This is a genomic window from Bacillus sp. lyk4-R2A-2, from assembly GCF_030209735.1.
GTDB lineage: Bacteria > Bacillota > Bacilli > Bacillales > Bacillaceae > Bacillus > Bacillus pumilus.
In genome coordinates this window covers 402611-459660 of record NZ_JARVRK010000005.1, presented here as the reverse complement: position 1 = coordinate 459660, position 57050 = coordinate 402611, and the positions used below count along the sequence as shown (strand labels likewise).

The window sequence follows — 57050 nt, the reverse complement described above, 5'->3', positions numbered from 1 at the left end:
CATCAAACGATGATGAAGACCATTCGCTTCCTCTCTCTAATTAATTTTTTAAAAATGAGGAGGAAACGAATTGAAACGTTTATTAACGATTTGTACGACTTTATGTTTAATGATGATTGCCTCACCTGCTTTTGCAGCGAGTGGGCAAACGAATACGAGCTCTGATGGGTTTTTCCATCATTATTTTGTCCAGCCTTTTTCTGAGCTGATCATTTGGCTTGCGAACTTCTTCCATGATGATTATGGTTTATCGATTATGTTCGTGACCTTGATCGTCCGTCTGCTAATTTTCCCTCTTTTTGCGAACCAATTTAAGAAGCAAAGAGTCATGCAGGAGAAAATGGCACTAGTGAAGCCTCAAATTGACGAAATTCAAAACAAATTGAAGAAAACGAAAGAACCTGAAAAACAAAAAGAACTACAAATGGAAATGATGAAAGTATACAAAGAGAACAATGTGAACCCGCTGGCAATGGGCTGTCTGCCTATGCTGATTCAAATTCCAATTGTTCTTGGCTTTTACTCAGCGATCCGCTCAACACCTGAGATCGCAACACATTCGTTCCTATGGTTTAACTTAGGACAAACCGATCTATTGGTCGCAATCTTTGCAGGCGCTATGTATTTCTTGCAATTTTATGTTACGCAAAGGTTTGCGAAGCAATCAGGCACCCAGACAGAGGCTGCGCTGAAGCAAGCCAAAGTGATGGGCATGATTTTCCCAATCATGATGCTGTTTATTTCAATCAATGCACCCGCTGCCCTTCCTTTATACTGGATGACAAGCGGATTATTACTCACAATCCAAACGATTATTTTAAATGTCATGTACCAAAAATCAAAATCAAAAAAAGCTGAGGCAAACGACCAAGCTAGCCCAGCTGCTGAATAAAAATAATCCCCTTATCATTTGATAAGGGGATTATCTTTATGCCAATTCTTCTTTTAACCGTTCTGGCAATTGATCGAGGTCCTCAATTCTCCCAAGGAACTTATTCGGGTCCACTTGTAAAATCATCTTGTTCTCTCTCTCCACAACGCCGAAGAAATATTCAGAGGCTTTCGTGTTCATATGAAATGGCTTGATCTCGCTTAGCTCGATATCAATAATATCTTTTGCATCCGAGACAAGACAGCCTACCATTTGTCCGTTTAATTCAAATAGCAACACCTTGGACTGTTCGTTCACATCAAGAGGCTTTCCGTGAAGCATCACGCCTGTGTCACTGACAGGAATGACCTCTCCCCTTAAAGACATGAGTCCTTTTATTTCTTTAGGAAGGTTCGATACTTCTTGTAAATAAGGGACCTTCTCAATCGAACGAATATGCTCTACACTGATGCCAAAATCCTCTTGCCCCACTTGGAAAATAATGATTTTTTGCGTGCTCACAGAGTCTCCTGCCTTTACGATGGATTTGTCGTTTCTTCGATAATGGCGAGAACCATTTCAGCTGTTTTGACTAATTCTTCAATCGGCATTTTCTCATTTTTCGTATGAATATCTTCATATCCAACAGCTAGGTTGACAGTTGGGACGCCGTTTCCTGCAATGACGTTTGCATCACTGCCTCCGCCGCTCGTCTGTAGTTCTGATGGACGGCCAATTTTTGCAGCCGCTTTTTTCGCCACTTCTACGACTTGATCGCCGTGAGAGAATTTGAAGCCTGGATACATGATGTCAATGTGTACATCGGCACTTCCGCCCATTTCTTTAGCGGTTTTTTCAAAGGCTTCTTTCATCTTCGCTACTTGGGCTTCCATTTTTGCAGGTTCTAAAGAGCGTGCTTCCGCAAGGATATCGACTTGATCGCACACAATATTCGTTTGCGTTCCGCCTTCAAAACGACCGATATTCGCCGTTGTTTCTTCATCAATTCGGCCAAGCGGCATACTAGCAATGGCTTTTGATGCAATGGTAATCGCAGACACACCTTTTTCAGGCGCGACACCTGCGTGAGCTGTTTTCCCGTAAATGGTTGCGCGTACTTTTGCCTGTGTTGGCGCTGCAACGATAATGGTTCCGACCTTGCCATCTGAATCAAGGGCATAGCCATATGCCGCTGTCATCAACTTCGGATCTAACGCTTTTGCTCCGACAAGTCCTGATTCCTCACCTGCTGTGATGACAAATTCAATCGTTCCATGCGGTAAATTCTTCTCTTTCAGCACACGGATCGCTTCAAACATTGCCGCAAGTCCTGTCTTATCATCAGCACCAAGAATGGTTGTTCCATCTGTTTTCACATAGCCGTCTTCAATGACTGGTTTTACGCCATTACCCGGAACAACTGTGTCCATATGAGACGTGAAATAGATGGTATCAGCCTCTTGAGTGCCTTCCAGCGTACAGATGAGGTTGCCTGCACCGTGGCCTGTTTTCGCTTTTGAGTCGTCTTCCACCACTTTTAGTCCAAGCTGCGAGAATTTTTCTTTTAAGACTTCCACAATTTTCTCTTCGTGTTTTGTTTCCGAATCAATCTGAACTAGTTCTAAAAATTCGTCTAGTAAACGTTTTTCATTGATCATGATGATGCTCCTCCTCTTATAGCGGCATGTTGCCATGCTTTTTTAACGGTCTATCTTCTTCCTTCCTGCGAAGCAAATCAAATGAGCGAATCAATCGTTCTCTTGTTTCAGCCGGCATGAAAATATCGTCTATCAGCCCTGCCTGAGCCGCTTTGAATACACTTGGCTCCGTTTCAACCTTGCGCGAAGCAGGATGAACGATTTCGTCAGCGAACGTTTTCCCCATGACATCAATTTCTGCCGCTGGCCATGCATAAACAAAGTCAGCGCCTAATCCCTTGCTATTCATTGCGACATACGCACCGCCATACGCCTTTCTTAAAATCACCGTGATTTTTGGAACGGTCGCTTCAGCGTACGCATATAAAAGCTTAGCGCCGTGACGGATAATTCCCGCATGCTCGGCTTTCTCACCTGGTAAAAAGCCGGGGACGTCTACAAGTGTTAAGAGCGGAATATGAAACGCATCGCAAAATCGAATAAACCTGGCCGCTTTATCAGCAGCATCAAGGTCAAGGCTTCCTGCCAGCACCTTTGGCTGATTGGCAACTATACCAATTGAAGCCCCTTGTAATCTGGCAAACCCTGTGACGATATTTTTTGAGAAACAAGGCTGTGTCTCAAAGAATGAGCCTGAATCGATGATCGCTGTCACCACTTGTTTGACATCATAGGTGCGTGATGGATCCTTCGGCAAGATGTTGCCTGGATCAGCTGCGTCTTGCTTACTCGTTTCAGCGTCCATGACAGTCTGTTGTTTCGTTGGTATGTACGTTAAAAGTGTTCGAACCGCTTTTAACACGTCTTTCTCATCTTTGCCAGTATAGTGCACATTCCCGCTTGTCTGATGCTGAACACTTGCACCGCCAAGACGGTCAGGACAGACCGTTTCTCCTGTTGCCTTTTCTATGACTTTCGGACCTGTTAAAAACATATGAGCTGTCTGTTCTGTCATGAACACAAAATCAGTCAAGGCAGGAGAATAGACTGCTCCTCCAGCACAAGAGCCTAAAATAACGGATATTTGCGGGATTTGACCAGAGTACAGCACATTCCGTTTAAAAATCTGTCCGTATCCTTCTAATGATACCACACCCTCTTGAATTCTCGCACCACCTGAGTCTTTTAGACCGATGACCGGCATCTGATTTTTAGCTGCGAGATCCATTAGAGAAGCAATTTTTTTGGCATGTATTTCGCCTAAAGACCCTCCATGCACTGTTGCATCTTGTGCATAAACACATACCGGCTTTCCATGAATGAGTCCAGTTCCAGTGACGACGCCATCACCGACATGCTCTGACATGCGGCCTGTTGCAAATCCTTGAATTTCCATGAAACTGCCCCCGTCAAGAAGTTCATGCAGCCGCTGACGAACCGTTAGTTTTCCTTTGTTCCGGTGCGCAGCTGCACGTTTCACGCCGCCGCCCATGAATGCTTTTTCGCGCCATTTAGCCAAGTCATTGAACGATTCATTCATTGCCATGTTCCTCTCCTTTCAAGGGCTCGCACAATTCGAATAACACACCGGACGTTTCTTTCGGTGAAATAAAAGCAATCCGCTTCCCGCTCGCGCCTATCTGTGCTGATTGTTGGAGAAGCTCCACGCCAAGATGATCAAGACAGTTAAGGTCCGCCTGAATGTCACCTGACTTTAGCGCAATATGATGGAGTCCCTCTCCTCTTTTTGTTAAAAAGGTATGTAGTTTGCTGCTACCGGACATCGGTTCAATTAATTCAATGTGCACATGATCAAGTGAAGCGAAGGACGCTTTAATCTCCTGCTCAGGAATTTCTTGTATGTCTGAAAAATGCCAGTTAAACAGCTGTTGAAGAATTCGAGATGTGTTTTTTATAGAAAAGACCGCAATGGCAATATGGTCGATTTGATTCATCCGTTCACTTCCTTTGTTGATCACTTGTCGCATTTGAAAAAACGAGCTAGAATAAAGAAAGGTGCGTTCGTCGCAAAAAATCTTCGGTTATAGGGGTGCGATATGTCTCAGAAAATGATGAAATTCATGGTATTGCTCATGATTAGCCTGCTGCTAATATCTTCACTTTTAGCAGGAGCCGCAACCTTTTTATAAGGTTTCAATAAAAGCAGACAAGCAGGTGATTCGTTCAATCAACGAATGGCCTGTTTGTCTTTGGCAAGCTTTTCAAATGAATCGGTTGATGTTGTAATCCACACTTTTGTCCCAACCGGAAGCTGGTCAAATAGAAGCTCTACATCTTGATTATGCAGTCTCACACAGCCTGCCGTGATAAATTTCCCTATCGATGTTTCGTCACTCGTCCCATGAATTCCGTATGTTCTACCATCTGTTCCTTGTGCATCAAATCCAATCCATCTTCTGCCAAGAGGGTTATTCTTCGCACCGCCTTCGATATTCTTTTTTCTGTAATAGGGATCTTTCGCTTTGATCATAATGGTAAATTCCCCTTCTGGCGTTAAATCGGACGTTTTCCCTGTAGAAGCAGGATATATTTTTTGGATTTGTCCTTGATCAATATAGGCAAGTTCATTTGTTTGTTTATTAATAATGACATAAGGGTCTCCTGGAAGCGGGTTTTGTCCGAGCGGCCAGATAGGTGAAAGGGACATGGTCAATACGGTATAAAATAAAAGACGCATAGGCTCCTCCTTTTTCATTAGATTGACCAATGAAGGAGGAACTCATGCGTCTCTATTCTTTCATCCCTTTAAAATAGCTTTTCAGTACTAAATATTGTTCCATTTCTCCAAGGAAATGAAACAGTGCAGCTCTTGCCTCAAACTCTTCTCTTGTTTGCGGCAGCGGTAGCTTATCGAACTCTTCTTTCATATCAATGAGGCGCCTTAAAAACTTATGCGCCGTGTTCCCTGGGTGAATATGTTCGCGTAAGTCTCTAATGTATTCTGCAATGATTTGTCCATGCTCTGTTGTAATGGAAATGGACGTGATCTTCGGAAGCACACGCTCGATGATTTCGAACTGCTTTTGCCTCATATTGAAATAATGATAATACAGGTTTTCATGTCTTAAGACATGGTTTTCAACATCACGATATGCGAGAGCTTTCGCTTCTTTAATCAATTGATGTGTCTCTGGTATTTCTTTGCCTGTCCAGTCTTGTTTCCCTGTCATTAAGTATTGCTCGATTTCTTCAAAAATTTTTGCAAAGTTGTCTTCAATCTGTTCGCTGTAGCGTTTGAGCTTTTTATCGACACTTGGCATATACAGGTTCATGATAAGTGCCACGCCAACACCAATCGTAATCAGCAGCAGCTCATTCCAGATGAGGTGAAGGGTAATCCCGCCCGACATGTATAAATGGAGGATGATGACTGAACTTGTGACAATCCCTTCTTTAATGCGGAGCAATACGGTTGTCGGAATAAAGACAAGCAGCATCAGACCAATCACAAAAGGATGATACCCAATCAGATCGAAAAATAGATAAGAAAATAAAATGGCAAGACTGCATGCGGCAAAGCGGGCGCCTGATGCAAGAAGCGACCGTTTCTTTGTCACCTGAATACACAGAATCGTAATAATCCCGGCAGCGGAATAATTTTGAAGGCCAAGCAGTTGCGCAATATAAATGGCGATCGCTGTTCCTAATGCTGTTTTCAGCGTTCGGTAGCCGATTTTAAACATGATATGAGTCACTCTTTTCTGTCTTGTTTCTATTCACTTATTGTGAAATGATGAACTTTTTTACTTTCCCCATTATAATCAAAAAAAGAAGGAGATGTTAAGTCTCCCTCTCTTTTTTCTTTATAATATTTTTTGTAAGAAGTCTTTCGCGCGCTGTGATGACGGTGATTCAAAGAATTGCACAGGGTTTGCATCCTCTACAATTTTCCCATCGTCCATAAAGATCACGCGGTCAGCCACTTCTTTTGCAAAGCCCATTTCATGTGTGACGATCACAAGTGTCATACCAGATTGAGCCAGCTCTTTCATGACCTCTAGCACTTCCTTGACCATTTCTGGATCTAGTGCAGATGTTGGCTCGTCAAACAGCATGATGTCTGGTGTCATTGCAAGCGCACGTGCAATTGCGACACGCTGCTTTTGACCACCTGACAAGCGGTTCGGAAAATCATCTTTTTTCTCTAAAAGTCCTACCTTTTTCAGCAGATCTTCAGCTTGTTTGATGCTGTCTTCCTTCGATTGATTCTTCACATTCATTGGCGCATATGTGATATTTTCCAGCACCGTTTTATGCGGGAAAAGGTGAAAATGCTGAAACACCATTCCGATGTTCTCACGCACTTTGAGTGCATTGGTTTTTGGGTTTGTGATTTCGGTATCCTGAATCGTAATGACACCAGAAGTCGGCTTTTCGAGCAAGTTGATGCAGCGAAGAAACGTCGATTTTCCTGAACCAGATGGTCCAATGACTGCGACAACTTCCCCTTCTTTAATGGTGGTGTCGATCCCTTTTAATACTTCATTTTTGCCAAAAGATTTTGTGAGTTTCTCTATGTTAATCATTTGATTTTAACTTCCTTTCCACCGACTTACCGACAAAGGTGAGAACAAGCACGATGATATAATAGATGAGACCCGCAAAAATAAGCGGTTCAAGATAATTATACGTGACGGCACCTGCTTGATAGGCTCGTCTCATGACATCTCCCAGTCCAATGACTGTCACAATAGCAGATTCTTTTGTCAGTGTAATCGTTTCGTTCACAAGTGCAGGTGAAATATTTTTAAATGCCTGCGGAAGCAATAAGTCCTTCATCATTTTAGCATAAGGGATGCCTAAAGCAACGGCTGCTTCTTTTTGACCTTTATCAATGGCATTAATACCAGCGCGAATAATTTCAGATACGTAAGCCGCAGAGTTTAGTGAAAATGCCGCTACAGCAGCCCAGTATTGATCGATTTGAAACCCAAGAAGCTGAGGCAGACCGAAATAAATAATGAGCAATTGAAGCACAAGCGGTGTGCCTCGGAAGATGGATGTATAAAAATCTGCAAGCCAAATGAGCGGCTTAAATACACTAATTTTGCAAAGCGTTAATAAAATCCCTAAAATAAATCCAAGAAAAAGTGATACCACTACAATAGAAAGTGTGACCTTAAGCCCTTCTAAAATAAAGGGCATCTGAGGTATTACATCTTTAAAATCTAACATGACAGTCTCCTTTTTTATGCCTTCATACGAAATCAAAAAATAAAACAGGAAAAAAGTTCAACATGAGTTGAACTTTTCAGCGCTTTCTACTGAATTTTCGTGAATGACGCTGATCCTTTTCCTGACTTATTTTTCATCAGCAAACCATTTTTTAATTAATTTATCAAGTTCGCCATTGTCTTGCATTTCTTTTAATGATTTATTAAATTTAGCTGTTAAGTCGCTATTTTTCTTGAATGCAATGGCTGAACCTTCATTTGAACTATTCAATCCAAATGCTTGGAAGTCTTTTTCTTTTTTCAAATAACCAGCAGCTACTTTATCTTCAATAATGGCTGCATCAAAACGACCTGCTTTGATTTCTTGAATGATATCTGAGATTTTATTACGGTCTTCCACTTTTAAGTTATATTTCTTTTGCAAACCGTTTGCTTCATCCTGCTGGATTGAACCTAATTGAACGCCGACTGTTTTATCTTTTAAGTCTTTCTCTGTTTTCATTCCGCTAGATTTCTTTGAGACAACTAAGTTTTTTGCATTGTAATAAACATCAGAGAAATCTAATTGTTTTTTGCGTTTTTCTGTAGGGGTCATGCCTGCTAGGACAATATCAGCTTTGTTTGTTTTAAGGGCGGATACAAGGCTTGCGAAATCCATATCTTGAATTTCTAGCTTGTAGCCGTTCTTTTTCGCTAGTGCTGTTGCAAGATCAACATCAAAACCGACAATTTTATCTCCGTCTTTTGATTCAAATGGCGGATAATCTGCTGATGTCGCCATAACGAGTGTTTTGTCATCTCCTGATGCGTTTGAATTATTAGAAGAAGTTCCGCAAGCTGCGAGTGCAGCTGCAAGACCAGCTGTCATAAGTAATAATAACCACTTTTTCATAAGATAGTGCCTCCTAGTATTTAAAATCATGTATTGTTTTGAATATTTATTCACTATAATGTATTTTAAACACTTTCTTTTTAAGATGCAATAGTATTTCGCTAAAATTATTTTGATTCAATGGTCTTATATAACAAAAAGCAGACCGATCTAAAGACCGGACTGCTTTATATGTCATCATTCAAACGTCACATGTTAAATTTCTTTGCAATGCTCATCGAATGCAGCTTGAAGCTTTGACACGACTTCCATTGGTTCGTGCCCTTCAATTTCATGACGTTCGACCATTTTAATGATCTTTCCATCTTTTAATAATGCAAAGGATGGTGAAGATGGCGGGAAGCCTTCAAAATATTCACGGGCTCTTGCGGTTGCCTCTTTGTCTTGTCCAGCAAACACTGTCAGCAATTGATCTGGTCGCTTATCGTAATGAACAGAATAGCCTGCAGCTGGTCTTGCAATACCGCCAGCACATCCGCATACTGAATTCACCATCACAAGTGCCGTGCCTTCTTTAGACAGGGCTTCATCCACTTCTTCAGCTGATGTAAGCTCATTATAGCCAGCCTGTTTGATCTCTTCTCTCGCTTGTTTCACAATATCATTCATAAATAAATTAAAATCAATATTCATTGTCCGTCCACTCCTTTAGCATGCCAAAACCATTTTAACAACATCATATCAAGGAAAACGCCTGCGGGCAAATGTGTTGTCTTCTCATTCCCCACTTTTTCTGAACATCGTTTATACGCCGCGAAATTGGGGAAAAGTGATGATAAAGAGATGAAAGGGAGAACTGCGTGATGGCACAATTCAAAAAAGCGATGCTCATTTATAATGGAAATGCTGGACAAAAAAACATGGAAAAAGTTCTCGGACAAACAGTACCTCTTCTTTCTCTACATATTGATGAACTCATTCTTAAACCAACAAAGCAGGCAAATGATGCTTATGAATTCTGTCGTACAATTGATGAGACGATAGAATTGCTTATCATATTAGGTGGAGATGGAACTGTGCATGAATGTATGAATGGCATCGGTGGTTTAGAAAAAAGGCCAGCTGTAGCGATTTTACCAGGCGGGACATGCAATGACTTTTCTAGAACGCTTGGTATTCCGCAACAAATGCAGAAAGCCGCTCAAATGATTGTAGACGGCGTAGAAAAAAAGGTCGACTTAATCAAAGCAGGAGATCGATACTTGTTAAACTTTTGGGGCATCGGGCTGATTGCAGACACATCCAACAATATTAATGACAAGGAAAAAGCTGTACTCGGCAAAATTAGCTACTTCACAAGTGCCTTGCGAACCTTGCAGCAAACAGATCCTTTTCACGTACGAATTGAAACAGAGGAGGAAAGCTGGGAAGAGGACGCTGTCATCGTTCTTGTCATGAATGGACATTTCATCGGGACAAATAAAATTGATTTGCCGAGTGCAGCGATTGATGATGGTAAAGCAGAAATCTTAATTTGCAGAAATACGAGCTTCTCTGCTCTAAAAGAAATCTTTTCTATGAACCGGGAAGAGCTGGAGGATTTCACCGGCGATCTGTCTCTCATTCAAGCATCCAATATTCAGATTCACACAAAAGAGGAAATGGATGCTGATACAGATGGCGAAGTGTACATGACAGCCCCTGCTTTTTTAGAAGTGTTAAAACAACATTTGACCTTTATTGTTCCAGCAGAATAAAGAAAACGCCCGAGATCATTCTTTTTCGGGCGTTTTTTTGATATAGCGTCTGTATAAATATTCAAGCGCATAGCCAAGCAGCGTCCCGGCAAGAAGAGAAATTCCTAAGAGGCTATTCGCTGCTCCTTTAAATCCACCGACAATCAGCAAGCAATACAAAACTTGAATAATTGAAACGATTGATATGATCAGTAGTAATCTTTCAGGATGATTGCGTGATTTAGAAATATATCGAAGAAAAGCGAACGCAATTGCTGTGATAAACATGAGTCCAATCGTTAAAAACGCAAAAAAGTCTAGTCCAGACATACCATCGCTCCTTTCTCATCATGTGGAAATCCCCCTCTCCTTAGCGGGAGGGGGACATTCTTGTTTTAGTAAACAGATGTTTGCTCATCAATGCCTTCAAGGATTTGTTTAATCCGTTGAAGGAATCTGCCGCATACAAGACCATCAAGAACTCTGTGATCTAATGAGAGACAAAGGTTGACCATGTCTCTTGCTGCAATCATACCATTTACAATCATTGGACGCTTCACGATCGATTCTACTTGTAAAATCGCCGCTTGCGGATAATTGATGATTCCCATAGATTGTACAGAACCAAATGATCCCGTGTTGTTTACAGTGAAGGTGCCGCCTTCCATGTCACTTTGCTTCAGCGTACCTTGTCTCACCTTGGAAGCAAGCTCATGAATTTCCTTGGCGATGCCTTTAATCGTTTTTTCATCTGCATCCTTAATCACTGGAACAAAAAGAGCGTCATCAGTCGCAACAGCAATCGAGACATTGATCGCTTTCTTTTGCACAATTTTATCTCCAGCCCACATGCTGTTCATTTCTGGGAATTCCTTTAAGCCCTGAGCCACTGCTTTGACAAAGAACGCAAAGAACGTCAAATTAAAGCCTTCTTTTGCTTTAAATTGGTCCTTGAGCTGATTTCTTCTAGTCACAAGGTTTGTCACATCAACTTCCATCATCGTCCATGCATGCGGAATTTCATGTTTGCTTCTCAGCATATTTGCCGCAATCGCCTGTCTGATTGGCGTGACTGGCACTTCAACATCACCAGGCATTGTAGAGATGGAAGGCGCCGCTTTTGGTTTTGATGGCTGCACAGGCTCTGGCTTGACCGCCTGTTCATTGCCAGGTGCTGTCTTCTCTTGCATGCCGCCGTTTTCAATGAGCTGAAGTAAATCTTTTCTTGTGATTCGTCCGCCTGCTCCCGTTCCTTGCACTGCCGCTAAATCAATGCTGTGCTCATCTGCTAACCGAAGGACTGCTGGAGAGTAGCGTTTCTTTTGACTTTGATTCTCTTTTGTTTGATCTGCTTCAGGTGCTTCACTTTGCTCAGGTGCCGCTTCTTCTTTCGCACTCTGCTGTGAGCTACCTTCTACTTCAATTTCACAGAACACTTCTCCTACTTGCAGTGTATCGCCTTCTTCAGCCGATAGCTTTGTAATCGTTCCTGTAAAAGATGACGGGACTTCTGCGTTCACTTTATCCGTCATAACTTCCGCAATAGGATCGTATTTATTCACATGATCGCCAGGTGAAACGAGCCATTTGCTGATGGTTCCTTCTGTTACACTTTCACCTAACTGAGGCATTTTCATTTGTTCAATTGCCACTTGAAACCCTCCTCTTTCTTAAAACGCCGCTAGCTCTCTCATTTCAGCTTCAACCTTATCTGGGTTGACCATGAAGAATTTTTCCATCGTCGGTGCATAAGGCATTGCCGGGATTTCTGGTCCGGCTAGACGTTTGATTGGTGCGTCTAAATCAAATAAGCAATGCTCTGATATGATCGCCGCTACCTCACTCATGATGCTGCCCTCTTTTGTATCTTCCGTTAAAAGAAGCACTTTGCCTGTTTTTGATGCCGCTTCAATAATGGCTTCCTGATCAAGCGGGTACACTGTTCTCAAATCGAGAATATGCGCAGAAATGCCATCTTTTGCAAGGCGGTCTGCTGCTTGCAACGCAAAATGGACGCAGAGGCCATATGTAATGACCGTGATATCATCGCCTTCACGTTTCACATCTGCTTTTCCAATAGGGAGTGTGTAATCCTCTTCAGGTACTTCTCCTTTAATGAGACGGTAGGCACGTTTGTGTTCAAAGAACAATACAGGATCTGGATCACGCACCGCAGCTTTTAAAAGACCTTTTACATCATAAGGCGTAGAAGGCATGACAATCTTCAAACCAGGCTGGTTGGCAAAAATCGCTTCAACTGATTGTGAATGATAAAGCGCCCCGTGAACTCCGCCCCCATAAGGTGCGCGGATGACCATTGGACAGCTCCAATCGTTATTTGAGCGGTATCTAATTTTCGCAGCCTCTGAAATGATTTGGTTAATAGCAGGCATGATAAAATCCGCAAATTGCATCTCAGCAATTGGGCGCATTCCATACATCGCTGCTCCAATCCCTACACCAGCAATAGCTGATTCTGCAAGAGGTGTATCCATGACGCGCGCTTCTCCGAATTGCTCATAGAGACCCGCTGTCGCTTTAAATACGCCGCCCTTTTTCCCGACATCCTCTCCGAGCACAAACACTTTCGGATCTCGCTCCATTTCTTCTTTCATCGCCAGTGTAATGGCGTCTATATATGACATAACAGGCATTTTTCTTCCCCCTTACTCCGCATACACGTAACGAAGTGCGCTTTCAGCATCAGCATAAGCAGCGTTTTCCGCTTCATCAGTAGCTTCGTTTACGATTTGCATGATTTCTTTTGTCATCTCTTCTTTCATTTCTGAAGTCATGACGTTTCCTTCGGTTAAATACGTTTCATATTGGATGAGCGGATCTTTCTTTCTCGCTTCGAGCACTTCTTCTTTTTCTCGATAGCTTGAATCATCGTCATCACTTGAATGCGCAGTTAGACGGTAAGAGATCGTTTCAATCAACGTTGGTCCTTCGCCTCTTGCTGCACGGTCTCTCGCTTCTTTGACAGCGGCATATACTTCAAGCGGATCATTGCCATCAACGGTTACACCAGGCATTCCGTACCCAATCGCACGATCTGAAATGCGTTCACATGCTACTTGTTTGTCATACGGCACGGAAATCGCGTACTTATTGTTTTCACACATGAAAATAACAGGCAGCTTATGCACAGCAGCAAAGTTAGCGCCTTCGTGGAAATCACCTTGGTTTGAAGAGCCCTCACCGAACGTGACAAAGCTGACAAAGTTTTTCTGATCTAGTCGTCCAGCAAGTGCAATCCCCACTGCATGAGGAACCTGCGTTGTAACAGGTGAAGATCCTGTCACAATTCGATTTGATTTCTGTCCAAAATGCCCTGGCATCTGTCTTCCGCCTGAGTTTGGATCGTCTTGTTTTGCGAAACCTGACATCATTAAATCTTTTGCTGTCATTCCAAATGCGAGGACAACCCCCATATCACGGTAGTAAGGTAAGACGTAATCCTCTTCTCTATTGAGAGCGAAAGCAGCACCGACTTGCTGCGCTTCCTGCCCTTGACAAGAAATGACGAATGGAATTTTACCTGAACGGTTTAAAAGCCACATCCGTTCATCAATTTTTCTTGCTAGAAGCATTGTTCTATATATATCAATTGCTTGTTCATCAGATAATCCTAATTCATGATGACGCATGTTACTCATCTTATTTCCCTCCTTGATTAAAAATGGATCGCTTTCCCGTCAACAGCAAGGGCAGCCTCGCCAATCGCCTCTGATAAGGTTGGGTGCGGGTGAATTGTTTGCCCGACTTCCCACGGCGTTGCATCAAGTACTTTGGCTAATCCAGCTTCAGATATCATATCTGTGACATGAGGACCAATCATATGAATCCCTAAAATATCATCTGTCTTTTGATCAGCAATGATTTTGACGAATCCATCTGACTCCCCGTACACAAGTGCTTTTCCGATCGCCATAAATGGGAATTTCCCCATTTTGACCTCGAAGCCTTGCTCTTTTGCCGCCTGTTCAGTGAGTCCAACACTCGCGGTTTCCGGGTGAGAGTAAACACATTTAGAAACGAGTGTTTCATCGAGCGGCTTTGGATCTTGACCAGCCATATGCTCCACAGCAATCATGCCTTCGTGTGAAGCCACATGTGCCAGCTGAAGCCCACCAATGACATCTCCTATTGCATAAATATGCGATTCTTTCGTTTGATAATGTTCATTCACGACAATGCCTTGTTTTTCTGTTTGGATCTCCGTGTTTTCAAGACCAATGCCTTCAATATTTGGTACTCTGCCGACTGATAGAAGAAGTTTTTCCGCTTCAAACGTCTGAATGTCTCCATCCTTTTCTGCTTGAATCGTCACGAGATTCTCCAGCTTTTTAACGGTATCTGGCAGTACTTTCGCATTTGTCACAAAGGTGATGCCTTTTTTAGATAAAAGCTTTTCCATTTCTTTAGAAATGTCATGATCCTCTGTTGGCAATATGCGGTCTGCAAATTCAATCACAGTCACTTTCACACCGAAATCATTGAGCATGGAAGCCCACTCGATTCCGATCACCCCGCCGCCGACAATGAGCATCGACTGCGGAAGCTCTGGCAGTTCAAGTGCATCATCTGATGTAAGAATATGCGTCCCATCTGCTTCAAGTCCAGGCAGCACACGCGGTCTTGAACCTGTCGCAATGATGACCTGCTTTGGAATAAGCATTTCATTTTCATCTCCATTTGCCATTTCTACGGAGATGGTTCCTGGCATTGGCGAAAAGATAGATGGGCCAAGAATACGGCCGATCCCTTCATAAACATCAATTTTCCCTTGTTTCATTAAATGTTTGACGCCGCCTGCTAGTTTCTCTACAATCTCTGCTTTTCTTTTCTGTACATTGGCAAACTGCAAGGCGATGCCATTTGCCTCAACGCCAAAATCAGCAGCACGTTGGACGGTTTGATAGACTTCAGCACTTCTAAGCAGCGCTTTAGACGGAATGCATCCTTTATGCAGACATGTTCCGCCAAGCTTTTCTTTTTCTACAACTGCTGTTTTCAATCCAAGCTGTGAGGCACGAATGGCCGCTACATAGCCGCCTGTGCCCCCACCAAGAATGACGAGGTCATATTCAGTTGCCATGACTAGTCACTCCTTTCTTCATCCGTTGATCATTTGGGTATTCTTTCGGAGATTCTTCTTCTTTTAAAATACGAAGTGCACCTTCTGCTAAGGATTGCAGTTCATTTTCGCCTGGATACACGACAACATCTGAAATCCAGTCAATGTGACCTCTAATACTTGATGTAATTTGTTTGCTGTACGCAAGTCCGCCTGTTAACACAATGACGTCAACTGCGCCTTTTAAGACAGCACTAGCCGCACCGATTTCCTTGGCAATTTGATAGCACATCGCTTCATAAATCAGCGCCGCCCGTTCATCGCCTGCTTCAATCATGCGCTCAACTTTCACAGCATCTGTCGTACCAAGGTAGCCCGCAAGACCACCTTCACCAATAATGCGTTTCAGCATTTCCTCTTGGCTGTACTGACCAGAAAAGCAAAGATTGACGAGGTCACCTGTTGGCAGGGTCCCCGCTCGCTCTGGGCTAAAAGGTCCTTCGCCATGCAGTCCGTTATTGACATCAATGACTTTACCTTTTTCATGGACACCAATGGTGATGCCGCCGCCCATATGTGTAATAATCATGTTCAAATCTTCATAGCGCTTCCCAAAGGATGCAGCTGTTTTTCTTGCGACTGCTTTTTGATTTAATGCATGGAAGATGCTTTTTCTTTCAATCGTTGGCAGCCCTGAAATACGAGCAATTGGCTTTAGCTCATCCACTACAACTGGATCGACAATAAAAGCTGGGATGTTCAAACCAAGTGCAATTTCTCGTGCAATGATACCGCCCAGATTTGATGCATGCTGGCCAGCATATCCTTCTTTCAAGTCTTGCACCATTTGCTCATTGACTTCATATGTGCCACCTTCAATCGGACGAAGAAGACCGCCGCGCGCACAAACTGCATCAAACTTTGAGATGTTCATTCCTTGTTCATGCAGCGTCTTCAGGATTGTTTCTTGACGAAATGAAAACTGATCAATGATATGAGTGAATTGCTTTAATTCCTCATCTGTATGTCTGAGTGTCGTTTCAAAAATAGATCGTTCATTGTGAAACACACCAATTTTTGTTGAAGTAGAGCCAGGATTAATTGTGAGAATACGCCATTCTTTTGTCAGCAAAAACAAAACCTCCGTTTCAACTCATTCTTCAAATTAGCGACGACTTAAAATATGTTGGCCATTTTGCAGGAATTGACTTCTTGATTTGCGCATTCTTTCAATTCGCTCCTCCGCCAATCGGTCTGCCGCTTTATAAGTTGGAATGGCATCACGGTTTGAAATTTCAATCACGCGTTCAATATTTTGGTAAATACCTTCTACCTTTTTCATCGCACGATCTGCATTATAGCCATAAAGCTCATCAGCAACGTTAATCACACCGCCTGCATTGATCACATAATCAGGTGCATACACAATACCCATTTCATGAATCAGATCGCCGTGATGCGTTTCTCTCAGCTGGTTATTCGCTGCACCTGCGATAACCTTTGCTTTCAACTTAGGAATCGTTACATCATTAATCGTTGCACCAAGTGCACAAGGGGCATAAATATCACATGCTTGATCATAAATATCGTCAGGGTCTACAGCTTTTGCGCCAAAGTCTTCTACAGCTCGTTTTACAGAGTCTTTGTTGATATCTGTGACAATTAGCTGTGCGCCTTCTTCGTGCAGATGTTTACACAAATTGTAGGCGACATTCCCAACACCTTGGACTGCAATCGTTTTTCCTTCTAGTGAGTCGGTTTCAAATGCAGCTTTGGCAGCAGCTTTCATCCCTTTATATACACCGTAAGCCGTAACAGGAGACGGGTTTCCGGATGAACCAAATGCAGGAGAAATACCTGTCACAAAGTCTGTTTCTTCATGAATCAGATCCATGTCTTCTACCGTTGTACCGACATCCTCCGCTGTGATATAGCGGCCATTTAATCCTTGTATGTAGCGTCCAAACGCACGGAACATTTCTTCATTTTTATCTTTTCTCGGGTCACCGATGATGACTGTTTTCCCGCCGCCAAGATTCAGGCCTGCTGCTGCGTTTTTATAAGTCATGCCTCTTGCTAGACGAAGTGCATCTTCGATTGCTGCTTCTTCGTTTTCATACGTCCACATTCTTGTCCCGCCTAGTGCTGGGCCAAGTGTTGTATCATGAATGGCAATAATCGCTTTTAAGCCAGATTGTTCATCCTGACAAAATACAAGCTGCTCATAATCGTATCGTTCCATATATTTAAAAAGTTCCATTGTTTATTCCTCCTATAACTTTCGCTTAATTTGATGTACAGATGGCAAGTGCAATTGAATAAAGCTTACTTTCGGCTGTATCCGACCGGCTTGTTAAAGCAATCGGTGCCTTCGCTCCTGCCACCACAGCTCCCACCTTTGCATGTGCAAAGTAGATGAGAGATTTATAAAGAATGTTCCCTGCTTCAATCGTTGGCACAAGCAAAATATCTGCATGACCGGCGACATCACTCGTAATATTTTTATGAGAAGCTGCTGTTTGAGAAATGGCATTGTCTAATGCCAGAGGCCCGTCAATGAGGCAGCCAGAAATTTGACCTCGCCTATTCATTTGCGCCAGGCTTGCCGCTGTCAAAGTGGAATCCATTGCCGGGTTCACGACCTCTACCGCAGATAACACGGCCACCTTTGGCATGTCATTTCCAACAGCTTGCGCTACTTGAACAGCATTGATCGTAATCTCTTTGAACATGTTTAAATCGGGCGCGATGTTCATCCCAGAATCTGTGACATAAATAAACCGATCAAAGCCCGGCACTTCGAATGCCGCGACATGTGATAGTACACTCGCCGTCCGCAGCCCGTACTCTTTATTCAGCACCGCTTTTAATAGAACGGCTGTCGTGACATGCCCCTTCATCAATATATCTGCATGCTTCTCACTCACTGCCTGCACGGCAATTTTGGCTGATTCTTCAGGAGAATCCGAATGAATAATATCTATCCAGTCTTCATTGATCTCATGCTGTTTCACCAGCTCCTTCAGGTTGCGCTTGTTCCCAACCAGCAGGAAGCGAGCGACCTTTCGTTCAATTGCCATCTTGATGGCATGAAGCACTTCTTCGTCTTCTGCATGAGCCACAGCAGCAGTTTTATTCTGCAACTGGGCGGCTTTCATAATCAGATCGTCAAGCTTCATATATGCCCACCTTTCCTTATGCTCGGGTTCATGGTTTTTATATGCAAGTTCTATGCCAGCTTGAAACGCAGCGAAATAAGGCATTTCGCATGAAATACATGCAGCTTTTTGCAGGTAACGTGCATTTTATTGCATGCTATCTTTTGCAAGTTGATATTTATCCATTTTATAGTAAAGATTCCGAATGCTAATCCCTAACGTTTTCGCTGTTTTCGTGCGGTTGAATTGATGCTTTTCAAGGGTTTGTTTAATGAGCTGCGCTTCAAACGCTTCAACAGCATCCGAAAGGGTCTCTCCCTCAAATTGACTGACAGCCAGTTCCTGCTGCTCTTTTTCTTCCTGCTCTTCTGATTCCATGAAGGAAATATGATCTTCATCGATCCATTCTTCTTGCGGATTCAAAAAGATCATGGCTCGTCCAAGGACATTTTCCAGTTCTCTTACGTTCCCAGGCCAGCTGTAGGATCGAAGTCTATCGAGCGCCCCTTCCGTTAAGCCGCTCACATTTCGACCATAGTCTAAATTGATTTTCTGAATAAGGCGTTTACTTAAGGAGTCAATATCTTCAAGTCGCTGCCTTAGTGGCGGAATCGAAATCGGATATCTGTTCATCCGATAATATAAGTCCTCTCTGAACTTCCCTTCTGCCATCGCTTTTTCAATATTGACATTTGTTGCGGTAATCACACGCACATCAACTGGTATCGCTTTTGTTCCGCCTACTCTAACAATTTCTTTCTCCTGCATCACGCGTAATAATTTCGCTTGTGTACTTGGCGTCATTTCACCAATTTCATCTAAAAAGATGCTGCCGTGATTCGCTTCTTCAAACAACCCTTTCTTCCCGCCGCGCCTCGCACCAGAAAATGCGCCTTCCTCATAGCCAAAAAGCTCTGACTCTAAAAGAGTTTCTGATAAGGCAGCACAGTTAACTCTTACAAAGCGATTATATTTCCGGTCACTTTCATTGTGTATAGCGTGTGCAAATAGCTCTTTCCCAGTACCTGATTCTCCCCTGAGTAAAATGGTGGCTGGGGTTTTAGCCCCTAGCTTTGCCTGCTCAAGCGCCACAAGCATTTGCTCACTTTCTCCAATAATGTCTTCAAAAGTGTACTTTGCTTCAAGTGTCCGGATGAGCTGTCTTGCTTTATTTAATTCATTCGTGAGTGATTGAATTTCTGATACGTCATGAATGACGCCGACGCTGCCTTTTAAAATACCATCAACGATCACTGGCGCTACGTTGACGATCACATCCTTCTTATTAGGTCCGACTTTCATTCTGACGCCTCGAACCGGCCTTCTTGTTTCAAGCACCTTCAAATGCATGCTTTCCCCTTCAGAAATATCCGCACCTGCTGGTTTGCCCACAACCTCTTTGTCTGTTAACCCCGTCATTTTCGTGTAAGCTCGGTTGATTAAAATTCCTTTCCCCTGCTCATCTACGACGGATATCGCTTCATCTGATGATTGAATGATGGCCTCAAGCATTGTGCGCACTTCTTTCAGGTTTGTGACTTCTTCCGCAAGCTCCACTGCATCTGTAATATCTTTAAAAATGGATAGAGCGCCTAGCATTCTTCCTGCGTCATCAATAATCGGCAAACGCGTTGTGACAATTTGTATTTGCTGATTCAGAAATTGTTTTTGATGAAATTCTGGCTCCCTCGATCTTAAAATATCGGGGAGTTTTGTATTCGGGATCACTTCACGTATGTGCCGGCCAATCGCATCTTTTTGCGATCGTCCAACCATTTTGGCAGCCGATCGATTAAACAGAACGACTTCTTCATCCATATTAATAAAAATCATGCCATCGTTCGTTGCATTAAAAATGCGGTCATGTTTATAGGTTTGTTCCTTTAATATTTGTATAAGCTGATGCTTTTCTGACATTAATTCTGATATGACGTATGCCATCGAACTTGGAACAATGACAGACTGCTCTGTTTTTTCTTCCATCAGTTCTTTCAGCACAGCTGAACTGCCCGTTGTTTCAATGATGATATCAATGTCATCTTTTATGTATTCTTTCCAATCCGTTGTCGTATCAATTCCATTCTTTTTCGCTTCTACCATCCCCGGTGCCTCAAGATCAAGGTCGGCGATTGCAACGATTTGAATCATATTTGTTTTCAGCAATGTTTCAAGCAAAGCTGATCCACCCTGTCCAGCACCGACAATCAAGACTCTCTGCATCCCGTTACCCCTTTATATGAAAAAATTTGCACACCATATTTTTCCGTTGCAAAAAATTGCACAACTCTTATATTACCACGTTTTCCTTTCTTGACAAAATATTTTTTGAATTAGACAATGGAAGTAAATGACGTTTAAGGGGACATTTGATGGGGAGAATACTTGCATTAGTGATTATTTTAATACCTGGGGCGCTTGCTGCACTTGGAATTAAGCTTTTGCGTGACACTGTTTTCGGTATCATCATTGCACCATTTCCATTTTTATGGCTGCAAGGAATTGCAGGGTTGTTTTTTTTAGGAGGAGGTCTTTACGTAGTCGCTGGCTTTATTTTATATAGAGACCGCAAACGAAATAAAGTGACCACCCGCTTTAAACAGAGATAAACATGAAAAAAGACCCGCTGTTGATCGCAGGTCTTTATTTCATTTCTTCTCTTATTTTGACGGCTCTATCAGGAAAATCAGTGAAAATTCCGTCGACACCTAAGGAAAACATGCTTTTCATTTGCTTTTCACTGTTTACTGTAAATGGTCTGATCACTTGCTGGGCGGCATGGAGAGCCGATACGACTTCTTTTGTTACCCCTGCGCCCTTTATATTCGGGTGATAACCTCTTGCAGGTACTGTTTTTATGTACATCTCTGGCTGATGAATGACATCCATTGTGAGAACAGCAAGCTCAACATGCGGCATCAGCTTGTGAAAAAGAGCTAAACTCCCATGATGAAACGATGAGACAAGTACACGATCTTCTATTTGAAAGTGTTCAATTTGCTCCTTTACCTTCTCTTCAATACCTGGATATCGATAAATGGAGTTTTTCAGTTCAATATTGATGATGAGTGATGATTGCTGCGTCACGAGCTCCAATACTTCCTCCAAAAGAGGAATGGATACAGCACCGGTTTCTTCATAAAAAGAATGACTCGCATCTCCTGCTTTTAACTCTTCATATGTATAGTCTTTCACTAAGCCTTTCATATTCGTTGTTCTATTCAGCTTCTCATCGTGAATGACAGCAAGCCTGCCATCTTTCGTCAGCTGAACATCCAGCTCAATTCCGTCAGCTCCAGAATGGAGTGCATGCTCAAAGGCTATCATGGTATTTTCAGGGTAGATTCCTTTAAAACCTCTGTGTGCAAAAATTTTCGTCATAGGTCACCTCTAAGTATGATGCTTCCTTTCATTATGACGTGTCTCTTTTCGTTTTTCCAGTTTAAGCACATAAAAAAACCTCTTCTGATTCGTACGAAGAGGTTCTGTATAAATTCGATCACGTAATCGCTCTGATGGCTTGCTCTGTCGTCTCTGCGTCAAGAGCAAAAAGGGAAGAAACAACTGCGACTGCTGTAACGACGGTTAAACCTAACAACAACTTTTTCATAAGATAACCTCCACTTTCTTTTGAAGTATTTGTGCATCGAATTTCTTTTCAAGAAAACGAATGGCGTTTTGATAATCATTTCGTTCCTTGAAGTATTTCGATATTTGTTCAGACAAATCCTCAAGCTCCACATATAATCTATTTTTTTCTATGTAGTCTAATTTTTCAGAGAATACGTCTGCTGCTCCACTATTTTCGCACATTAAATCTAAAATTTCAAATTTTACTATATATTCATTATTTTGGATATCGCAGCTATACTGAATGCCCTCTTTAATATATTCTTTCGCCACTTGATCTCCTAGATGAACCAAGGCATTTGCCAGAACATATAAAGATTGGATGTAATAATGGCTATTGTCACGGTGCATTTGAATGCCCATCCCTTTTTTGGCATATTGTGCGCTTTTTTCGTAATCATGCTTCGCATAATAAAGAACGGCTAAATTGTGATAGCATTTCCCAATCAGCACTTCATTGTTAATGCGTTTACTTTTCTCAAGTGCTTCTTGGTATTTTTCCTCCGCTTCGTCAAATTGGATCAAATCGATACAATTACTTGCATGTAAAATCAAGCTGTCAATCGCCTGCGCTGTATATTCTTCATGCGCTTTGAACGTATCGATGGCTTTTTTAATATGATTAATGGATATGAAATTTTGTTTCAGTTCGTAATAGATTGAAGCAACCTTATGATGAAAAGTCCCTACTTCAAGGTCCTCATTCACACGCTTTAGACGCTGTTCTGCAATTTTGTAAAAGCTGATGGCTTCATCATACTTTTTCACATATGCAGCATATTGGCCTTTGTAAAAGTAAAAATAAAAATTAATAATGTCATCTGCTTTCTCATCGAGCGTTCCGACACTCTTCATAATGTGATTGGCTTTTTCAATATTTCCAAGTAACATTTCATGTCGGCCATTCACAAGCTGATAATACAGGAGAACTTCGCGGTCTTCATCTGTATTTTTTAGCAAATTCTGAATTTTCTCTTTATAGATAGCAGATTTTTCTAGGTCATTTTGAGAAATGACCCTCGTCCACTTGCTAATTTCGTTCGCTACCTCAGCAGAGTGGATTTTCAGCTTTCCCATAACCTCACCCTCTTCTTTTCATTATTATAGCATAGTAAAAGAATGTGAAAATTATTAAATTCGACAATGGGAATATTCAGTTCAAATGGCACAATCTCTAAGAAGCCAGTGACTTTAAAACGCCAACCAATCAGGTCAATAGAAATAGAACTTTCGATCTCATTTGCTTTATTTACCAAATCCATCAGACCTTTTCCTCTCATCCTTTTTCTTAAGAATGAGCGTTTCCTTCTTCTATTTTGAAGACCAAACAATTGATTGGCGTAGCTGATTACCACTAATTTATGTCATACCCATTTCTTTCATGCTTTATTGTTCATTTTATTCTGAAAATAAATCAAGCTGAGTTGTTTAAATGAGACAATAAGATGATTGTATCAATACAACCAATTTTTGACAATATTTTTCAAAATAAAAAAACGTCTCTTTGAAGAAACGTTTTTTTATGAAAATGAACTAGCTTGCTCTATGCTCTAAGCGCAGACGATCAGCCACCATTGCGATAAATTCAGAATTGGTTGGTTTTGCTTTAGACATGCTGACTGTATAACCAAAGAGTGAGGAAATGGAATCAATGTTTCCTCTGCTCCAAGCCACTTCAATCGCATGACGAATCGCTCGTTCTACTCTGCTCGCGGTCGTGTTAAATTTCTTCGCGATGTCTGGATACAACACTTTTGTGATGCTTCCGAGAAGCTCGATGTCATTGTACACCATCGAAATGGCTTCTCTTAAGTATAAGTAACCTTTAATATGAGCCGGGACGCCAATCTCATGAATAATCGTTGTAATGCTCGCATCTAAGTTTCTGCGTTTCGGTTCAGGTTTGTTTCGAAGGACACTGTTTTGGATAGATGAAGATCGATGGGTGACTTGTGTGCCGTTTCCACTGACTTGACGAATATGACCGACTAGGTTTTCCATATCAAATGGCTTTAAGATGAAATAAGATGCGCCTAGATCAACTGCTTTTTTCGTGACATCTTCTTGTCCAAACGCCGTTAGCATAATCACACTTGGCTGTTTGGTCATGTCATTGTTTTCACGGAGGCGTTCCAGTACAGCAAGACCGTCTAAATGAGGCATGATAATATCTAAGAGGAGAACGTCGGGCTCTTTATCTTTAAATAATGTTAGACATTCCTGACCATTATACGCCACACCAAGTACTTCCATATCTTCCTGTCCCTCAATATACTCTGTCAAAAGGCCAACAAGCTCTCGATTGTCATCAGCTACACACACTTTAATTTTCTCCACGTTCTTTCCTCCCCAATGTCGATTCCTTTAGTCTTTTGCATTTCTCTTCTGAGTGTTCAATTCGACAAAAGCATGCTATCCCCTTTAAAAAACTTTAATTTTCCGAATAATAGAGCATTATCTAGCTTTTTCTACGTTTTTCTTAACGAATCGACGATTATTGCAATTTGACAACATACCATTTTCCATTTTGTCGAAAAATCTCTTTTTCCTTATTTTATAACATGATGGCAAAGAAAGAAAGGGGAGAAAAAAACTGCCGGAAGATTCGCGGCAGTTTGATGATCAGCTTGCTTTTTTGTTTTTTTGATAAAGATCGATGCCTGCTTCTGACAACATCCATTCAATGTGTACGCCGTAGCCGCTTGTCGGGTCATTGACGAAAACGTGTGTGACCGCCCCGATGACTTTTCCGTTTTGGATGATAGGGCTTCCGCTCATGCCTTGGACGATACCGCCCGTTTTACTTAAAAGACGCTCATCTGTTACCTTCAATACCATCCCTTTTGTTGCCGGGAATTTCTGCGGAGTCGTGCTGACGATTTTAATATTAAACTTCTCCACTTTATCATGATCCACAACGGTTAAAATTTCTGCTGGACCTTCTTTTACTTCATTTGATAAAGCGACTGGAAGCGGTTTATCTGATACATGATTTTCAAGCTTTTCGGTTAACGTACCAAAGATACCAAATGGGCTGTTGCGGGATATATCCCCTATCGTTTTTCGTTCGGAAGAGAATCTTGCCAATTTTTCTCCAGGATTGCCTCCTGTGCCTTTTTCAATCGATGTTACGGTTGATCTGACAATTTCACCATTGTCGACAACAATTGGTTTTTTTGTATCCATGTCAGAAATGACATGCCCTAGGGCACCATATTTTTTAGAAGATGGTTCAAAGAAGGTCATCGTGCCGATTCCTGCTGCGGAATCTCGAATGTAAAGACCAATTCGATAGGTGCCTTCACTTGCATCTTTTGCGGGTGTTAATGTTGTTTGAAAAGTTTTATGGTCTCTTTTTAAGAGTAAACGAAGCGTTTCACCTGTTTTCCCTGCTTTCTGGATAAAGGGGGTGAGGTCATTCATTTTCTCCATCTTTTGACCATTGATTTCAATGATCATATCCCCTGATTGAATGCCTGCGGCTTCGCCTGGTGATTTTTTGCCGTCTGCTGTTGTGATTTGATGAAAACCTACAACGAGAACTCCTACAGAGTGGAGCTTGACGCCAATGGATTGTCCTCCAGGAACGACTTTTAATTCAGGGAGAACGTCGACTTTTGTTTTCTTAATAGGAAATCCTTTAAAATCATAAACAATTTCGGCTTTTCCCGCCTTTTGTCCTGTTACTTCAAGCTGATTCTTTTTCTCTGAAAGACTAAAGGCTTGTGAAGAAGCATTGGCTGACGCTTCTATTGATGTGTCAATTGAGTGCTTCTGTTTTTCAAATACAGCAACATTTGTTGGAATGCTGATGTATTCCTTCACTATGCTCATAAACCCTGTACTTATTAAAGAAACAAGGAGAATTACACCAATGGCTTTTCTCATCTTTTCGGGCATTCATTTTTCACTCTCCTCGCTCCTTACCCACACCAGAACACTCATGTTTTGGCTACATCTTTACTTTTGCCTTCTTCGCTTTGATTTATAACCGGCAGCTATAGAAAATGATTGGATAAATTGATAAAAGAAAAAGACGATTTCGTGCGTATATACAGCGATTTTGACACAATATAAAAAAGGCAGCTGGTTTTTCAGCTACCCTGTTGTTTTGACATCATTTGCTTGATGCAGCAATTCTTTTGCGTGCTGTTTTGTCAGTTCAGTGACTTCCACACCCGCAATCATCCTGCCAATTTCACTCACTTTTTCTTCATGACTTAATGGTTTGACGCTTGTCAGTGTTCTGCCTGCTTTAGAGCGTTTAGAAATGAAGAGGTGCGTGTCAGCCATTGCTGCTACTTGCGGGAGGTGCGTAATGCAGAGCACTTGTGAGCCAGCCGCCACTTTGTAAATTTTTTCGGCAATCGCCTGTGCAACTCTGCCGCTTACGCCCGTATCGACCTCATCGAAAATAATGGAAGTGACTTCTTGTTTGGCCGAGAAGATACTTTTCACGGCGAGCATAACACGTGAAATTTCTCCACCCGAGGCAACTTTTGATAAAGATTTCATCGGTTCGCCAGGATTAGTAGAAATCACAAATTGAGCTTGGTCGATTCCGTTTTTTCCAAGCTGGACGGGCTTTCCATCTAGCAGCGGATTATCCGTGCTGCTAAAAGGCGCATACCGAATGGAAAAGGATGTATCAAACGTTGATTTTTCCATATACAAATCCTTTAGTTCTGTTTGAATTTGCTTCGCTAGCTTTTTGGCCCATTTTTTACGAAGCTCCGAAACGTTAAGAGCTTCAAGCAGGGCGTCACGGCTCATTGCATCCAGTTTGTTTTTAAGCGTCTGCAGGTGACTGTCTCGATTTTGAATTTGATCGATTTCTTCTTCAATCTTCGCCGCATACTCCAAAATTTCCTCAACCGTTGTCCCGTACTTTCGTTTTAACTGCTTCATTTCATTCAGCCTAGACTCAATTAAATCAAGACGTGCTGGGTCGAACTCTAATTGATCCAGCATGCTTCGCATTTGGAACGTCGAATCCTCTAATAAATAGTAAGAGTTCGACACTTGTTCTGATAGCTTTTTCAGATCGTCGTTGATCTCAGAAACCTGCTCGAGCTCGCTCGATGACATGCCAACCCAATCAAGTCCCCCCTGCTCATTGCGCAAGGCATTATAGGCGTTTTGGAGTGAGGAAAAGATTTTTTCGTAGTTGCTGATCTGATGGCGCTCTTCTTGAAGCTTCTCATCTTCTCCCGGCTCTAATTGTGCCGCTTCAATCTCTTCTAGCTGAAATTGCAGTAAATCTAACCGGTGCACCATTTCCTGCTCATTCTCAGAGAGCTGTTTTAGCTTTTGGGCTGTCTTTGTATATTGCTCATATGCTTCTTGATATTGTGACAGAGCAGGTGCAATTTCTTCTGCTCCAAATTGATCGAGTAAATGCAGATGATTTTCATCCTCCATCAATAACTGGTTATCGTGCTGTCCATGTATATCGAGCAAAAGGCGTCCTACTTCGCGTAAAAGTGAGATTGTAACGAGCTTGCCATTGATGCGGCATATGCTTTTCCCGTTATTGTTAATATCACGGCGAAGAATCATCATTTCATCCGTTGCGTCAATTCCCTGCTCTTCGCATAAAGCAAATACAGGGTGGTCAGCTGCTGGTACAAGAAAAAGCCCCTCCAGCTCAGCCTTTTTCTCACCATAACGAACAAATTCAGACGACCCTCTACCTCCCACAAGAAGTGAGACAGCATCAATCATGATGGATTTCCCTGCACCTGTTTCCCCTGTTAGGACTGTGAGTCCTTTTTCAAATGAAACTGTTAACTCTTCAATGATTGCAAAGTTTTTAATGGTTAGTTCTGCTAACACTCATTTGACACCTCTTTTTGTAAACCTGATTCTTTATAGAAGCTCTAAAATTTTGCTTGAAACTGTTTCCGTATCATCTGGAGTGCGGCAAATGATCAAAATGGTGTCATCTCCGCAAATGGTTCCCATGATTTCTTCCCAATCTAAATTATCCATTAAAGCCCCAATCGCCTGTGCATTACCCGGCATGGTTTTGAGGACGATTAAATGACTGGCAGCATCCATTTTAATAAATGCATCCATTAAGGATCGCTTTAGTTTAGACAGCGGATTAAACCGCTGATCCGCTGGAAGGCTGTATTTATATGTTCCATTGTTCGTTGGCACTTTCACTAAATGCAATTCTTTAATATCTCTTGAAACGGTCGCTTGTGTAATGTTATATCCATCGGATTTTAAAATATCGACTAGTTCATCTTGTGTTTCAATCTCTTGGCTCGCGATGATTTCTCTAATCTTGATATGCCTTTGACCTTTATTCATTTTTGACCCCCCTAGGCGTTTGATCTCAGTTTGTCTTTACGTTCTATGTTATATGAACCACAGTTCAAAAAACAAGCGTTACGTGAGAAACGGCCAATTCTCATCTTTTGACCATGTAAAAAGGAATAATAGCGAGCTATTATTCCTTTTGTTTCAATCTCATGTGTCAGCCGGCTCAGGACTGTTTTTCTTTTCTTTCAATACAGAATGGGCTTCCTTGACGATCTTTTCAAGCTCTGAAACCTGAAGTGCCGCATTCTCTTCTTGATCGGCATGAAGCACTAAATGGAGAAGGAACTCAATATTCCCGTCTCCGCCAGTAATAGGCGAAAATGATACATCCTTCACATCATAGCCTTCTTTTGCAGCAAATTCATTCATCTCTTCGAGTACACCAAGGTGGACCGATGGATCTCGCACGATGCCTTTTTTCCCAACAAGCTCTCTGCCTGCTTCAAATTGAGGCTTGACGAGTGCAATACAGTCTCCGCCCGGGACAAGAATGTGCTTTAAAGCCGGAAGGATGAGTTTAAGTGAAATAAAAGAGACATCAATTGACGCTACTTCTGGCAATCCTTCAGTAAAATCTGCTGGGACGGAATGACGGAAATTGGTGCGCTCCATGACGATTACCCTGTCATCCTGCCTTAATTTCCACGCAAGCTGATTGTAGCCAACATCTACAGCATATGATTTGACTGCTCCATTTTGAAGCGCACAATCTGTAAATCCACCTGTTGATGAACCAATATCAATTAGCAATTTCCCTTCAACGGTTAAGTCGAATTCTTTTAGCGCTTTTTCCAGCTTTAATCCGCCGCGGCTCACATATTTCAGAGGGTTCCCTTTCACAGTGAGCGGTGTATCACGAGCGATTTTCTCTCCTGGTTTATCCAAACGGTTTTCATTTGAGTAAACGATCCCTGCCATAATGGCACGCTTTGCTTTCTCTCTCGTTTCCATTAGTCCTTGTTCGACTAATAAAACGTCAAGTCGTTCTTTCTTTGATGTCATGATCCAATTCCTTTTCTTGGTGCTGCGGGAAGCAGGTCACGTAAAGTGTCAGCAACCTGTGCTTTCGTCAAACCAATTTCTTCAAGCAGGGCATCAACACTTCCATGCTCAATAAATTCATCTGGAATGCCCATACGTTCTACTTTTATATGAGATGCTTTCTTATCGTGTATATATTCTAAGACGCTGCTGCCAAATCCGCCTTGGAGCACAGCTTCTTCAATCGTTAAAATTGGAATATCTTCAGAAAGAATGTCATTTAACATCGCTTCATCAAGAGGCTTAATAAAACGAGCATTGACAACACGAACCGATTTCCCTTCTTTTTGAAGTTCTTCTGCAGCTTGGAGCGCCATTTTAATTGTCGTACCAAATGTTAAAATCACAGCATCCTTCCCTGGACGAAGAACCTCCCAGGACCCAATCGGAATGGTTTTCAGCTGTTCATCCATTTTGACACCTAGCCCATTACCGCGCGGGAAGCGCATAGCAATAGGACCGTCATCATACTGAATGGCTGTATTGACCATGTGCTGTCCTTCATTTTCATCTTTTGGCATCATGAGCACCATATTCGGCATATGACGCATAAAGGCAATATCAAACACACCTTGATGGGTTTCTCCATCTGCACCGACAAGTCCCGCACGGTCAATGCCAATAAATACATTAAGGTTCTGACGGCAAATATCGTGTAGCACTTGGTCATAGGCTCTTTGCAGGAACGTTGAATAAATCGCTAAAAATGGCTTCATGTCCTGCGTCGCAAGCCCGGCTGCCATTGTGGCTGCATGCTGCTCGGCAATTCCTACATCAAACATCCGCTCTGGAAATTCCTTCGCAAAGCCTTCAAGCTTTGAACCAACAGGCATCGCAGGCGTGATCGCAACAATCCGCTCATCTTCCCGCGCCAGCTTTCTGACCGTTTCACTAACGAGACCACTCCAAGACGGAGCTGCTGCTGCCGGTTTTACAAAATCACCTGTATCAATTTTGTATGGACCCGTACCGTGCCAAGTCCCGATTTTATCGGATTCTGCCGGCTGATAGCCTTTTCCTTTTTTCGTGATGACATGCAGAAGAACCGGACCTTTTGTTTTCTTTGCATATTCAAGATTTTCAAAAAGATCTTCATACGAATGTCCATCGACAGGACCTAAGTAGGTAAATCCCATTTCCTCAAAGAACATGCCAGATACAAGTAGATATTTGAGGCTGTCTTTGATACGCTCTGCTGTGGCAGCAAGCTTTCCACCTACAGCTGGAATGCGCTTGAATAAATATTCAAGCTCGTCCTTTACCCATTGATATTTGCCAGCTGTACGTAATCTGCCAAGCATTGTGTGAATCGCACCAACGTTTGGTGCAATACTCATTTCATTGTCATTTAATATGACAATCATATCTTTCTTTTCATCACCGATATGATTCAAAGCTTCTAGCGCCATACCTCCGGTTAGTGCACCGTCTCCGATAATCGGCAGGATATATTCATCTGTCCCTTTGATATCACGCGCTGCCGCCATACCCATCGCGCCAGATAACGAGGTTGAACTGTGACCCGTCTCCCACACATCATGCTCGCTTTCATTTCGTTTAGGAAAACCGCAAAGCCCTTTATATTGACGAAGTGTATCAAACTCCGCACCTCTTCCCGTTAACAGCTTATGAACGTACGACTGATGTCCAACATCCCAGAGGAATTTGTCTTTTGGGCTGTCAAATACTTTATGGAGCGCAACAGTCAGTTCAACGACTCCTAGGTTCGGACCGATATGCCCACCAGAGTTAGCTAAGGACTCAATTAAAAACATGCGAATGTCAGCGCTAAGCTCCTCTAATTCTGCATTTGACATTCCTTTTAGAAACGTTGGATTTTTTATTGATAAAAGATCCAATTAGGATCAACTCGCTTTCAACAAAATTTCTATATACATCTATAATGCCTCATTCCTTTGAAAACCAATAGGGAATAAGAGTTGTCTCATCATAATAAACTGTTTACAGTTTACCACAATTGCTCGAGGACCCTCAAATCTAGGCTGTTTTTAATGATCTCTTGAGGCAATTAGATCACATAAATCATGCAACAATTGCTGCTCTAATTGAAGATTTGAGACAATTTCTTTTGCACGTGTGATGTGCTCATGCAGCTTTTCTTTTGCTCCTGAAAGCGTTAATAAAGAAGGATATGTCGACTTTTCATTTGCTGTATCAGAGCCGACCCGTTTTCCGATTTTTTCTTCGCTTCCTTCGAGATCTAAAATATCATCACGGATTTGAAACGCAATGCCAATATGATAGCTGAATTCCCTTAGCTTTTCGATATCGTCATCTGATGCTCCTGCCAGCATTGCACCTGCTGCGACGCTGAACGTAAGGAGTTTTCCTGTTTTACGGGCGTGAATGGATTCTAGTTCAGCAAGCGATACTTGCTTTTGCTCTGCTTCCATGTCGTCAAATTGACCGCCAACCATTCCTAGAGCACCTGCTGACTTTACAAGCTCATCCACAATTCTGAGCTTTTTGTCAGCAGAGACGCTGCTAGACAGCTGAGATGTAATCAGGCGGAAGCTTTCTGTTAAAAGGGCATCACCTGCGAGAACCGCTGTTGCTTCTCCGTACACTTTATGATTTGTCGGTTTTCCTCTGCGAAGGTCATCGTCGTCCATGCAAGGAAGGTCGTCATGTATCAATGAATACGTATGAATCATCTCAACCGCACAGCCGACAGGTATACCGTCTTCTTCGTTTTTACCGTAGGCATTTAGAAGAGCAAGAACGAGAACAGGTCGAAGCCTTTTCCCGCCCGCTTTAAGAGAATAGAGCATAGAAGATTTCAGGTCTTCAGGAATCGTCAATTCCTGAACATATGTAAATAAATAATCTTCAATGGCCTGTTTTCGTGTTGTTAAAAATTCATTTAAATTACTTGTCACCAGCATCGGCCTCCTTCACTGAGAAGGGAGCTAGCTCACCGTCCTCTTTTAAAATGAAATCCATTTGCTTTTCAACATGCTGTAATTTTTCATGACAAAGCTTCGAAAGGGTCATCCCTTCTTGGAAATAATGAATGGCCTGCTCAAGTGGTACATCTCCTTCTTCGAGCTTTCCCACAATCTCCTCAAGACCTTTCATCGCCTCTTCAAATGTCATTTGTTCTTCTTTTTGTTTATTGGATTCTGTCATGTTGATTGCCCCTCCTTCTCAATAACCTCACAAATCAGACGTCCATCCTTCATCGTGATGGTCAGCTGATCCTGCGTCTCTACTTGGTTCACACTTTTTATTAGTTCATCTTCTTTATAGGCTAAGCTATAGCCTCTTTCCATCACTTGAAGTGGATTTAATGCATTTAGTTTACCAAGAACCGATTGGAACTGCGAATGAATTGTTTTCATTTGCACATTCATACTGCGAATGAGCTGTTCTGTTTCATTGGCGTGGCGTTTTTTCGCTTGAAGCAGTTGCTCTTTAGGGTGAAGCGGCTTCAGCCTGTATGTCTGGCGGTCTAGCTGACTGCGTTTTAGCTCAATTTGCCTCGATAGCTGTTTTTGAAAACGGTCAAATACCAAATCGAATTGCTGCTCTTTTTGCTCCTGTAATCGTTTTGGAAAACGGAAGGCATAAGAGGATTGCAGCGCCACAAGACGATCCTTCGCTTGTGAGGTTCGATTCTTTACCGCTCTTGTTAGCCGTATATCGATTGATTTGATTCGTTCAATTAAATCGGTCGTGCTTGGAACAGCAAGTTCGGCTGCTCCTGTTGGTGTGGGTGCTCTCATATCTGCAGTGAAATCACTGATCGTAAAGTCTGTTTCGTGTCCAACTGCAGATATGATTGGAATGTCTGATGCGAAGATGGCTCTTGCGACAGCTTCTTCATTAAAAGCCCAAAGCTCTTCAATCGAACCGCCTCCTCTTCCGACAATCAAGACATCACAGAGCTGTTTTTCATTCGCTTCCTTAATCCGCTCTACGATGGAACGGGTCGCATGCTCACCTTGAACGAGCGCCGGAAGCACAATGATTTTCGCCTGCTGATAGCGCCGATTAATGGTCGTAATGACATCTCGAACAGCCGCTCCTGTTGGAGACGTAATGACACCAACAACCTCTGGATATTCAGGGATTGGCTTTTTATAGCGCGCATCAAATAAGCCTTCACTTGCTAGCTTTTTCTTCAGCTCTTCATAAGCGAGATGAAGAGCACCAACACCATCAGGCTGCATTTCTTTTGCATATAATTGATAGTTGCCGCTTGGTTCATAGACTTGAATTCCGCCGCGTACAAACACCTTCATTCCACTCTTAGGTGAAAAAGGCAGCTTCGCCGCAGAGCGCTGAAACATGACAGCTTGCATGCGTGCGTTTTCGTCTTTTAAGGTGAAGTACACATGTCCTCTTGAATGAATCTTGACATTGGATAGCTCACCTTTGATCCAAATATCTTCTAAATGCGGATCAACATCAAATTTTCTTTTTATGTATTTTGTAAGGGCTGTGACCGTCACAAAGGCTTTTTCACTCATGACGTATTCCTCCTCTTCAAAAACGCACATTCATCCACCAGCAGCATGCAGGTGGATGAATGGATAAAGCTTATGCTAATGTACGTTTTGCTGATTTAACCGTATTATGTGCAAGCATCGTAATCGTCATTGGACCGACTCCGCCAGGGACTGGTGTGATATAAGAAGCTTTTTCTTTTGCCTCTTCAAAATCAACATCTCCAACAAGCTTTCCATTATCCAAACGATTGACTCCTACATCGATCACAATAGCGCCTTCTTTAATTTGGTCAGCTTTAATAAAGTTTGCTCGACCGACGGCAACAACTAAAATATCCGCTTTCAACGTATGTTCTGAAATATGCGCTGTTCTTGAATGGCAATAAGTAACCGTTGCGTTTTCGTTTAACAGTAATTGTCCTACTGGTTTGCCGACAATATTGCTGCGTCCGACAACAACGACTTCTTTTCCAGAAAGACTGACGCCCGTTTTATTTAGTAATTCAACAATGCCTGCTGGTGTGCATGGAAGGAATGTGTCTTCCCCAAGGAGCATTTTCCCGATATTCAATGGATGGAAACCATCAACATCTTTTTCAGGTGAAATACGTTCAATCACGGCTTTTTCAGAAATATGTTTTGGCAGTGGAAGCTGAACAAGAATCCCGTGGAATTGATCGTTCGCATTGTACTGATCAATCAACTGAAGCAATGCTTCTTCTGTTAAAGAAGCATCTAAATGATCTAGCTGGAAATGCATCCCCATTGCTTCTGCTGCTTTTTTCTTCCCGCGTACGTAAGAAAGTGAAGCCGGATCATCACCGATTAGAATAACGGCAAGACCAGGTGTGACACCTTTTTGTTTTAGCTCTTCTACTTCTTTTGCTAATTGCTCACGCTTTTCTTTTGCTGTTTCTTTCCCATCGATGATTGTTGCTGTCATGTCGAATCCTCCTATTGCTGCTTTAGGTCGTTTTTAATGTTTGAAAGTACTCCATTTACAAATTTCGATGCTTTATCGTCACCGAATAATTTGGCCAGTTCAATCGCTTCATTCATTGAGACACTAACCGGGATATCTTCTTGATACACCATCTCGTACACAGACAGCCTTAAAATGGCTCTGTCTACGTTTGCAATACGATCGAGTTTCCAATTCACTAGATGCTGTGAAATCATGTCATCGAGCTTGTCCTTTTGTTCAAGCACACCGAAAACCAGCTCCTCGAAAAAAGGATCTGATTCTTGTTCATCCAGCGCATGTGTAATGGCCTCTTTCGGATCAATATTGCTCACATCAATTTGAAATAATGTTTGTAGCGCCTTTTCTCTTGCAGTTCTTCTTTTCATTATTTACTCCTTTAACCACTTTATCCGCTTGTCGTTAAGCCATACAGAGATCATAACATATTTTGACCGTGGTCGCACCAAGATCCATGCGAGCTGTGACGAAAAACGAATCAATCAACGTGTGAGATCATTATTATTCGGAAATGACCCAAAAATGGGCTTTAAAAAACCAAAGAGGCAATGCCTCCTTGGTTTCACTTGAACTCTTTTTTTACATTTCTTGATCTACTTCAGCCTCAGATGCTTTAGTATCAAATTGAATACCAACGACATGAATATTGATTTCATTAATCGTTAAAGCAGTCATGTTCAAAAGAGTTTGACGGATATTTTCTTGTACAGCAGTGGATACCTTTGGAATGGATAGGCCAAATTCAACCACACAATATACATCGATTGTGATGCCTTCATCAGAGACATCTACTTTCACACCTTTACGGTGATTTTTCTTACCAAAGCGTTCTGCTACATCAGCAGCGAAATTGCCGCGCATTTCGGCAATGCCTTCGACTTCTGAAGCGGCGATCCCAGCGATGACCTCAATCACTTCTGGTGCAATTTGCACTTTTCCCAATTGATCTTCATCAAGGTTCATTTCAAGCAAATTGTTTTCTGACACGATCATTCACCTCCGAAAGCTGTGATTATTTCATGATTTGGTATGTTTCTAAAAACTTCGTATTAAAATTACCACTCACAAATGTTTCATGCTCAAGCAATCTTAGATGGAATGGGATCGTTGTGTAGACTCCTTCAATGACGAATTCTTGAAGCGAGCGTTTCATTCTCGCAATTGCTTCTTCTCTCGTCTTACCATATGTGATCACCTTTGCAATCATACTATCGTAATATGGCGGAATCACATAGCCCGGATAAGCGGCAGAATCAACACGTACTCCTAGACCGCCTGGCGGAAGATACATTTTAATTTCACCAGCTGAAGGCATGAAGTTTTTCTCTGGGTTCTCTGCATTAATACGGCATTCGATTGCCCATCCTTCATATACGACATCCTCTTGTGTAAGAGAAAGCTTCTCACCTGATGCGACTTTAATTTGTTCTTTGATCAAGTCAACACCTGTGACCATTTCTGTTACAGGATGCTCTACTTGAATACGGGTATTCATTTCCATGAAGTAGAACTTCTCTTCATTATAATCATAAATGAATTCGACTGTTCCAGCACCAGTGTATTCAACAGCTTCTGCAGCTTTTACGGCTGCTTCACCCATTTGCTCACGGATGTCTGCATTCAGCGCTGGTGATGGCGTTTCTTCAAGAAGCTTTTGCATTCTTCTTTGAATCGAGCAATCACGCTCTCCTAAATGAATGGTATGGCCATGCTGATCTGCAAGCACTTGGATTTCCACGTGTCTAAAGTCTTCAATGAACTTTTCTAAATAGACGCCAGGGTTACCAAAGTTTTGCGCTGCTTCCTGCTGCGTGATGGTGACACCGTTAATAAGCTCTTCTTCGGTACGAGCTACACGGATTCCTTTACCACCGCCGCCGGCAGTTGCTTTTATAATCACAGGATACCCAATACTTGCTGCTGTTGAAACAGCATCATCAAGATCTTTTACAATTCCTTGAGAACCAGGAACAATCGGAACGCCAGCATCTTTCATTGTTTCCCTTGCGACATCTTTCGTTCCCATTTTGGAAATCGCTGATGCAGTTGGCCCAACAAAGATGACATTGCATTCCTCGCAAAGCTCTGCGAAGTCTGCATTTTCAGCAAGGAAGCCGTATCCTGGATGGATGGCATCTGTACCTGTTAATTTGGCTACACTAACAATATTCGTGACATTTAAATAACTATCTTTTGAAGCAGTCGGTCCGATGCAATATGCTTCATCAGCCATTTGAACATGAAGCGCATCGCGATCCGCTTCAGAAAATACCGCAACTGTTTCAATTCCAAGCTCTTTACAAGCGCGGATAATTCTAACTGCGATTTCTCCTCTGTTTGCAATTAATAGCTTTTTAATCATGATCGTACTCCTTACTCTGCTTTCACTAGAAAGAGGGGTTGTCCGAATTCTACAAGCTGACCGTTCTCAGCTAATACTTCGACGATTTCACCTTTTACTTCTGCTTCGATTTCATTAAACAGTTTCATCGCTTCTACGATGCACACAACTGTGTTTTCCTTCACCTTAGAACCTGATGTCACATATGGATCTGCTTCTGGTGAAGATGAAGCATAAAATGTGCCAACCATTGGGGATGTGATTTTATGCAGATTTTCAGACGCAGCTGCCTCTTGTGCAGGGGCTTCGGTCTGAGCTGGAGCTTGTGCTTTAGGAGCTTGTTGAGCTGGAGCTGCTTGGACAGGAGCCACTGGTGCCGCTACTTGCTGAACGACTTCTTTATTTTTCTTCAGTTTGATTTTTGCACCTTCGTTTTCGTACGTAAATTCATCAATTGTTGATTCGTCAATTAATTTAATCAGTTCATGAATTTCTTCAATTTTTAACATGGATTTGCACCCCTATGTATGGATTTATCTTTTTCTTTATAGGCTAGTACTAAAAGTACATACTATAACCATCTTACAGGAGGATTTCATTGAATTCAACTACTATTGTGGCGAAGCGCTTTGCGAGAGCACCTTGGAGAGGGCGCCAAACCGCATCAAAAAACGCCCTTTACGGCAAAGGGCGCCTGTTCATTTTTTATTCATTGGAGGGCTCAAAAGTAACCGCTACGTTATCAAGACCTCTCATTTCTTTTGTGACCATATCAATAATATCGGCCGCTTGGGACTTTGATTTTTTGTCAGAACGAACTGTGATGCTCACTTTATCTCCCTCTGCACTCACTAGCGCATCTTTATAACCTTTTGTTTTAATTAAGGTTTCGAGCTGACGCTCCGTTCCTTCTGCCTCACTAAGCGCTGTCATTTGGTCATACGCTTCGCTTTTTTCTTGTGCTGTTGCATCATCACTGGATACGATTTCGTTGAACTCTTCACGCTGTTTGCTTCGTTTATCTTCAAGCTCTAATCTGTATGTTGTAAAAAGCTCATCGTCTGTTTGCTCTGACACAGCCTTTCCTTCTTCACCGCTTGTTTCGATATCCTCTTGTTTACCATTTGTTTCTTTGTCAGTGGACTTCTCATCAGCGCCTTTTTCCGTTCCTTTGTCCATCCCTTTTTCTGGTTCAGTCTTTTTCTCTTCCGTTCCTTTTGATTTCATCTCTTCTACTGTCACTGCATTTTCACCTTGTGGAGACATGATATAGTACACACTTAAGACGACAACTAAACTTAGCATCGTTAATAGCCAAACCGTTTGTTTTTTTAACATCATTCCGAATCCTCCTTGATTTTTTTAGGGGCAACAGCCACTCTATGGCTCGGTACATCAAGCACTCGTGTAACCGCTTCAATGATGGTTTTCTTTATTTGAACGTTGTCTACTCCTTGAGCAACAACGAGAACACCTCGAATATCTGGTTTTTTCGTTTGCACCACGACTGGCGTTTCTTCATTGCCATTTTTGATGATGACGATTTCTTCTTCTTTTGTTTGATCGGTGACACTTCGCACGCCGCCTTCTTTATCTGTTTCTTCGGTCGTTGTGCTTTTATTGGATTTGTTTTTTTCAAACACTTTTAAAGAAGTGGCGTCTACATTGACCACAATCGATACATCCTCAACGCCAATAATGGTCTCTAAAATTTCTTTCAGCTGATTTTCGTATTCTTGCTCCACATCTTCAATCGAATTTTTTGATTTACTTGACGATGCCGGCTTGAATACCTCCTGCTCTTGTGAGGTTGTTTTTTTAGAAGTAGGAACAGCAGCTTGTTCTTTGCTTGATGACGGTGACAAGATCTGACTGACTAACATGAAAGATACGCCGATGATGAATACAAGCAGCAAGTAATGGTGCTTCGTTAATTTTGGTTTCCCTTCACCTTTTTCAGGCGGCTGCAAGAATGATTTCAGCTTTTGTTTCCAGTCCTTGTTATTCATGATCTGCTGCGTCACCTCCCTCAATGTTCAGCGCAATGTGCTCAGGACTCGTATTCCAAACATCAGCAAGCGTCTCTTTCACCCTCTTGATCTCTTTGCTAGAAGATCCAGCGCTTTCCTCCTTTTGCCTGGAGAGATCAATGTCCACCTTTGCCACCGTTTCTACAGCATCACCTGTGAGCGGGGAAAGAACTGCTTTGATGCGAAATTGATCCGCCTCCATATTCTGATCCAGGTGCTCTTCATCTGCCAGCACTTCTACGTGTTTCATTTCATAGCTCTCCTTCTCCAGTGGCTCCTTTGCGCTTTTTTCTAGTTGGACAGCCATTTGCTTTAAAATATATGCACGCTGAGAGGCTTGTATTTCTTTTTTTTCTAAATTCATCTGATTTTTTATTTCTTCTGACTGTGCTTCTTCCTTCCCCTTCATCAATTCTGAGAAAATTTGGTCAGGGTCTGCCCGAAATAAAGCAAAAATCGGATTGAGCATCACCACAATCAACAGGAGGCTGACGACCATTTTGGCATATCTTTGCATGCTTGAATTGGGAAGCAGAAGATCAATGACAATCGCAAATAAGATAAAGAGAATAATACTTGTGATCCATTCCGTGAGAAAACTCAAAAGGTGTCCCCTCCTTACTTCATCATCATGGTCAGGTTGCCAGCAGTGATAATGACGGTAATGCTTAAAAAGAACATGAGCGACACGACAGCAAGTGCAGCAAAGATATAAAGCACACTTTTTGAAATGACATCAAGGCAGCTGATAATCGGTCCGCCTCCTAATGGCTGAAGAATGGCTGCGGCAAGCTTATATATAAGGGCTAGCGAGAGCACTTTGATCGCAGGGAAAGCGGCAATTGAAATGAGAATAGCAACGCCAACAAGTCCGACCGTATTTTTAAGTAATACAGAGGCACTGATGACGGTATCCGTCGCATCTGTAAACATTCTGCCAAGGACGGGGATGAAATTTCCGGTAATAAATTTGGCTGTACGAAGTGCGATACCATCCGTAACCGCAGCAGATGCACCTTGCACAGAAATGACGCCAAGAAAGACAGTTAAAAAAACGGCTAACCCGCCTATCGCCACATTTCTTAACAGCTGGGCAAGCTGGGTAACCTTGTATTGTTCAGTCAGCGTACTGACAATGCTCAATATCGCTGATAAAAAAATAAGCGGAAGAACGACATATTGAATAAAAACGCCGCTCGTATTCATTAAAAATAAAATAACAGGATGAAAGAATCCGGCTGAGACAAGCCCGCCTGATGAAGCAATCAGTGCTAATAACAGAGGAATAAGAGCAAGAATAAAACTGGTCATCGTTTGAATCGCTTCTGTTGCATAAGAAATCGCCACATGAAAGCTGTTGAGTGCAATAATGATCAGCACCATATAAACAAGTGCGTATGCGACTTTACTGACAGTGCTTTGTTCAAATGCATTCTGCAAAAGCTGTAAAAGCGAACAAAAGATGGTGAGTAAAATCAGTGTACCAAGGAGCTTTCCGTTTGCGATGACCTCGTGAAAAAGATAATGAACAAAGGCTTTCAGCCATGTCTGGGGAGACAGCTCTTTATCGCCATCAATCATTTCCTTCACTGTTCCTTTTTGGCTTTCTGGCAGAAAGCCGCCATACTCGTCCAATATGGTTTCCCAAAAGTCACTAATGGAATGAAGCTCAAGTGCATCAGCCTGTCCAGTTGCCACTTCTTCTGCTGCTGGTGCTTCATTTGATAACGGCTCTTTTTCTTCTGCACCTGCGTGCGGAGCGAACAGCCAGAAGAAAAGCATCAGTCCCATAACAGCTGTCACCCGTTTCATTGTCATCACCTCTTTTCAATTAAGTCATGGACGGGATCATACCTAAGATGGTCTCAATGATGACTGTTAAAATGGGGACTGCCATGACCAAGATGAGAATTTTGCCGCCAAGCTCTATTTTTGATGCAATGGCGCCTTGTCCAGCATCTTTTGTCAGCTGGGCGCCGAATTCCGCAATATAGGCAATGCCGATAATTTTTAAAATGGTTTCAACATACTTCATATTGACGCCGGCACTTGCCGCAATTTTTTCTATCATCGAGATAATGGCATAGATTTGATCTATTAAATAAAGAAAGATCACACACCCTGTAAATACAACAAGCATAAAGGCGAAGGTTGGCTTTTGTTCTTTGACGATTAATGCTAAAAAAGTAGCGATTAAACCAAGTCCAACAATTTGTATGATGTCGATTTGTAAGCCCTCCCCTATCCTTGAAATAGAAATACGGCTTTAATCTTTTTAAACAAATCATCTACAATGGTTGCCACCATAAACAAAATGTAGATAAACCCAAGCAGCGTGACCCACTGAGCGTACTCCTTTTTCCCCATTTGATCTAAAATCGTATGGAGGAATGCCACAACGATGCCTACTCCCGCAATTTGAAAAATGACGTTTACATCAACGCCCATGCTCTCGACTCCCTTCCTCTCACATCAATAAAAGAATCAGTAGTAATCCGCTTAAAAATCCGAGGCTTCTGACCATTTTTTCATTTTTGGCTTGGGCGATTTCAGCTTCCTTCTCCTCCGATTCCAAATGACCTAAAGCAAGCTTGATATATTTTTGCTGAGACGTGACATCATGCTGGCCAAGTGTTTCTCCAAAGTGCTTCAGTGCCTCATATTCGCCTTTTTTTAAGACGGTTTTTTTCCAAACATCCTCAAGACTCTCATTCCATGCATGCCGTGCGGAAAAGGTTCCGACTTTCAGCTTTTCTGCAAATTGTTCAAATAACCGATTCACAGGAGGACCTACTTGCGACGCAATTTGCTCTGCTGCACGCGCTAGCGGTGTTTGACCATACATAATTTCAGCTTCAAGAGACTGGAGCGCAAACCGGAGCTGCCGAATTTGTTTCGGCCGGTCGCTATATCGTTTGGCAAACTCGAACCCTCCCCAAGTCGTAGCCGCGACAATCAAGATAGCGCCAATGAGCTTTAACATACGTCCACTCCCCGCCTCCATTTCATCTCTTGTGCGCCTTGGTCATATATCCGCCCGATCGTGCCGGGACCGTCCTTGCGATTTAATTCAACATAACGTTCAAACACTCGAAGCTCCCATAACGGCTTCAATGATGGACGTTTATACACATTTTCAAGTGAATAGCCATGAACGGAAACGATAATGGTGACCCCAGCATGAATCGCTTCTAAAAGTGCCTGCACATCCTCGCTTTTTCCGATTTCATCGACGATCATGACCTCTGGACTCATAGACCGAATCATCATCATCAAGCCCTCAGCCTTTGGACATGCATCGAGCACGTCAACCCGGTGTCCAAACTGGTGCTGCGGCACCCCTCTTATACACCCAGCGATTTCTGAACGCTCGTCTATAATGCCTGTTTTTTTAGGAGGAATTGCTTTTGTGCCTGTACTAGCCAGTCTTGCTATATCCCGCAACAATGTCGTTTTCCCTGTTTGCGGTGGACCGATGATCAGTGTATTGCACCAGTGCTCGTCATATAAATAGGGAAGAAAGGGAAGCGCAATCCCGACTTTTTCTTTTGCGATGCGGATATTAAATGAAGAGATATCTCTTAATCCTTTGACAATGCCGTTTTCAACGATTACCTTTCCTGCAAGTCCCACCCGGTGTCCGCCTGAAATGGTGATGTAGCCTTGCTTTAGCTCCTCTTCAAGTGTGTACATACTATAATTGCTCAGCCTGCCTAATAGCTGAGACGCATCTTCTCCTGTTGTGTGATAAGAAAGAAAGCGCGGTTTTCCTCTTTGCATTAATTCAATAGGACGATCCGTGCGAATGCGGATTTCTTCTATTTGATCCCATTCTGCTTCTTTTAGCAGTCTAAGTTCTTGTCCAATCGAGTGCGGGAGAATATCCAACAAACTCCGCAACGAATTCCCCTCCTTTTTTTCTTCTCTAAAATGTATGATGGGAGACGTTAATTATGCCAAGCCGTTTTACTTATAGATCCCAACAAGAATAAATACGACACCAATGAAAATAAAGACGAGCTTGGCATAGGATAACTGCCCTGCGATTTGATAGATTCCAATCGTCATCGTGATAATAAAAATGAGCGGCCCAATGATCGCCAATATACTATTGATGACAACCGCTTTTCGAACGTCATTTGTGACTAAAATGAGGATGGCGGCCGTCAGTTCAATCGCTGCCGATAAAAACCTCATGCCTGCCATCGCAGCGACTGATGGATGTAGACCTGGGAGAAATTGTTTCATATAGAACCTCCAGCTTTTTTTACACTATATGCTTGTCTAGCTGGAAGTAGTCTTGTTTTTCAGGAAGGAAAAGAGATGAATGAGAGAATTGAGAGAAGGCCTGCCTTTTGGGGAGTCTTACATGTTTTACAATAAAAAAAGACTGTAAACACGAGGTTTACAGTCTTTCTTCATTTATTACGCTCTTGACACGTATGAACCGTCTGATGTATTAATGACTAGTTTATCTCCTTGGTTCACAAAGAAAGGAACGTTGACGATTAAACCAGTTTCTGTTTTTGCAGGTTTTGATCCGCCTGATGTTGTGTCGCCTTTAATACCAGGCTCTGTTTCTACTACTTCTAGTTCTACCGTGTTTGGAAGTTCTACTCCAAGTGTTTCAGCACCGTACATCACAATATGAACCGACATATTTTCTAGCAAATATTTCAGCTCATCTTTAATTTGTGTTTCACTTAGTTCAAGCTGCTCATAAGAACTTGTATCCATGAAGACATGCTGGTCGCCATTTGCATACAAGTATTGCATTGTTTTTGTTTCGATTTGAGCTTTCGCTACTTTTTCGCCTGCACGGAATGTTTTTTCTTGAATAGCACCAGTACGCAGGTTACGCAGTTTCGAACGAACAAACGCTGCGCCTTTCCCTGGCTTTACGTGTTGGAAATCCACTACACGCCAAATACCGCCGTCCACTTCAATTGTCAGGCCTGTACGAAAATCGTTTACTGAAATCATTTTGTCATCCTCCTACATTTCACCATCATAATATGATAAGTTCTTTCGGTGAGTGGGTCAATCGTTTATTGCCGTCAGCTGTCAGGACAATATCATCCTCAATTCTCACGCCGCCGACATCCGGTAAGTAAATTCCCGGCTCAACTGTCACGACCATTCCTTTTTCTAAGACGACCTCTGATCGTGAGGAAAGGCCTGGCGCTTCATGCACTTCCATCCCTAGCCCGTGGCCAGTTGAATGCCCGAAGTATTGACCATAGCCATACTTTTCAATGATGTCACGTGTGATGCGATCAGCTTCTTTTCCTGTTAAGCCAGGCTTGATTCTATCCACACCAGCGTTTTCTGCTTCTAATACGATATGATAAATTTCCTTTAGCTTATCGCTCGGTGTGCCAACAGCGATCGTTCTTGTCATATCAGAGCAATATCCTTTATAGTAAGCACCGAAATCGAGTGTGACTAAATCACCAGATTCAATCACCTTTTCACTCGCTCTTCCGTGCGGCAGGCTTGAACGAACACCTGAGGCGACAATCATATCGAATGAAGATCCTTCAGCGCCTTCTTTTCTCATGAAAAATTCAAGCTCGTTCATGACAGCAATTTCCGTCAAGCCCGGCTTGATGTAAGTGAGAATATGATCAAAGGCGTGATCTGCAATCTTCGCAGCTTCCTCTAATATCTTAATCTCTTCACTAGACTTAATCAAGCGCAACTTTTCAACTGATTCTGAGACCGGAACAAGCTCAATATCACCTGCTTTACCTGCATACTGCTGGTAAGTGGCAAATGTCATATGGTTTTGTTCAAACCCAAGGCGTTTGATCCCAAATTCCTTTGCCGTTTGAGCTGCGGTTTCTACGATGTTTCCTTTATGTTCAATAATGTCGAAGCCTTTTACTTGGTCCTTCGCTTGCTCTGTATAACGGAAATCCGTGATAAAAGCTGCCCGGTCCTTTGAAACAACGGCGAGACCGGCTGAGCCAGTAAAGCTGGTCATGTACTGTAAATTAAAGCTGCTCGTAATGACTAGACCATCGATCTCTAATTCAGATAAAAGTGTTCTTAACTTTTCGAGTTTCATGATACTGCTCCCCCTTCACTCACTAAATAACGAATCGCCAATCTATACCCTTCTAAACCAAGACCAACGATTTGCCCTTGGCATACTGGAGCAAGTACAGAATGATGGCGGAATTCCTCTCTCTTATGAACGTTTGAGATATGTACTTCAACGACGGATAAAGAAATACTTGCAATGGCATCTCTCAGGGCATAGCTGTAGTGTGTAAAAGCCCCCGGGTTAAACACGACTCCATCGTACTGGTCTTCTGCTTCGTGGAGCGCATCAATCAAATCTCCTTCGTGATTTGATTGAAAGAACGTTAACTGGATATTGGCTCTTTCTGCAAACTGGAACAAATCTGTCTCTAAATCTGTCAGCGTCTTACTTCCGTAAACAGCCGGCTCTCTTTTGCCAAGCCTATTTAAATTGGGCCCATTCAGTACAAGAAAATGAGGCATACAACCACTCCTTCACCCTAATTCAATCTATATCGAGATCTGTTTCTTTTTCCTTAGAAACCTTTCGTTTCCAAAAATATTTTATCATATGAATAGGTGATTTACACTTTATTCTGTCTTTTTCCCGAGTGCCCTCGCAAGCTTTTGACTCGTTAATTCATTATATTCAAACGAAATACTGTATCCGACAAACATGCCGTATAAAATATATAGGCAAAATGTTGTGACGATGGTGCTTTGCTGCAAATCCTGGACTTGCTTTACATCTGGGAAAATGGGATTAAATACGTAAAAAACGAGCAGCCATAAAAGCGCGCCATATATCAGCCCCATCCAATAGCCTTTGATCCGTTTCAAAAGCCCATAATAAATAAAGGCTGCTCCGATCGATAAAACCCCTAAAAGTACAATACTGATAAAAGTACCAAGTCCGCCCTTTTTCCACTCTCCGAGCACAAAAGGCTGAAGGAGCATATTGGGACTCACCTCTGAGAAATGAAACATATGGGTCAGAAACCCGATAAAGCCCCAAAAAACACCGCCAACAAAGCCTGTCGCAGCTGCTCTTGCCAACAGCGATGACGTTTGTACAGCCTGATTGTTTTCTTCTTGGTTTTTCCTTTCATCACGTTTCATTTGTGAACACCTCCAGCAAGTAGTATGTCCAAAATGTCATAAAAAAAAGGATTTCCATCCGTGAGTGTAAAATTTTTATAACAGGGTATACTGGCTAAAAAGAGGTAGATAGAATTCTAGTAGATAATCGACCTGTGCGCTAGTGATTTCCCCTCATTTCCTGTACAATAAAGGTATAAGGAAATGCATGTAAATTACAGGAAACAGGCAGGTTGATGAAATATGTCCAATCAAACAAAACCTCCAGCATATGGAGGGCAGGCAGTTGTCGAAGGTGTCATGTTCGGAGGTAAAAAGAACTATGTGACAGCGATTCGGCGTAAGGATCAGTCCATTGAGTTTTTAAAGCTTCCCCGGACCTCCAATAAACGAACCGCCTTTCTCAAGAAAATCCCCTTTGTCAGGGGTGTTGCTGCACTTGTTGAAGCAAGCGCAAATGGCAGTAAGCACTTGAACTTCTCCAGCGAGCGCTATGACTTAGATCCTTCAGAAGATCATACTCTTGAAAAAGAACAAAAAAGCTCGAAATTATCTATGATTTTCGGCATTGCTGTGATCGGAGTTCTCTCTCTTCTCTTTAGTAAATTTGTCTTTACCCTAGTACCTGTCTTTTTAGCTGAACTTGTGCGGCCTGTCTTTTCAGGGAATTTCGCACAAATCGCAGTGGAAACATTCTTTAAACTGGTCCTGTTATTAGGCTATATTTACTTTATTTCCATGACCCCTTTAATTAAAAGGGTATTTCAATATCATGGCGCAGAACATAAAGTCATAAACTGCTATGAACAGAATCTTGACATCACAGTGGAAAATGTCCAAAAACAATCACGACTTCATTATCGATGCGGTAGCAGCTTTATTTTATTCACTGTCATTGTCGGAATGTTCGTCTATTTACTCGTACCGACAGATCCTTTATGGGTGAGAGTTCTGAATCGCTTGGCGCTCATTCCGGTTGTTCTCGGCATTTCATTTGAAGTGCTTCAGCTTACGAACAAACTCCGAGAAGTGCCTGTGCTGAAAGTGCTTGGCTATCCTGGCCTTTGGCTGCAATTGCTCACAACAAAAGAACCCTCTGACGATCAAGTCGAGGTAGCCATTGCAAGTTTTAATGAACTTCTTCGTTTAGAGGAAGCGTCTCTGAAACAAGCGTCAGATTCTGCTCATCAAGTGATCTAACTTATAAATCCGGTAAATTCCTTCGGAGGTGGACAGTTATGAATCGCCGAGTACATCCTGCTTTTACCATTATTTTCGCTTTAGGTGTTTTGGGATTTGTGTATTTACTCACAACGAATCCAGGCAGACTTTTTACAATGCTGCTATCAGTTGTGATCATTGGAGCGGTTATGTTTTTCCTATTTAGATGGCTGATGAATCGAAGAACTGGAACAGAAGGCAATCTTTATCGTAAAGCAGTCAAACAATCAAAACGTCGCTACCAGCAGCCTAAACCAAAAACGAAAAGCCAGATGAAAAATCGGGTCACTCATTTGCGAAGCGTGCCGACTGACCACAAGTCTAAGCCCGTCCTTCTCAAAAAGAAAAGCCAAACACAGTTAACTGTGATTGAAGGCAAGAAAAACAAAAAGAAGAATCGCGCTTTGTTTTAAAATGTCCAGCTTTTTAAAAATTGCTCGGCCTTCTGTCTGCCTAGATCGACGAGCGCCTTTTTCTTTTCTGTCATCAACTGAAAATCAGTGGCAATGACGTGTTCTACTGGAATAAAAATAACATGACGTTCGTGTTTTGTGGCAATGTGTCTTTCGTCATGAGCACCACGCATCGTTTCAAAAAGAGCGCCAAACAGTTCAAACGCATTGCGGATGGAGTGTTGAGGGCGTTCTTTTTCGTTTGGGGTTAATGTGACACCGACGAATGGTCTTTTTTTCTCTTCGGCAAACAACCAAATTGGAAAATTGCTAAGCACGCCTCCATCCACAATGGTACAAATGCCTTTTGATGACTTTAGTTTGACAGGCTCGAAAAAATACGGCAGACTGCAACTCATCCGGATTGCCCTTGCAACAGAAAAGCGCTCTGGATTTAAGCCGTATGAAGGAAGGTCGTCTGGCAGAACGAGGATTTTCCCATTTGTTAAATCAGAGGCAACAATTTTCAGCGAATCTTTTTTGAGATCCCCAAATACGGTGACCCCCTTTCGTTTCAACACATCTGTCAGCCATTTTTCCAGCCGGTCGCCTTTGTACAGACCGAGACGCCAGTAAATGGAGACCCACCTAAGCATTTTAAACGGAATGAATTGACATCTCCTATCAAGCAAGTGATGTTCATCCATTTCATCTAAAAGCTCCCGAATCTCCTGACTTGTAAAGCCTGCTGCGATGAGTGAAGCAATGATCGCTCCAGCACTTGTACCAGCAAGGCGGACAAATTGATATCCTCTTGCTTCAAGCGCTTCATAGGCACCCGCAAGTGCTGCCCCCTTAATGCCTCCACCTGAGAACACACCATCTATCTTCATCAAGGAGCCCCCTTTGATATCACGTTATTAATAGTGTAAGAGCATATGCTTTCAATTAGAACTTTAATCAAAAAGGACACCCTCTGCATGGGTGTCCTTTTTCTTAAGATTCTTGATTTGTTTGTTCGTTTTTCTTTTGAATCGCTTTCAGCTGAACAGATCGCTCGTCGTTTTCTTCAAAGAATTGAACGAGATCGCCGATGCGGTCAATGCTGTTCCAGCTGAGATGATGTTCAATGCCTTCTACATCATCATAAATTTTCTCTTCGTCTACACCAATGATTCTTAAAAATTGCTCTAGCAGTTCATGTCTGTATACGAGACGTTTTCCAATTTTTTTGCCTTTCGGGGTTAAAATTAGACCACGATACTTCTCATAAATGAGGTATTCATCTTTATCTAGCTTCTGAACCATTTTTGTTACAGAGGAGGGATGGACAGCGAGTGCTTCTGCAATATCAGAGACTCTGGCATATCCTTTTTCTTCTATCAGCATATATATTTGTTCAATGTAATCTTCCATACTAGGTGTAGTCATAAAACCCCTCCATAATGCACCTTTACTTAATAATCATAACAATTCTACACCATCGCCCTTTAAAAAACAAGGAGTGTCCTTTGCCCTAACGCTTGTAATTCCACTCGTCTGAGGCATATTTCGTTTTGGCAAGATGGTGGACAAATGCTAACTCTTCATCTGTCAGCTCATAAGGCACAAGCTCAATATTTAATCCTTTTTCAAATCCTCGTTTAAACGCCACACGCGCATCGTCTATTGTACAAGTTCGGTTTGAGATTTCATTGATGGCGACCGCTTTGTTTTTAAAGCTTCTCTGCATCCGCTCTCTCACACGGTCGTTAGGATAAAGAAATAAATCGAACAGTTTGTCCTCATCAAGGTCAATTAAGATGGAGCCGTGCTGGAGGATCACTCCTTTTTGTCTCGTTTGAGCACTGCCTGCTACCTTTCTGCCTTCTACGACAAGCTCGTACCAGGAAGGGGCATCAAAGCATACAGACGATCTTGGATTTTTTAAGCTTTCTTTTTCTTTATCTGTTCGAGGAATGGCAAAATACGCATCGAGTCCCAGTTCTTTAAAGCCCTCTAAAATGCCTTCTGAAATGACGCGGTACGCCTCTGTCACCGTCGCCGGCATTTCTGGATGTTCCTCTGACACAATCACGCTGTAGGTCAGCTCCTGATCATGAAGAACCCCACGCCCTCCAGTTGGTCTGCGGACAAACCCAAGGCCATAGCGCTCGACTGCTTCCATGTTAATTTCTTTTTCAACATGCTGAAAATACCCAACAGACAATGTCGCAGGATTCCATCCATAAAAGCGGATGACAGGCGGGATCAGCTTCTCACTATGCCAATAAAGCAAGGCTTCATCCATTGCCATGTTAAAGGCAGGGTCTTGATTTCCTGTATCAATGAAACACCATTTCTCTTTTTGCATATAAAAATCCCTTCTCTTTTACGTAGTCAATGTTAGATGATGGTCATGACCACCGATATTCTCTCTCCATCAGTCTATCAAATAGGGAACGAATTGAAAATAATTCTTACCATTTATGATGACAAGTTTCTTTTGCTTTACTATAATAGTATTTGTCTAAAACGTACCATCAGACAGGCCACTGTGCTGATGCTCAAGAAGGAGTCGAGTTGTATTGTCAATGTTCAACTATATCGTCCTCTCACTTTGTGGACTTTTCGTTCTTTATTCTGTCGGCAGCTACATTTATCAGCAGCGTATTATGAAAACGCTGACGGAAGAAGAATTTATTAAAGGTTACCGCAAAGCTCAACTCATTGATGTGAGAGAGCCAAATGAGTTTGATGGCGGACATATTTTAGGGGCAAGAAACATCCCCCTTTCCCAGCTAAAGCAGCGCAAAAATGAAATTCGTCCTGACAAGCCTGTTTATCTTTATTGCCAAAACAATTTGAGAAGCGGAAAAGCAGCGCAAACGTTACGTAAAAACGGCTGTCGTGAGATTTATAATTTAAAAGGCGGCTTTAAAAAATGGGGCGGCCGCATTAAAACGAAGAACTAACAAAAAAGACTCTGGGAGCATGATCCCCCTGAGTCTTTTTTCTTTATCTTTCAAAAACGAGAACTGGATTCCGGGCAGCCTTTGTTTCATCCATTCGTTTGACGACCGTTGTATGCGGCGCTTCCTGCACGACTTCTGGATTCTCTTCCGCTTCTTTTGCAATCTGAATCATCGCTTCGATGAAGGCATCAAGAGTTTCTTTTGATTCTGTTTCAGTTGGTTCAATCATGATACATTCCTCTACATTAAGCGGGAAGTAGATTGTTGGCGGATGATAGCCAAAATCAAGTAATCGTTTGGCAATATCCAGTGTGCGCACACCTAATTTTTTCTGACGTTTACCTGAAAGGACAAATTCATGCTTACAGTGACGGTCAAATGGCAAATCGAAATGAGTACTTAAGCGGCGCATCATATAGTTCGCATTTAACACGGCATTATCAGTGACAGCCTTTAAACCGTCTGGGCCCATAGAGCGAATATACGCATATGCTCTGACGTTAATGCCGAAGTTACCATAGAACGGCTTCACTCTGCCAATTGATTCTGGTCGATCATCATCGAAGTAAAAGCGGCCTTCTTTCTTCACAAGCACCGGCTTTGGCAAGTACGGAATCAAATCCTTTTTTACGCCTACAGGACCTGAACCAGGGCCTCCGCCTCCATGTGGACCTGTAAAGGTTTTATGAAGATTTAAGTGAACGACATCAAATCCCATATCCCCCGGTCTTGCTCTGCTCAAAACGGCATTCAAGTTCGCTCCATCATAATAAAGCTTGCCACCAGCTCCGTGAACGACTTCAGCCATTTCTAAAATATTTTCTTCGAATAGGCCGAGTGTATTCGGATTCGTCAGCATTAAAGCCGCAGTTTCTTCATTGACAACACGGCGCAGGTCCTCTAAATCAACAAGCCCATTCTCATCAGATGCGACGGTAATGGTTTCAAACCCAGCCACTGTCGCAGATGCTGGGTTCGTTCCATGAGCAGAATCCGGCACAATGACTTTTGTTCGTTTATGATCTCCTCTTGCTTCATGGTACGCACGGATCATCATGAGTCCTGTCCATTCCCCGTGTGCTCCTGCCGCAGGCTGTAATGTCACAGCGTCCATCCCCGTAATTTCTTCAAGATGATCACCTAGATCATACAGCAATTCTAATGCTCCCTGCACAGTGTCTGCCTCTTGTAGTGGATGGACTTGCGCGAAGCCTGCAAGGCGTGCAACCTTTTCATTAATCTTTGGATTATATTTCATTGTACAAGAGCCAAGAGGATAAAATCCGGAATCGACCCCGTGATTACGTCTTGATAATGCTGTATAATGACGCATAATATCAAGCTCAGATACTTCAGGAAGCTCAGCATCATCATGACGGATATACGTGTCATCAAATAAAGCTGGGATCTCCTGTTCAGGTACATCTAAATCAGGCAGGCTATAACCAATTCTTCCTTCTTTGGATAATTCAAAAATAAGCGGCTGATCTTGTTTATTCATGGCGATCCCCCAATTCCTTCATGAACGTATCAATTTCTTCTTTCGTTCTTAGCTCTGTCACGGCGACAAGCATGTGATGTTGAAGCTCTGGGAAGTCTCTCCCTAAGTCATAGCCGCCGATGATTCCTTTTTCAAGCAATCGTTTATTGGCTTCTTTCACAGGTTCTTGTAATTTGATTACAAATTCATTGAAATGGTCCCCTTCTACATCAGCAAGCAGTCCATATGCTTTTGCCTGCGTCTTCGCATAGTGGGCTTTTTGTACGTTTTGATACGCAATGTCTTTGATGCCTGTTTTTCCGAGTGCTGTCATGGCAACGGAAGCGGCTAATGCATTTAATGCCTGATTCGAACAAATATTAGACGTCGCTTTATCTCTTCGAATATGCTGCTCACGCGCTTGAAGGGTTAGTACAAACCCACGAACACCATTTTCGTCTTCTGTCTGCCCGACTAAACGACCTGGCACTTTTCGCATCAACTTTTTCGTCACAGCAAAATATCCGCAATGCGGCCCGCCAAACGCTGCTGGAATACCAAACGGCTGTGCATCACCAACGACAATGTCTGCTCCAAGTTTTCCTGGCGGCGTCAGTAACCCTAGTGCAAGTGGATTACTAGAGACAACGAACAGACTTTTCCCTTGATGGGCAATAGGTTCAATGTCTTTTAACGGTTCGACGACACCAAAAAAGTTTGGATATTGCACAAGAACTGCTGCTGTATCTTCGCAGACAGCCTTTTCTAATGCTGCTAGGTCCGTCTGCCCTTTTTTCGCAGGCACTTCAACAACTTCGATGTGCTGTCCTTTGGCATATGTTTTTAGCACGGCTCTTGCTTCAGGGTGAACCGTTTCAGAAACAACCACTTTTTTCTTTTTTGTATGCCCAGCAGCTAGCATTGCCGCTTCAGCTAATGCTGTCCCGCCATCATACATCGAGGAGTTAGCAAGATCCATACCCGTCAGCTCAGCAATCATTGTTTGAAATTCAAAAATGGCTTGTAGTTCACCTTGCGAAATCTCCGGCTGATAAGGTGTGTATGCTGTATAAAATTCAGAACGTGAGATGACATGATCCACAATGACAGGCTGGTAATGATCATATACACCGGCACCAAGAAACGATGCATAGGAGACCGTATCTTTATTCTTTGCAGCTAATCGGGATAATTCCCTTACAAGCTCTGTTTCAGATGCGGCTGCTTTAATGTTGTATGCTCCTTTAAATCTCACTTTTTCTGGGATATCTGAAAAAAGCTCATCAATCGACTGAACGCCGATGACATCCAGCATTTCTTTTTGATCTTGCTCGGTTTGCGGCAAATACCTATGCTTCATCCTCTATTCCCCCTCGTTATTTGGCTCTTTTATAAAATGGTGTTGCGACGATTTTCGCTTTTAGACGTTTTTTGCGAACTTGTACTTCTATCTCTGTTCCAAGCTGCGCCTGAGCAGATTCAATTAAAGCAAGCCCGACATTTTTCTTTAATGTTGGGGACTGTGTGCCCGTTGTGACTACCCCAATCTGCTTTTCTTCTGAAAAGACCGGATAGTCTGTGCGCGGAATCCCTTTATCTATCATTTCAATGCCGACAAGCTTTCGCTTCGGCCCTTCTTCTTTTTGCTTCTTGAGCGCTTCTTTGCCAATAAAATTGGCTTCTTTATCCGTTTTGACAGCAAAGCCAATCCCACCTTCTAATGGAGAGATATCCTTTGATAGCTCCTGCCCATAAAGCGGAAGTCTTGCTTCAAATCTCAAGGTGTCACGTGCACCGAGCCCGCACGGTATTAATCCTTTTGGTGCGCCTGCTTTTAATAAAGCCGACCAAATGTGGACCGCATCTTCTGACTGGCAATAGATTTCAAAGCCGTCTTCTCCTGTGTAGCCAGTTCTTGAAACAAGCACCTCTTTTTGAGCAACCTCAGCTCTTGATAAAAATGTAAATGGCTTGAGCGATGTCACTTCTTCATCCGCCACATCTTTCATGATGTCAGCGGCAAGAGGTCCTTGAAGGGCTAGCAAAGCGATTTGATCAGAGACATTTTGGATCAATACGTCGTTCTCACCTTGATGCTGAAGTAGCCATTCCACATCTTTTTCAATATTTGATGCATTAATGACAAGTAAATAATCGTTCTTTTCTTTTTGGTAGACGAGCAGATCATCCACTGTCCCGCCATCTTCATAGCACATGGCTGTATATAGTGCCTTGCCGTCTGTCAGCTTAGACACATCATTGGTTAATAACCTTTGTAAAAAAGGAAGGGCATCTTGACCTTTGATTTCCACCTCACCCATGTGAGACACATCAAAAAGCCCTGCCTTTGTTCGAACAGCTTCGTGCTCTTCTTTAATGGAAGAAAATTGGACAGGTAATTCCCAGCCCCCGAAGTCAATGGTTTTTGCGCCAAACGTTTCATACGCATGAAAAAGCGGTGTTCGTTTCAACATCAATCGTTTCCCCCTTTTTTCTTTCAGTGCAGATCACAAGCTGAATTTTCAGAAAAAAATCACAGCAAAAAAGGACAGAGCGCTCCCTTTTATCAAAAAGAAGTCTCTGTCCTTGCACCTGAAAGTTTACAGCACAACATCATTGTGCGTTTTCCCCTTTGGTGGTTTGCTAAAAAAACGATGAGCAAACACTCTCCAGAGTTGCGTCCGGTAAGAGTACTTTTGCCTGAGAGATTCACTGAAACGATTCAGCTTGCTCCTTCGGCGCCTGCCAGTGCTAAATAACCGCCAAGTCTCTCCCCATACCATCATCCGCTCATATTCTTCACATTTATTGGACATACTATCAAAATGGGTGACTTATTTGCTAGATCACTTACCAACATCCTACCATTAGAAACGGATGAAGAGCAACAGAAAAATCATTAACATTTTTTAAACAACCATTCATTATCGTTCGCTTTTATTCAAATATCTAGTCTTTTCAAGACCTCTTAAAAAATGAAGCGTTTAAATACAGAACAATTTTATCCTCAACCTACTAGAAAGGCAGGCGACCACATTGAATATTCAAACGATTTTTGATCAGGATTGGGCAAGTGAATTTCAGCAGCGGCTTGCAGGAGACGGACCCTGGGCGAACTGGGAAATGTACCGTTTAGCGACGCAGGTCCAAAAAGTCACAGCCATTGATTCATTTGAAGGACTGCAAGCTCCTGCCCATCTGCCTGCATTCACGCCTTTAAAACATCAGCTTGAAGTAGCCAGAAGAGTCGTAGAAGAGATGAACGGAAAAGCCATTTTAGCAGATGAAGTGGGACTTGGAAAAACCGTAGAAGCAGGACTTATTATCAAAGAATACATGATTCGTGGACTTGCCAAAAAAATTCTCATACTCGTCCCCGCCTCTCTCGTATCTCAATGGGTACAGGAGCTGCGGACGAAATTTTATATTGATGCTGTCGAACAAAAAAAGAGCTACGTGTGGGAGCAGTGTGACGTCGTGGTTTCCTCCATTGATACAGCCAAGAGGCAGCCGCATCGAGACACTATTTTATCCATTGCCTACGATATGGTCATTATTGATGAAGCACACAAACTGAAAAACAATAAAACGAAAAACTATGAATTTGTGAGAAATCTAAATAAGAAATTCTGCTTGCTGCTGACAGCGACGCCTATCCAAAACCGTATTGGAGAAATATTTAATCTTGTCTCCCTTCTGAAGCCAGGTCACCTAGGGAATGAACATCAGTTTAAAGATGTCTTTGCCAAAAAGGATTTACAGCTAGAAGACCATGATCGTTTAAAACAGCTTGTGAATAAAGTGATGATTCGTAACCGAAGGCAAGACACGGGCATTGAGTGGACAAAACGGCATGTCAAAACGATTTCCATTGATTTCTCTCCGACGGAACAAGCATTATATGATGAAATCTGCAAGCTGAAAGAGAACCCGTCCTATACTAAACATATGTTTTCCATCATGACCTTGGAACGAGAATGCTGTTCAAGTCGCGAGGCGGTCTATATGACAATTAAAAAAATGCAGGAAGATGAAAAACATATCCTTGGATCCTCTGCTATAGCGCAAATTATGGAGAAAATCAATCAAGTGCAGCAAAACACAAAGGCGCTTGAAGTCGTTAGGCTTATTCAACAGTTAAATGAAAAGGTCATTATTTTCACCGAATACCGCGCGACACAAATTTATTTACAATGGTTTCTTCAGCAAAATGGCATCAGCTCCGTTCCTTTTCGGGGCGGCTTTAAGCGGGGCAAAAAGGATTGGATGAAAGATTTATTTAGAGAACGGGCGCAAGTGTTAATTGCTACAGAAGCCGGCGGCGAAGGAATCAACCTTCAGTTTTGTAACCAAATCATCAACTACGATCTTCCGTGGAACCCGATGCGTTTAGAACAGCGGATTGGACGTATCCACCGCCTTGGACAAGAGCGAGATGTCCACATTTACAATATGGCAACTAACGGTACCGTTGAGGAACACATCTTAAAGCTTTTATATGAAAAAATTCAGCTGTTTGAAAACGTCATTGGCGATCTAGATGATATTTTAACGCGAATCGATATCAAAGATGCCGAATCAGAAC

Annotated in this window: 63 protein-coding genes and 2 riboswitches (2 of these 65 running past the window's edge); of the genes, 9 read left to right on the top strand and 54 right to left on the bottom strand. The window is 42.4% G+C overall.

The window, feature by feature from the left end; all coding sequences use genetic code 11:
- Both QRN39_RS09235 and QRN39_RS09230 read left to right on the top strand, forming a co-directional pair.
- Positions 1-44, top strand: the 3' portion of a protein-coding gene (locus QRN39_RS09235) for a hypothetical protein (protein ID WP_003215677.1). It extends 238 nt beyond the left edge of the window; only the last 44 of its 282 coding nucleotides appear in the window; its start codon lies beyond the left edge, outside the window; its stop codon occupies positions 42-44.
- A gap of 26 nt (positions 45-70) precedes the next feature.
- Complete coding sequence (locus QRN39_RS09230; RefSeq protein WP_050943794.1) at positions 71-892, top strand: membrane protein insertase YidC; 822 nt, start codon at positions 71-73, stop codon at positions 890-892.
- Between the two features lie 36 nt (positions 893-928).
- Here QRN39_RS09230 and QRN39_RS09225 read toward each other — a convergent pair whose 3' ends face one another.
- From QRN39_RS09225 to mce, 4 genes are read right to left on the bottom strand one after another with little or no spacing between them, the layout of a single operon-like run.
- Positions 929-1393 carry a chemotaxis protein CheW gene (locus QRN39_RS09225; RefSeq protein WP_003215942.1) on the bottom strand — a complete coding sequence of 155 codons (465 nt, stop codon included), beginning with the start codon at positions 1391-1393 and terminating at the stop codon, positions 929-931.
- A gap of 14 nt (positions 1394-1407) precedes the next feature.
- Complete coding sequence (locus QRN39_RS09220) at positions 1408-2529, bottom strand: M20/M25/M40 family metallo-hydrolase (protein ID WP_050943793.1); 1122 nt, start codon at positions 2527-2529, stop codon at positions 1408-1410.
- 16 nt (positions 2530-2545) lie between these two features.
- Positions 2546-4015, bottom strand: coding sequence for an acyl-CoA carboxylase subunit beta (locus QRN39_RS09215; protein ID WP_189318750.1), 1470 nt, complete (start codon positions 4013-4015; stop codon positions 2546-2548).
- The gene (mce, locus tag QRN39_RS09210; protein ID WP_050943791.1) at positions 4002-4424 is read right to left on the bottom strand and encodes a methylmalonyl-CoA epimerase; all 423 of its coding nucleotides are present in this window, start codon (positions 4422-4424) and stop codon (positions 4002-4004) included. The genes QRN39_RS09215 and mce overlap by 14 nt, the downstream gene beginning before the upstream one ends.
- Positions 4425-4526: 102 nt before the next feature.
- On the opposite strand from mce, the gene prli42 reads away from it, so the two are divergent.
- Entirely contained in the window at positions 4527-4619 is a 93-nt protein-coding gene (gene prli42 / locus QRN39_RS09205) for a stressosome-associated protein Prli42 (protein WP_149917133.1), read from the top strand.
- 38 nt (positions 4620-4657) lie between these two features.
- On the opposite strand, the gene QRN39_RS09200 is transcribed toward prli42, so the two are convergent.
- From QRN39_RS09200 to QRN39_RS09175, 6 genes are all read right to left on the bottom strand, one after another.
- Positions 4658-5167 (bottom strand): L,D-transpeptidase, encoded by a 510-nt coding sequence (locus QRN39_RS09200; protein ID WP_226803654.1) that lies wholly within the window; start codon positions 5165-5167, stop codon positions 4658-4660.
- Between the two features lie 52 nt (positions 5168-5219).
- Complete coding sequence (locus QRN39_RS09195; RefSeq protein ID WP_003216109.1) at positions 5220-6173, bottom strand: aromatic acid exporter family protein; 954 nt, start codon at positions 6171-6173, stop codon at positions 5220-5222.
- Between the two features lie 120 nt (positions 6174-6293).
- Entirely contained in the window at positions 6294-7016 is a 723-nt protein-coding gene (artM, locus tag QRN39_RS09190) for an arginine ABC transporter ATP-binding protein ArtM (RefSeq protein WP_003215712.1), read from the bottom strand.
- Positions 7009-7665 (bottom strand): arginine ABC transporter permease ArtQ, encoded by a 657-nt coding sequence (gene artQ / locus QRN39_RS09185; protein ID WP_284907014.1) that lies wholly within the window; start codon positions 7663-7665, stop codon positions 7009-7011. Before artQ ends, artM begins: the two co-directional genes overlap by 8 nt.
- A gap of 126 nt (positions 7666-7791) precedes the next feature.
- Entirely contained in the window at positions 7792-8556 is a 765-nt protein-coding gene (locus tag QRN39_RS09180) for a transporter substrate-binding domain-containing protein (RefSeq protein ID WP_012010505.1), read from the bottom strand.
- 195 nt (positions 8557-8751) lie between these two features.
- Entirely contained in the window at positions 8752-9189 is a 438-nt protein-coding gene (locus QRN39_RS09175) for a BrxA/BrxB family bacilliredoxin (RefSeq protein WP_003215907.1), read from the bottom strand.
- A gap of 170 nt (positions 9190-9359) precedes the next feature.
- On the opposite strand from QRN39_RS09175, the gene QRN39_RS09170 reads away from it, so the two are divergent.
- Entirely contained in the window at positions 9360-10253 is an 894-nt protein-coding gene (locus QRN39_RS09170) for a YegS/Rv2252/BmrU family lipid kinase (protein ID WP_050943789.1), read from the top strand.
- A 15-nt stretch (positions 10254-10268) separates the two neighbouring features.
- Here the strand turns inward: QRN39_RS09170 and QRN39_RS09165 are convergent, their stop codons facing one another.
- The 9 genes from QRN39_RS09165 to QRN39_RS09125 form a co-directional block, all read right to left on the bottom strand.
- A complete protein-coding gene (locus tag QRN39_RS09165; RefSeq protein ID WP_050943788.1) occupies positions 10269-10562 on the bottom strand; it encodes a YesK-like family protein in 294 nt (97 codons plus the stop codon).
- A 65-nt stretch (positions 10563-10627) separates the two neighbouring features.
- Positions 10628-11884, bottom strand: a complete 1257-nt coding sequence (locus QRN39_RS09160) for a dihydrolipoamide acetyltransferase family protein (protein WP_003216146.1) — start codon at positions 11882-11884, stop codon at positions 10628-10630.
- An 18-nt stretch (positions 11885-11902) separates the two neighbouring features.
- Entirely contained in the window at positions 11903-12886 is a 984-nt protein-coding gene (locus QRN39_RS09155; RefSeq protein ID WP_003215848.1) for an alpha-ketoacid dehydrogenase subunit beta, read from the bottom strand.
- Between the two features lie 12 nt (positions 12887-12898).
- The gene (locus QRN39_RS09150) at positions 12899-13891 is read right to left on the bottom strand and encodes a thiamine pyrophosphate-dependent dehydrogenase E1 component subunit alpha (protein WP_050943786.1); all 993 of its coding nucleotides are present in this window, start codon (positions 13889-13891) and stop codon (positions 12899-12901) included.
- Positions 13892-13908: 17 nt separating this feature from the next.
- Positions 13909-15333 (bottom strand): dihydrolipoyl dehydrogenase, encoded by a 1425-nt coding sequence (lpdA, locus tag QRN39_RS09145; protein ID WP_137054994.1) that lies wholly within the window; start codon positions 15331-15333, stop codon positions 13909-13911.
- Positions 15323-16444 carry a butyrate kinase gene (gene buk, locus QRN39_RS09140; protein WP_417894899.1) on the bottom strand — a complete coding sequence of 374 codons (1122 nt, stop codon included), beginning with the start codon at positions 16442-16444 and terminating at the stop codon, positions 15323-15325. Before buk ends, lpdA begins: the two co-directional genes overlap by 11 nt.
- A 33-nt stretch (positions 16445-16477) precedes the next feature.
- The gene (bcd, locus tag QRN39_RS09135) at positions 16478-17572 is read right to left on the bottom strand and encodes a branched-chain amino acid dehydrogenase (RefSeq protein WP_284907003.1); all 1095 of its coding nucleotides are present in this window, start codon (positions 17570-17572) and stop codon (positions 16478-16480) included.
- A 25-nt stretch (positions 17573-17597) separates the two neighbouring features.
- A complete protein-coding gene (yqiS, locus tag QRN39_RS09130) occupies positions 17598-18575 on the bottom strand; it encodes a phosphate butyryltransferase (RefSeq protein ID WP_268493670.1) in 978 nt (325 codons plus the stop codon).
- A 42-nt stretch (positions 18576-18617) separates the two neighbouring features.
- A complete protein-coding gene (locus tag QRN39_RS09125; protein WP_003215592.1) occupies positions 18618-20690 on the bottom strand; it encodes a sigma-54 interaction domain-containing protein in 2073 nt (690 codons plus the stop codon).
- A gap of 149 nt (positions 20691-20839) precedes the next feature.
- Here QRN39_RS09125 and QRN39_RS09120 point away from each other — a divergent pair, with 149 nt between their 5' ends.
- On the top strand, positions 20840-21076 hold the full coding sequence (locus QRN39_RS09120) for a DUF2627 domain-containing protein (protein ID WP_050943781.1): 237 nt from the start codon (positions 20840-20842) through the stop codon (positions 21074-21076).
- Positions 21077-21110: 34 nt separating this feature from the next.
- Here the strand turns inward: QRN39_RS09120 and QRN39_RS09115 are convergent, their stop codons facing one another.
- From QRN39_RS09115 to QRN39_RS08975, 29 genes are all read right to left on the bottom strand, one after another.
- Complete coding sequence (locus QRN39_RS09115) at positions 21111-21848, bottom strand: glycerophosphodiester phosphodiesterase (protein WP_137054993.1); 738 nt, start codon at positions 21846-21848, stop codon at positions 21111-21113.
- Between the two features lie 225 nt (positions 21849-22073).
- Positions 22074-23174, bottom strand: a complete 1101-nt coding sequence (locus QRN39_RS09110; RefSeq protein WP_003215741.1) for a Rap family tetratricopeptide repeat protein — start codon at positions 23172-23174, stop codon at positions 22074-22076.
- A gap of 456 nt (positions 23175-23630) precedes the next feature.
- On the bottom strand, positions 23631-24434 hold the full coding sequence (gene spo0A / locus QRN39_RS09105; protein ID WP_003215740.1) for a sporulation transcription factor Spo0A: 804 nt from the start codon (positions 24432-24434) through the stop codon (positions 23631-23633).
- 285 nt (positions 24435-24719) lie between these two features.
- Complete coding sequence (gene spoIVB / locus QRN39_RS09100) at positions 24720-25997, bottom strand: SpoIVB peptidase (protein WP_226803659.1); 1278 nt, start codon at positions 25995-25997, stop codon at positions 24720-24722.
- 198 nt (positions 25998-26195) lie between these two features.
- The gene (recN, locus tag QRN39_RS09095) at positions 26196-27932 is read right to left on the bottom strand and encodes a DNA repair protein RecN (protein WP_284906997.1); all 1737 of its coding nucleotides are present in this window, start codon (positions 27930-27932) and stop codon (positions 26196-26198) included.
- 33 nt (positions 27933-27965) lie between these two features.
- A complete protein-coding gene (gene ahrC, locus QRN39_RS09090) occupies positions 27966-28415 on the bottom strand; it encodes a transcriptional regulator AhrC/ArgR (protein ID WP_003215836.1) in 450 nt (149 codons plus the stop codon).
- Positions 28416-28574: 159 nt separating this feature from the next.
- Positions 28575-29429 carry a TlyA family RNA methyltransferase gene (locus tag QRN39_RS09085; RefSeq protein ID WP_284906994.1) on the bottom strand — a complete coding sequence of 285 codons (855 nt, stop codon included), beginning with the start codon at positions 29427-29429 and terminating at the stop codon, positions 28575-28577.
- Entirely contained in the window at positions 29426-31327 is a 1902-nt protein-coding gene (gene dxs, locus QRN39_RS09080; RefSeq protein ID WP_137054988.1) for a 1-deoxy-D-xylulose-5-phosphate synthase, read from the bottom strand. The genes QRN39_RS09085 and dxs overlap by 4 nt, the downstream gene beginning before the upstream one ends.
- 150 nt (positions 31328-31477) lie before the next feature.
- Positions 31478-32374 (bottom strand): polyprenyl synthetase family protein, encoded by an 897-nt coding sequence (locus QRN39_RS09075; RefSeq protein WP_373861340.1) that lies wholly within the window; start codon positions 32372-32374, stop codon positions 31478-31480.
- Entirely contained in the window at positions 32358-32618 is a 261-nt protein-coding gene (locus QRN39_RS09070) for an exodeoxyribonuclease VII small subunit (RefSeq protein ID WP_003215880.1), read from the bottom strand. The genes QRN39_RS09075 and QRN39_RS09070 overlap by 17 nt, the downstream gene beginning before the upstream one ends.
- Entirely contained in the window at positions 32615-33961 is a 1347-nt protein-coding gene (gene xseA, locus QRN39_RS09065; protein WP_003215822.1) for an exodeoxyribonuclease VII large subunit, read from the bottom strand. Before xseA ends, QRN39_RS09070 begins: the two co-directional genes overlap by 4 nt.
- A gap of 70 nt (positions 33962-34031) precedes the next feature.
- The gene (gene folD, locus QRN39_RS09060) at positions 34032-34883 is read right to left on the bottom strand and encodes a bifunctional methylenetetrahydrofolate dehydrogenase/methenyltetrahydrofolate cyclohydrolase FolD (protein WP_284906990.1); all 852 of its coding nucleotides are present in this window, start codon (positions 34881-34883) and stop codon (positions 34032-34034) included.
- Positions 34884-34894: 11 nt separating this feature from the next.
- A complete protein-coding gene (gene nusB, locus QRN39_RS09055; protein ID WP_003216031.1) occupies positions 34895-35290 on the bottom strand; it encodes a transcription antitermination factor NusB in 396 nt (131 codons plus the stop codon).
- A 211-nt stretch (positions 35291-35501) separates the two neighbouring features.
- Positions 35502-35909: an Asp23/Gls24 family envelope stress response protein gene (locus QRN39_RS09050; protein ID WP_034620383.1), complete on the bottom strand. Its 408-nt coding sequence runs from the start codon at positions 35907-35909 to the stop codon at positions 35502-35504.
- Between the two features lie 25 nt (positions 35910-35934).
- Positions 35935-37284 (bottom strand): acetyl-CoA carboxylase biotin carboxylase subunit, encoded by a 1350-nt coding sequence (accC, locus tag QRN39_RS09045; RefSeq protein ID WP_106039244.1) that lies wholly within the window; start codon positions 37282-37284, stop codon positions 35935-35937.
- Positions 37285-37295: 11 nt separating this feature from the next.
- A complete protein-coding gene (gene accB / locus QRN39_RS09040; RefSeq protein ID WP_003215926.1) occupies positions 37296-37772 on the bottom strand; it encodes an acetyl-CoA carboxylase biotin carboxyl carrier protein in 477 nt (158 codons plus the stop codon).
- A gap of 196 nt (positions 37773-37968) precedes the next feature.
- Entirely contained in the window at positions 37969-38601 is a 633-nt protein-coding gene (locus tag QRN39_RS09035) for a SpoIIIAH-like family protein (protein WP_003216063.1), read from the bottom strand.
- Entirely contained in the window at positions 38601-39272 is a 672-nt protein-coding gene (gene spoIIIAG, locus QRN39_RS09030; protein ID WP_212045924.1) for a stage III sporulation protein AG, read from the bottom strand. The genes QRN39_RS09035 and spoIIIAG overlap by 1 nt, the downstream gene beginning before the upstream one ends.
- The gene (gene spoIIIAF, locus QRN39_RS09025; RefSeq protein ID WP_003215732.1) at positions 39265-39897 is read right to left on the bottom strand and encodes a stage III sporulation protein AF; all 633 of its coding nucleotides are present in this window, start codon (positions 39895-39897) and stop codon (positions 39265-39267) included. Before spoIIIAF ends, spoIIIAG begins: the two co-directional genes overlap by 8 nt.
- 14 nt (positions 39898-39911) lie before the next feature.
- A complete protein-coding gene (spoIIIAE, locus tag QRN39_RS09020) occupies positions 39912-41105 on the bottom strand; it encodes a stage III sporulation protein AE (protein ID WP_003215689.1) in 1194 nt (397 codons plus the stop codon).
- Between the two features lie 19 nt (positions 41106-41124).
- Positions 41125-41538 carry a stage III sporulation protein AD gene (spoIIIAD, locus tag QRN39_RS09015; protein WP_095117840.1) on the bottom strand — a complete coding sequence of 138 codons (414 nt, stop codon included), beginning with the start codon at positions 41536-41538 and terminating at the stop codon, positions 41125-41127.
- A complete protein-coding gene (spoIIIAC, locus tag QRN39_RS09010) occupies positions 41535-41741 on the bottom strand; it encodes a stage III sporulation protein AC (RefSeq protein ID WP_003153142.1) in 207 nt (68 codons plus the stop codon). The genes spoIIIAD and spoIIIAC overlap by 4 nt, the downstream gene beginning before the upstream one ends.
- A 19-nt stretch (positions 41742-41760) precedes the next feature.
- Complete coding sequence (spoIIIAB, locus tag QRN39_RS09005) at positions 41761-42276, bottom strand: stage III sporulation protein SpoIIIAB (protein WP_034661265.1); 516 nt, start codon at positions 42274-42276, stop codon at positions 41761-41763.
- On the bottom strand, positions 42270-43193 hold the full coding sequence (spoIIIAA, locus tag QRN39_RS09000; RefSeq protein WP_226803662.1) for a stage III sporulation protein AA: 924 nt from the start codon (positions 43191-43193) through the stop codon (positions 42270-42272). The genes spoIIIAB and spoIIIAA overlap by 7 nt, the downstream gene beginning before the upstream one ends.
- 66 nt (positions 43194-43259) lie before the next feature.
- The gene (locus tag QRN39_RS08995) at positions 43260-43541 is read right to left on the bottom strand and encodes a YqhV family protein (RefSeq protein WP_050943774.1); all 282 of its coding nucleotides are present in this window, start codon (positions 43539-43541) and stop codon (positions 43260-43262) included.
- Positions 43542-43718: 177 nt separating this feature from the next.
- On the bottom strand, positions 43719-44276 hold the full coding sequence (gene efp / locus QRN39_RS08990) for an elongation factor P (protein ID WP_003215497.1): 558 nt from the start codon (positions 44274-44276) through the stop codon (positions 43719-43721).
- A 25-nt stretch (positions 44277-44301) separates the two neighbouring features.
- On the bottom strand, positions 44302-45366 hold the full coding sequence (locus QRN39_RS08985) for a M24 family metallopeptidase (protein WP_170966016.1): 1065 nt from the start codon (positions 45364-45366) through the stop codon (positions 44302-44304).
- A complete protein-coding gene (gene aroQ, locus QRN39_RS08980) occupies positions 45360-45803 on the bottom strand; it encodes a type II 3-dehydroquinate dehydratase (RefSeq protein WP_284906914.1) in 444 nt (147 codons plus the stop codon). Before aroQ ends, QRN39_RS08985 begins: the two co-directional genes overlap by 7 nt.
- A 108-nt stretch (positions 45804-45911) precedes the next feature.
- Positions 45912-46439: a YqhR family membrane protein gene (locus QRN39_RS08975; RefSeq protein WP_284906912.1), complete on the bottom strand. Its 528-nt coding sequence runs from the start codon at positions 46437-46439 to the stop codon at positions 45912-45914.
- 222 nt (positions 46440-46661) lie between these two features.
- On the opposite strand from QRN39_RS08975, the gene QRN39_RS08970 reads away from it, so the two are divergent.
- Both QRN39_RS08970 and QRN39_RS08965 read left to right on the top strand, forming a co-directional pair.
- The gene (locus QRN39_RS08970; protein ID WP_012010545.1) at positions 46662-47618 is read left to right on the top strand and encodes a DUF1385 domain-containing protein; all 957 of its coding nucleotides are present in this window, start codon (positions 46662-46664) and stop codon (positions 47616-47618) included.
- 38 nt (positions 47619-47656) lie between these two features.
- Positions 47657-48052, top strand: a complete 396-nt coding sequence (locus QRN39_RS08965; RefSeq protein ID WP_003215754.1) for an SA1362 family protein — start codon at positions 47657-47659, stop codon at positions 48050-48052.
- Here the strand turns inward: QRN39_RS08965 and QRN39_RS08960 are convergent.
- From QRN39_RS08960 to QRN39_RS08950, 3 genes are all read right to left on the bottom strand, one after another.
- A complete protein-coding gene (locus tag QRN39_RS08960) occupies positions 48049-48924 on the bottom strand; it encodes a patatin-like phospholipase family protein (protein WP_003215585.1) in 876 nt (291 codons plus the stop codon). The two genes, QRN39_RS08965 and QRN39_RS08960, sit on opposite strands and share 4 nt — an antisense overlap.
- A gap of 103 nt (positions 48925-49027) precedes the next feature.
- Positions 49028-49462, bottom strand: a complete 435-nt coding sequence (gene mntR, locus QRN39_RS08955; RefSeq protein ID WP_003215946.1) for a transcriptional regulator MntR — start codon at positions 49460-49462, stop codon at positions 49028-49030.
- 85 nt (positions 49463-49547) lie between these two features.
- Positions 49548-50384, bottom strand: a complete 837-nt coding sequence (locus QRN39_RS08950) for a lipoate--protein ligase family protein (RefSeq protein ID WP_050943772.1) — start codon at positions 50382-50384, stop codon at positions 49548-49550.
- A gap of 220 nt (positions 50385-50604) precedes the next feature.
- On the opposite strand from QRN39_RS08950, the gene QRN39_RS08945 reads away from it, so the two are divergent.
- The gene (locus QRN39_RS08945; RefSeq protein WP_034620482.1) at positions 50605-50985 is read left to right on the top strand and encodes a rhodanese-like domain-containing protein; all 381 of its coding nucleotides are present in this window, start codon (positions 50605-50607) and stop codon (positions 50983-50985) included.
- Between the two features lie 43 nt (positions 50986-51028).
- Here the strand turns inward: QRN39_RS08945 and gcvPB are convergent, their stop codons facing one another.
- From gcvPB to gcvT, 3 genes are read right to left on the bottom strand one after another with little or no spacing between them, the layout of a single operon-like run.
- On the bottom strand, positions 51029-52486 hold the full coding sequence (gene gcvPB, locus QRN39_RS08940; protein WP_003216118.1) for an aminomethyl-transferring glycine dehydrogenase subunit GcvPB: 1458 nt from the start codon (positions 52484-52486) through the stop codon (positions 51029-51031).
- A complete protein-coding gene (gene gcvPA / locus QRN39_RS08935) occupies positions 52479-53825 on the bottom strand; it encodes an aminomethyl-transferring glycine dehydrogenase subunit GcvPA (RefSeq protein ID WP_050943770.1) in 1347 nt (448 codons plus the stop codon). The genes gcvPB and gcvPA overlap by 8 nt, the downstream gene beginning before the upstream one ends.
- Positions 53826-53841: 16 nt before the next feature.
- Positions 53842-54939: a glycine cleavage system aminomethyltransferase GcvT gene (gcvT, locus tag QRN39_RS08930; protein ID WP_284906909.1), complete on the bottom strand. Its 1098-nt coding sequence runs from the start codon at positions 54937-54939 to the stop codon at positions 53842-53844.
- A gap of 104 nt (positions 54940-55043) precedes the next feature.
- A riboswitch (glycine riboswitch) is annotated at positions 55044-55140 on the bottom strand.
- A 3-nt stretch (positions 55141-55143) separates the two neighbouring features.
- Positions 55144-55251, bottom strand: a riboswitch (glycine riboswitch).
- Between the two features lie 250 nt (positions 55252-55501).
- Here gcvT and QRN39_RS08925 point away from each other — a divergent pair.
- Positions 55502-57050, top strand: the 5' portion of a protein-coding gene (locus tag QRN39_RS08925; protein ID WP_106033136.1) for a DEAD/DEAH box helicase. 122 nt of this gene lie beyond the right edge of the window; 1549 of the gene's 1671 nt are visible here — the first part of the coding sequence; its start codon is at positions 55502-55504; its stop codon lies beyond the right edge, outside the window.

Excerpts from the sequence above, each read along its gene's own strand:
- QRN39_RS09220 (WP_050943793.1), bottom strand. The coding sequence starts at position 2,529 with ATGATCAATGAAAAACGTTTACTAGACGAATTTTTAGAACTAGTTCAG.
- QRN39_RS09215 (WP_189318750.1), bottom strand. The coding sequence starts at position 4,015 with ATGGCAATGAATGAATCGTTCAATGACTTGGCTAAATGGCGCGAAAAA.
- mce (WP_050943791.1), bottom strand. The coding sequence starts at position 4,424 with ATGAATCAAATCGACCATATTGCCATTGCGGTCTTTTCTATAAAAAAC.
- prli42 (WP_149917133.1), top strand. The coding sequence starts at position 4,527 with ATGTCTCAGAAAATGATGAAATTCATGGTATTGCTCATGATTAGCCTG.
- QRN39_RS09200 (WP_226803654.1), bottom strand. The coding sequence starts at position 5,167 with ATGCGTCTTTTATTTTATACCGTATTGACCATGTCCCTTTCACCTATC.
- QRN39_RS09195 (WP_003216109.1), bottom strand. The coding sequence starts at position 6,173 with ATGTTTAAAATCGGCTACCGAACGCTGAAAACAGCATTAGGAACAGCG.
- artM (WP_003215712.1), bottom strand. The coding sequence starts at position 7,016 with ATGATTAACATAGAGAAACTCACAAAATCTTTTGGCAAAAATGAAGTA.
- artQ (WP_284907014.1), bottom strand. The coding sequence starts at position 7,665 with ATGTTAGATTTTAAAGATGTAATACCTCAGATGCCCTTTATTTTAGAA.
- QRN39_RS09180 (WP_012010505.1), bottom strand. The coding sequence starts at position 8,556 with ATGAAAAAGTGGTTATTATTACTTATGACAGCTGGTCTTGCAGCTGCA.
- QRN39_RS09175 (WP_003215907.1), bottom strand. The coding sequence starts at position 9,189 with ATGAATATTGATTTTAATTTATTTATGAATGATATTGTGAAACAAGCG.
- QRN39_RS09170 (WP_050943789.1), top strand. The coding sequence starts at position 9,360 with ATGGCACAATTCAAAAAAGCGATGCTCATTTATAATGGAAATGCTGGA.
- QRN39_RS09165 (WP_050943788.1), bottom strand. The coding sequence starts at position 10,562 with ATGTCTGGACTAGACTTTTTTGCGTTTTTAACGATTGGACTCATGTTT.
- QRN39_RS09155 (WP_003215848.1), bottom strand. The coding sequence starts at position 12,886 with ATGCCTGTTATGTCATATATAGACGCCATTACACTGGCGATGAAAGAA.
- QRN39_RS09150 (WP_050943786.1), bottom strand. The coding sequence starts at position 13,891 with ATGAGTAACATGCGTCATCATGAATTAGGATTATCTGATGAACAAGCA.
- lpdA (WP_137054994.1), bottom strand. The coding sequence starts at position 15,333 with ATGGCAACTGAATATGACCTCGTCATTCTTGGTGGGGGCACAGGCGGC.
- bcd (WP_284907003.1), bottom strand. The coding sequence starts at position 17,572 with ATGGAACTTTTTAAATATATGGAACGATACGATTATGAGCAGCTTGTA.
- yqiS (WP_268493670.1), bottom strand. The coding sequence starts at position 18,575 with ATGCCTTATTTCGCTGCGTTTCAAGCTGGCATAGAACTTGCATATAAA.
- QRN39_RS09125 (WP_003215592.1), bottom strand. The coding sequence starts at position 20,690 with ATGCAGAGAGTCTTGATTGTCGGTGCTGGACAGGGTGGATCAGCTTTG.
- QRN39_RS09120 (WP_050943781.1), top strand. The coding sequence starts at position 20,840 with ATGGGGAGAATACTTGCATTAGTGATTATTTTAATACCTGGGGCGCTT.
- QRN39_RS09115 (WP_137054993.1), bottom strand. The coding sequence starts at position 21,848 with ATGACGAAAATTTTTGCACACAGAGGTTTTAAAGGAATCTACCCTGAA.
- QRN39_RS09110 (WP_003215741.1), bottom strand. The coding sequence starts at position 23,174 with ATGGGAAAGCTGAAAATCCACTCTGCTGAGGTAGCGAACGAAATTAGC.
- spoIVB (WP_226803659.1), bottom strand. The coding sequence starts at position 25,997 with ATGCCCGAAAAGATGAGAAAAGCCATTGGTGTAATTCTCCTTGTTTCT.
- ahrC (WP_003215836.1), bottom strand. The coding sequence starts at position 28,415 with ATGAATAAAGGTCAAAGGCATATCAAGATTAGAGAAATCATCGCGAGC.
- QRN39_RS09085 (WP_284906994.1), bottom strand. The coding sequence starts at position 29,429 with ATGACATCAAAGAAAGAACGACTTGACGTTTTATTAGTCGAACAAGGA.
- QRN39_RS09075 (WP_373861340.1), bottom strand. The coding sequence starts at position 32,374 with ATGCTGGTGACAAGTAATTTAAATGAATTTTTAACAACACGAAAACAG.
- QRN39_RS09070 (WP_003215880.1), bottom strand. The coding sequence starts at position 32,618 with ATGACAGAATCCAATAAACAAAAAGAAGAACAAATGACATTTGAAGAG.
- xseA (WP_003215822.1), bottom strand. The coding sequence starts at position 33,961 with ATGAGTGAAAAAGCCTTTGTGACGGTCACAGCCCTTACAAAATACATA.
- folD (WP_284906990.1), bottom strand. The coding sequence starts at position 34,883 with ATGACAGCAACAATCATCGATGGGAAAGAAACAGCAAAAGAAAAGCGT.
- nusB (WP_003216031.1), bottom strand. The coding sequence starts at position 35,290 with ATGAAAAGAAGAACTGCAAGAGAAAAGGCGCTACAAACATTATTTCAA.
- accC (WP_106039244.1), bottom strand. The coding sequence starts at position 37,284 with ATGATTAAAAAGCTATTAATTGCAAACAGAGGAGAAATCGCAGTTAGA.
- accB (WP_003215926.1), bottom strand. The coding sequence starts at position 37,772 with ATGTTAAAAATTGAAGAAATTCATGAACTGATTAAATTAATTGACGAA.
- QRN39_RS09035 (WP_003216063.1), bottom strand. The coding sequence starts at position 38,601 with ATGTTAAAAAAACAAACGGTTTGGCTATTAACGATGCTAAGTTTAGTT.
- spoIIIAG (WP_212045924.1), bottom strand. The coding sequence starts at position 39,272 with ATGAATAACAAGGACTGGAAACAAAAGCTGAAATCATTCTTGCAGCCG.
- spoIIIAE (WP_003215689.1), bottom strand. The coding sequence starts at position 41,105 with ATGAAACGGGTGACAGCTGTTATGGGACTGATGCTTTTCTTCTGGCTG.
- spoIIIAC (WP_003153142.1), bottom strand. The coding sequence starts at position 41,741 with ATGGGCGTTGATGTAAACGTCATTTTTCAAATTGCGGGAGTAGGCATC.
- spoIIIAB (WP_034661265.1), bottom strand. The coding sequence starts at position 42,276 with ATGTTAAAGCTCATTGGCGCTATCTTGATTGTCGCGGCTACGACTTGG.
- QRN39_RS08995 (WP_050943774.1), bottom strand. The coding sequence starts at position 43,541 with ATGAAACAATTTCTCCCAGGTCTACATCCATCAGTCGCTGCGATGGCA.
- efp (WP_003215497.1), bottom strand. The coding sequence starts at position 44,276 with ATGATTTCAGTAAACGATTTTCGTACAGGCCTGACAATTGAAGTGGAC.
- aroQ (WP_284906914.1), bottom strand. The coding sequence starts at position 45,803 with ATGCCTCATTTTCTTGTACTGAATGGGCCCAATTTAAATAGGCTTGGC.
- QRN39_RS08975 (WP_284906912.1), bottom strand. The coding sequence starts at position 46,439 with ATGAAACGTGATGAAAGGAAAAACCAAGAAGAAAACAATCAGGCTGTA.
- QRN39_RS08970 (WP_012010545.1), top strand. The coding sequence starts at position 46,662 with ATGTCCAATCAAACAAAACCTCCAGCATATGGAGGGCAGGCAGTTGTC.
- QRN39_RS08965 (WP_003215754.1), top strand. The coding sequence starts at position 47,657 with ATGAATCGCCGAGTACATCCTGCTTTTACCATTATTTTCGCTTTAGGT.
- QRN39_RS08960 (WP_003215585.1), bottom strand. The coding sequence starts at position 48,924 with ATGAAGATAGATGGTGTGTTCTCAGGTGGAGGCATTAAGGGGGCAGCA.
- mntR (WP_003215946.1), bottom strand. The coding sequence starts at position 49,462 with ATGACTACACCTAGTATGGAAGATTACATTGAACAAATATATATGCTG.
- QRN39_RS08950 (WP_050943772.1), bottom strand. The coding sequence starts at position 50,384 with ATGCAAAAAGAGAAATGGTGTTTCATTGATACAGGAAATCAAGACCCT.
- QRN39_RS08945 (WP_034620482.1), top strand. The coding sequence starts at position 50,605 with ATGTTCAACTATATCGTCCTCTCACTTTGTGGACTTTTCGTTCTTTAT.
- gcvPB (WP_003216118.1), bottom strand. The coding sequence starts at position 52,486 with ATGAATAAACAAGATCAGCCGCTTATTTTTGAATTATCCAAAGAAGGA.
- gcvPA (WP_050943770.1), bottom strand. The coding sequence starts at position 53,825 with ATGAAGCATAGGTATTTGCCGCAAACCGAGCAAGATCAAAAAGAAATG.
- gcvT (WP_284906909.1), bottom strand. The coding sequence starts at position 54,939 with ATGTTGAAACGAACACCGCTTTTTCATGCGTATGAAACGTTTGGCGCA.